This is a genomic window from Parasedimentitalea maritima (genome assembly GCF_005771405.1).
In the GTDB taxonomy this organism is placed as follows: Bacteria; Pseudomonadota; Alphaproteobacteria; order Rhodobacterales; family Rhodobacteraceae; genus Parasedimentitalea; species Parasedimentitalea maritima.
This window is the reverse complement of record NZ_VAUA01000002.1, coordinates 56530-112549: the sequence shown is the minus strand read 5'-3', so window position 1 is coordinate 112549 and position 56020 is coordinate 56530. Positions and strand designations below refer to the sequence as shown.

Genomic DNA, 56020 nt, shown 5'->3' with positions numbered 1-56020 from the left:
ATGCTTTGGCTAGCCGGGCAGGGGATGCCGGGGTGCGTTTCGTCTTTACGGATGTAGAAGGGAGCGAGCTGCTAGGTGATTTGGCTGAACCGGTCATAGTCTCTGACGCCGGAATACCCGGAACTCCAGTAGAATTTGCCAGCACCACGCCGGAAACCCCTGCGGTTTTGATCTATACGTCGGGCACCACCGGCAGCCCCAAGGGCGCATTGCATGGGCATCGCGTACTCACAGGGCATCTGCCAGGTGTGTCCATCAGTCATGACCATTTAGGCCAACCCGGTGATTGCCTGTGGACCCCGGCGGACTGGGCCTGGATTGGCGGGTTGTTCGACGTGGCCATGCCGGGTCTTGCGCTTGGCGTGCCGGTTGTTGCTGCGCGGCTCGACAAATTTACGCCTGCGTCCTGTGCTGAGGTGATCAAACAAGGCGATGTGCGCAACGTGTTCTTTCCCCCCACAGCGCTGCGTATGCTGAAAGCAACAGGGCAGGGGCTCGACGGTCTGCGCTCTGTTGCCTCGGGTGGAGAGCCCCTGGGCGCGGAGATGCTCGCTTGGGGCCAGCGTCGATTGGGCGTAACAATTAACGAATTCTACGGGCAGACCGAATGTAACATGGTGGCCTCGTCCTGCGGGACGGATTTTGATCCGCTCCCCGGGTGCATCGGCAAGGCGGTGTTGGGACATGATTTGGCAGTGATTGATGAACTCGGTCAACCGACCCGGGAAGAGGGCGATGTTGCGGTGCGCCGTGGATCAGCCTCGATGCTGCTTGAATACTGGAACCGGCCCGAAGAAACGGCTGCCAAGTTTCGTGGCGACTGGCTGGTCACCGGGGATCGCGGTGTCTGGGAGGGCGACTATCTGCGCTTTGTAGGGCGCGAGGATGATGTAATCACCTCCGCTGGATATCGCATCGGCCCGGCTGAGATCGAGGACTGCCTGCTGACACACCCGGCGGTGGCAACTGTTGGCGTCGTAGGCAAGTCGGACCCGCTGCGTACCGAAATCGTAAAAGCTTATGTTGTTTTAAAGGCAGATCTTCAGGCGACTGAGGAAGACTTACAAAACTACGTCAAGCAACGCCTCGCACAGTATTCCTATCCACGTGAAATTGCCTTTCTCGATGCCCTGCCAATGACTGTGACGGGTAAGGTAATCCGTAAGGAGTTGAAGCGCCGGGCGGCGGAGGAGTTGGACTTATGAGCGCGGAGACACTTGATCTTCAAAGTGACTTTCAATGGTTGCCTCCAAAGACGGCTATTCGCTGCCCCGACTGTGGGGGCGAGGCGCACTTCCAAGCGGCCGACTTGCTTGTTCCATTAAAATCTGAAGAATCGTCATTTCGGAAACAGGGATTGCATAGAATTCAGTTTTCCAAAGTGGAGCGTCACTACAGTTCTTGGTTCCGGGACCATTACCTGTTGTATGATGGCTTTGGAACGAAATTTCCGAAGGGCGTTAATCCTTTCCCAGGTGGTGGCCGCCTCGCAACCAACTGTTTAAGGGGTACGTCATTTTGCACTGGTTGTTTCAACCACCACAAAGTCAAGCTTAAATGGCCTGAAGAGGCTTACTTTCAATTGTCGTATGCTGGGCGCTGCCTTTGGTTTTACAACCGTGGCCACGTCGTGGCCATGTTGGAACTTTTGGCTGGCGCAGACCGATCACGTCACCCTTGGGGGGACTGGTTCAGCCGGAAACTGCCAACTGTTTTCAAAACGGCGCGAGCACGCCGACAACTACCACCCAAACTGAGAAAGATGTTGCGGACATGAAACTCACATCTAAGGCGATGCCATCCTCTGAAAACTTCAAGCAGAATCAGAGCGCCCATCTGGAAGCACTTGCCCAGATCTCTGAAGCAGCCGAGGCTGCGCGTCTGGGGGGCGGCGAACGATCGCGCGCCCGCCACGAAAGTCGTGGCAAGATGTTGCCGCGCCGTCGGGTGGCTAATCTGCTAGATCCCGGGTCTCCGTTCTTGGAGATCGGCGCAACGGCCGCTCACAACATGTATGACGGTGCAGCACCTGGGTCCGGCGTGATCGCTGGTATTGGCCGGGTGCAGGGGCAGGATGTCATGGTGGTCTGCAATGATGCCACGGTAAAAGGCGGCACCTACTTCCCGATGACGGTGAAAAAGCACCTGAGGGCGCAGGAGATTGCTGAGGAAAACCATCTGCCTTGCATTTATCTGGTCGACAGTGGCGGTGCTAACCTGCCGCAACAGGACGAGGTGTTCCCAGACCGCGACCACTTTGGCCGGATCTTCTACAATCAGGCGCGGATGTCGGCCAAGGGTATTCCGCAAATAGCGGTGGTCATGGGCAGTTGCACTGCAGGGGGGGCCTATGTGCCCGCTATGTCGGATGTGACCATTATCGTGCGTGATCAGGGGACGATTTTTCTGGCCGGCCCGCCACTGGTCAAGGCGGCAACGGGAGAGGTCGTCTCGGCCGAAGATCTTGGCGGTGGTGATGTTCATACGCGTCTTTCGGGGGTGGCGGACTATCTGGCCGAAGATGATGCCCATGCGCTGGCTCTGGCACGACGGGCTGTTTTGTCGCTGAACCTGCGCAAGCCTCAAACGGTTGACTGGGCGAGCTCCGAAGAGCCCGCTTATGACCCAGAGGAGATCCTAGGCGTGGTGCCGGGCGATCTGCGTACGCCGTATGACATTCGCGAGGTGATCGCGCGTCTGGTGGATGGCTCGCGTTTCGATGAATTCAAGCCGCGCTATGGGGAGACGCTGGTGACTGGCTTTGCCCATGTCAAAGGCTGCCCGGTGGGCATTGTTGCCAACAACGGCGTGTTGTTCTCAGAAGCTGCACAAAAGGGCGCGCATTTCGTCGAACTCTGCTCACAGCGGAAAATCCCATTGGTGTTCCTGCAAAACATCACCGGATTCATGGTGGGGCGTAAATACGAAAACGAAGGCATTGCCCGCCACGGTGCCAAAATGGTGACGGCTGTGGCTTCGACCAATGTGCCTAAGATTACCATGCTGGTTGGTGGCTCGTTTGGCGCAGGCAACTACGGTATGGCCGGTCGTGCGTACCAACCCCGGTTCCTGTGGACCTGGCCCAATTCGCGCATCTCGGTGATGGGCGGTGAACAGGCTGCTGGAGTTCTGGCGACTGTTAAGCGCGACGGGATTGAGCGGCGTGGGGGTAGCTGGAGCGCGGAGGAAGAGACTGCGTTCAAGCAACCCACCATTGATATGTTCGAAGAGCAAAGTCATCCGCTCTATGCCTCGGCCCGCCTATGGGATGACGGTATAATTGACCCGCGCAAGAGCCGCGATGTGCTGTCGCTGTCCCTGAGTGCTGCGCTGAATGCCCCAATTGAGGAGACACGCTTTGGCGTGTTCCGGATGTAAAATGTGCTTGAGTTTATTTTTAGGTACTGACGCTCCCTTGACAATTGAAACGCCTAGTACTTTCGGCGAGATGAGTGCCTTGATCGCGGATGCCTTCCCCGCCCCCTTACGGAAAAGGAAATTCGTCTATGCGTTAGGCGTTTATAGTGGCGATGAGACACTAGGTTGTGCGTGTGACTTTCTTGAGGGCGTAAATTGGTGTGAGTCCGAAACTGGCACTCGACCAGATTACTGGTCTCATCATGATCCCCAAGCAGGCACACTGGACCCTTTTTATTTTCTCCAGGGAGTTTGCAAGCAAGCCCTCAACCAATGTGGAATGGTTGAGCTTGCTTGTGATGATGACGGAGGTAGATCTGAAACACACGATGCTATTGAGAGTGAGTATGAAGCGCTGACACTTTCAGTGGAGCACATCGAGAAGGGGCGGTTTCTTTTCTCTCACATGTCGATGCCGACATGGCGATATTTTTTGGTTTTCGACGTAGAGGGCATACCAAATGTTTGACAAAATCCTGATAGCCAACCGAGGCGAAATCGCCTGCCGCGTGATGGAAACAGCCCGTGCCATGGGGGTAAGAACCGTAGCAGTCTATTCCGATGCTGACCGGGATTCGAAACACGTGGCTATGGCAGATGAGGCCTATCATATAGGCCATGGTCCATCGCCAGCGGATAGTTATTTGTTGGGCGATGAGATCATTGCGGCAGCGCAACAATGTGGCGCTCAGGCAATTCACCCTGGATATGGGTTCTTGTCCGAGAACCCGGAATTTGTCGATGCGGTTGAGGCGGCTGGGCTGACCTTTATCGGGCCTTCTGCGGACGCGATCCGGGCCATGGGCCTGAAAGATGCCGCCAAGGTTCTGATGGAGAAGGCAGGCGTGCCAGTGGTGCCGGGCTATCACGGGACCAATCAAGATAGCGAGCACCTGTCAGGCGCAGCGGACGGCATTGGTTACCCGGTACTGATCAAAGCGGTGGCTGGTGGCGGTGGCAAGGGGATGCGGCTGGTCGAGCGAGCCGCGGACTTCATGGAGGCGCTGGAAAGTGCCCGTAGCGAAGCAATCACCGCCTTTGGCAATCCTGATGTGTTGGTTGAAAAATATATCCAGCAACCGCGTCATATTGAAATTCAGGTGTTTGGCGACGGAACCCATGCCGTACATCTATTTGAGCGTGATTGTTCTTTGCAACGACGCCATCAAAAGGTGATTGAGGAAGCCCCAGCGCCGGGGATGACGCAGGAGATGCGGGCTGCAATGGGGCAGGCGGGTGTCCGCGCGGCTGAGGCAATTGGCTATAAGGGCGCAGGCACAGTCGAATTTATCGTGGATGGGTCGCACGGCCTGCGCGCTGATGGGTTCTGGTTCATGGAAATGAACACTCGCTTGCAGGTGGAACACCCGGTAACCGAAGCCATCACCGGTGTAGATCTGGTGGAGTGGCAGCTGCGTGTGGCAGCAGGTGAACGCCTGCCAAAACGCCAAGACGATCTGACGATCAATGGGCATGCCTTTGAAGCGCGGTTGTACGCTGAGGATGTGCCCAAAGGGTTTCTACCCGCCACGGGTACTTTGACCCATTTGCAATTCCCTGCTGAGTGCCGGGCCGACAGCGGCGTGCGGGCAGGTGACACGATCAGCCCCTGGTATGACCCGATGATTTCAAAAGTCATTGTACATGGTCCGACGCGTGCGGTGGCACTGGCCCGGTTGAGCCGGGCGCTGGAGGGAACCCAGGTTGGGGGAACTGTGACCAATCTCGCCTTTCTGGGGGCCTTGGCCGGACATCAGGGCTTTGCCCGTGGTGAAGTCGATACGGGGCTGATTGCCCGGGACCTCGATGCATTGGCAGCCGCACCAGTGGTCGAGCCTTTTCATAGGGTGGCAGCAGGTATGGCTGCACTGAACTTGATTGAACCGATGTCTGACAGTGGTTTTACGCTGTGGTCGTCGTTGCGCCGGGCGGTAACGCTGAGCCTGCAAGGGGAGGAGTTCGAAGCGGAAGTTGAAGTGGACGGCAAAGATCGGCAACTTTGGCATATTGCAGGCGAAAAAGTGGTGGTGAGCCGCCGTGGTGAAAGCTGGATCATAGGCAGTCGTCTGATGCCCGATGTTACTCACTCGGGTGGCGCTATCACCGTTTTCGATGGATATGGACTGGCATTCGATGTTGTCGATCCGTTGGATCGCGACGCGCGAGCCGGAGGTGACACCAACGTTATTGAGGCGCCGATGCCGGGATTGGTCAAGGCTGTGTTTGCCAAGGCAGGGCAAGTGGTGGCCGAAGGAGATCGCCTGGCAGTGCTGGAGGCCATGAAGATGGAACATGCGCTTCTTGCCGCCCGTGATGGGGTGGTGGCTGAGGTTCTGGCGGCCTCTGGCGACCAGGTCGAAGCGGGAGCGGCATTGGTCCGGTTACAGGACGAAGGCGAATAACCTTGCTAAAACAGTGAAGGGAACGCAGGCTGAGAGTCGGGAAATGAGTATTTTAGCAAAAAGAAACAGGGAGCCTGAGCATGGGTGATAGGGTCGAGATTTTTGAAGTTGGGCCGCGCGATGGTCTGCAAAATGAAAAACGTGAAATCCCTGTTGCTGAAAAACTGGCCTTGGTGGACTGCCTGAGCCAAGCCGGGTTCAACCGGATTGAAGTGGCCAGCTTTGTTTCACCCAAAAGAGTGCCGCAGATGGCGGGCAGTGGTGAAGTGCTGGCTGGTATCAAACGTGCCAAGGGAATTCGCTATGCTGCGCTGACGCCAAACATGCGGGGGTACGATGCGGCGATATCTGCTGGCGCAGATGAGATCGCGGTGTTTGCCTCGGCGTCCGAAGGATTCTCGCAGGCCAATATCAACGCTTCAATTGCAGAATCGATAGAGCGGTTTGAACCGATCTTAGAGGCCGCCCGTCATATTGACCTTCCGGTGCGCGGCTACATCTCATGCGTGACCGACTGTCCCTATGACGGCGCAGTGGCGCCTGAAAAAGTCGCTGAGCTGGCGGATCATTTGTTTGCACAGGGCTGCTACGAAATTTCATTGGGCGATACGCTGGGCCAAGCTACTCCGGACTCAGTGGCTCGTATGCTACTGGCGGTGCGCGAAGCGGTGCCCGCAACCCGGCTGGCAGGGCATTTTCATGACACAGCGGGGCGGGCAATTGATAACATCGATGCCGCGCTGGCAATGGGCGTGCGGGTGTTTGACGCCGCTGTGGGCGGTCTGGGGGGCTGTCCGTTTGCACCGGGAGCGTCAGGCAATGTTGCCACCGAACTGGTGCACGAGCATCTGACACGGCTAGGGTATGAAACCGGGCTGGACGGGGATGTGCTGGTGAAGGCGGCTGAAATGGCGCGCGCCATGCGAAGCGGCTGAAGCGGCGCAACGGTCTCAACGATAAACTACAGGAAAACGAATGTTCAACACAATCACTGTGGCCACGGATTCGCGTGGGGTGGCGACACTAACCTTGGATAGGGCGAACAAACACAACGCTATGTCCGGCGAGATGATAGATGAACTGACCACTGCTGCTTTGCAGATGGCACAGGATGATACTATCCGCGTGGTGATCCTGACTGGCACTGGCAAGAGCTTCTGTGCAGGCGGTGACTTGTCTTGGATGCAAGCGCAGATGGCGGCAGATTCGGCGACTCGGTTTGTTGAAGCGCGAAAGCTGGCTGAAATGCTGCAGGCATTAAACACCTTGCCCAAGCCATTGATTGGGGCCTTGCAAGGAAATGCCTTTGGCGGCGGTGTTGGCATGGCCTCTGTTTGTGATGTGGCTATTGGCGTGGATCATTTGAAAATGGGACTGACGGAAACCAAACTGGGAATCATTCCAGCGACGATCGGCCCCTATGTGCTGGCCCGAATGGGCGAAGCGCGGGCGCGTCGGGTTTTCATGTCAGCGCGATTGTTTGGTGCAGTAGAAGCTGTTGAACTTGGGTTGCTGAGCAAAATTGTACCAGCGGACCAATTGGCAGATGCAGTGGAGGCAGAGGTTTTGCCCTATTTAAGCTGCGCGCCTGGCGCGGTTGCCGCAGCAAAACAACTGGCCCGTGATCTTGGTCCCCGTATCGATGACAGCGTTATTGACCATACGATTGGGGCGTTGGTGTCACGCTGGGAAACTGCAGAGGCCGCTGAAGGGATCGGAGCTTTTTTTGAGAAACGAAAGCCGAGCTGGCAATAAATCTGGTCGGCCCAATAAAATATGTATCTCGGCCTGACGTTTTTGGCCGGGTTTTAATACTTACTCATTCATTTTATCGAATGTAGAAAAAATGCGTGTCAGTGGCGATTCAACTGCTTACAAAGCCATTGCCTGTGTTGACGATGCCAAAGCGCGAGAGTAGACACAGGCGAAAGTCAACACGCCAATTGACGGCGCGCAGGAACCCGCGCGCAGGAAAGGAGCCACTCGTGGAAGAGATGTTGCGGGAATACCTCCCGATCCTGGTGTTTCTGGCCGTAGCGGTCGGCCTTGGAATTGTGCTCATTCTGGCAGCAGTTGTGCTGGCAGTTCGCAATCCAGACCCAGAAAAAGTTAGTGCTTATGAATGCGGATTCAATGCCTTTGATGATGCGCGAATGAAATTTGATGTCCGATTCTATCTGGTGTCGATTCTTTTCATCATTTTTGATCTGGAAATCGCCTTTCTGTTTCCCTGGGCCGTGGGCTTCAAGGACATCAGCATGACTGGCTTCTGGTCGATGATGGTCTTCTTGGGCGTTTTGACCATTGGCTTTGCCTATGAGTGGAAAAAAGGGGCCCTGGAATGGGAGTGATGACCGGAGCCAATACGGCAGGTGTCGACAAGGAAATTGTCACCCAGGCGCTGAATGCTGAATTGCAGGACAAGGGCTTTCTGCTGACCTCAGCCGAAGACATCATCAACTGGGCCCGCACCGGCAGCTTGCACTGGATGACTTTTGGCCTGGCTTGTTGTGCGGTTGAGATGATGCATACCTCGATGCCGCGGTATGATGCGGAACGTTTTGGTATTGCGCCACGCGCCTCCCCACGTCAGTCGGACGTGATGATTGTTGCGGGTACTCTGACCAACAAGATGGCTCCTGCGCTGCGCAAGGTCTATGACCAGATGCCCGAACCACGCTATGTGATCTCGATGGGCTCCTGTGCAAATGGCGGTGGCTACTATCACTACAGCTATTCGGTTGTACGCGGCTGTGATCGTATCGTGCCTGTAGATATCTATGTACCTGGCTGCCCGCCGACGGCTGAGGCGCTGCTCTATGGTCTGATGCAGCTACAACGCAAAATTCGCCGCACTGGCACACTGGTGCGCTGATTGGCGCTGAGTTGGAGAGTAATTGATGACTGATGCGCTGAAAGAGCTTGGCTCTTATCTGGAACAGAAACGCCCGGATTGCGTGCTGGGATGGGATATCACCCATGACGAACTGAATGTTGATGTGGCTCCGGCCAATATCACCGGGTTTGTTGATTTCCTAAAGACTGACCAAACTTGCAAGTTCTCGTCTTTGGTAGACATCACTGGCGTTGACTACCCTGAACGCGCCAAGCGCTTCGACGTGGTCTATCACTTCCTGTCGATGTACCAGAACCACCGCATCCGTCTGCGGGTTTCGGTGCGCGAGGACGAAATGGTGCCGTCGATTGTTGACATTCACCCCTCGGCTAACTGGTTCGAGCGTGAAGTCTACGACATGTTCGGCATCTTGTTCACCGGCCACCCGGATCTGCGCCGCATCCTGACCGATTATGGCTTTCGCGGCCATCCACTGCGCAAGGATTTCCCAACCACCGGCTATACCGAAGTTCGCTATGACGAGGCGCAAAAGCGCGTTGTGTATGAACCGGTCAGCTTGGTGCAGGAATACCGCCAGTTTGATTTCATGAGCCCATGGGAGGGTGCTGAATACATCCTGCCGGGCGACGAAAAGAAAGAGGAGGCGAAATGATGGACGGCTCCAAAGGTTTCGACGACGCCCAAGCCGGCGAACAGAAAATCCGTAACTTCAACATCAACTTTGGTCCTCAGCACCCGGCGGCACACGGCGTGCTGCGTCTGGTTCTGGAGCTGGACGGCGAGATTGTTGAGCGCTGCGATCCGCACATCGGCCTGCTGCACCGTGGCACCGAAAAGCTGATGGAAAGCCGCACCTACTTGCAGAACCTGCCGTACTTCGACCGCCTCGACTATGTGGCGCCGATGAACCAGGAACATGCATGGTGTCTGGCGATTGAAAAGCTGACCGGCGTCGAGGTTCCACGCCGTGGCTCGCTGATCCGCGTGCTATACTCTGAAATCGGTCGTATTCTGAACCACCTGCTGAACGTGACCACTCAGGCGATGGATGTTGGCGCTCTGACGCCGCCACTCTGGGGCTTTGAAGAGCGCGAAAAGCTGATGGTGTTCTACGAGCGCGCCTGTGGTGCCCGTCTGCACGCAGCCTATTTCCGGCCCGGTGGTGTCCATCAGGACATACCCGATGCGCTGATCGACGATATCGAAGCCTGGAGCCACGAATTCCCTGCGCGTCTGCAAGATATCGACGACCTGCTGACCGAAAACCGGATCTTTAAACAGCGGAACTGCGACATTGGCGTGGTCAGCGAGCAGGATATTCTGGACTATGGCTTCTCGGGCGTGATGGTCCGTGGGTCTGGTCTGGCTTGGGATCTGCGTCGCTCGCAGCCCTATGAATGCTACAACGAGTTTGATTTCGAGATCCCCGTTGGCAAAAACGGGGATTGCTATGACCGCTATCTGGTTCGCATGGAAGAAATGCGTCAGTCGATCTCGATCATCCGTCAATGTGTTGCCAAGCTGCGTGACTGTCCCGGTGATGTGATCGCCCGTGGCAAGCTGAGCCCGCCCAAGCGCGGCGATATGAAGACGTCGATGGAAAGCTTGATCCACCACTTTAAGCTTTATACCGAAGGATTCCACGTGCCTGCCGGTGAAGTCTACGCTGCTGTTGAGGCTCCCAAAGGGGAATTTGGTGTCTATCTGGTTGCTGACGGGTCGAACAAACCCTACCGCAGCAAAATCCGCGCGCCTGGGTTCCTGCACCTGCAGGCTATGGACTATATCGCAGGCGGCCACCAACTGGCTGATGTCGCCGCGATCATCGGCACCATGGACGTTGTGTTCGGAGAGATTGACCGTTGATTTACGCTTCTCTTTCTCCGCTTCTTTTTGCTGAAAATACGCCCGCCGAAGGTATCTTTGCGGGCACCAAACACGGAAAGACGATCTAATGCTGCGCCGTCTTCACTCTGAACAACCCGATAGTTTCGCCTTTACCCCGGCCAATCTGGCTTGGGCCGAAGGGCAGATCACCAAATACCCTGATGGCCGTCAGGCCTCGGCGGTTATTCCGCTGCTATGGCGTGCGCAGGAGCAAGAGGGCTGGTTGTCGAAACCCGCCATCGAACTGGTCGCCGACATGTTGGGTATGTCCTATATCCGCGTGCTTGAAGTGGCCTCGTTCTACTTCATGTTCCAGCTGCAGCCGGTTGGCTCGGTTGCTCACATTCAGATCTGCGGTACGACGTCCTGCATGATCTGTGGTGCTGAAGATCTGGTAGCTGTCTGCCAAGAGAAAATCGCCAACAAGCCACATGAAGTGTCGACGGATGGTAAATTTTCCTGGGAAGAGGTCGAGTGTCTCGGCTCTTGCACCAATGCGCCGATGGCGCAGATCGGCAAAGATTACTACGAAGACCTGACTGCCGCGAGCTTTACCAAGCTGCTGGACGAGCTGAATGCTGGTAAGGTTCCGACACCTGGCCCGCAGAATGGTCGCTATAGCTCAGAGCCGCTGTCTGGCCTGACTACGTTGCAAGAATACGAAAGCGGTAAGACCAAATATAACGCAAGCGTACAGCTGGCGTCGGACATTGGCGACACTGTCAAACGTATTCAGGGTGACGAAGTCCCATTGCTGACCCCTTGGGTTGGCAAAGATGGCGTTGTTGCGGGGCGCGCAGCAGAGGCTCCGACCCCTCCGGCACCTGCAACTCCAAAACCCGCTGCCAAGCAGGCCGAAGAGGCTAAGAAGGCTGCCAAGCCTGCTAAGAAAGCTGCACCAGTTAAAAAGACTGCTGCGCCCAAGGCTGATGCTCCGGCAATTGCCGAAGCAGAGCCCGAAGTTCTGAAGGCGGCGCGCGACGGTAAGGCTGATGATTTGAAGCTACTGAAGGGTGTTGGCCCCAAACTGGAGCAGACACTGAACGAGTTGGGCTTCTTCCACTTTGATCAGGTCGCGGCTTGGGGTGAGGCTGAGGTCTCTTGGGTTGATGCCCGTCTGACCTTCAAAGGCCGTATTGAGCGTGACGGTTGGATCGATCAGGCCAAAAAACTAGCGGCTGGTGAAGAAACCGAATTTGCTAAACGTGCCAAAGACGAAGGCACCTACGACAAGTAATCCTTCTTCGCTCGATTGGGCGGAGATCAAGACACATAGGACCACATGAGCAAGGAACAAGACCAAGCCATTGCCCGTAAGGGGCGCCACATCTCTCTGGTGATAGCCGGAACGATGGTTGCGTGGATTGTTTTGTCTCTCGTTGGCGGCCCCGTTCTGGGACTGCCGGGGCGCTTTGCTTTGCTGTTCGATCTCGCCGCGCTGGCGGGTCTGATTTATGCAGTGGTCAACATTATTCAACTCTGGCGCATGCGCCAGGATAGTCAAAGGTAGGCAGACATGCTGAAGGACCAGGACCGGATCTTTACCAACCTCTACGGTATGCATGATCGCACGCTGAAAGGTGCGCAGGCACGGGGCCATTGGGATGGCACCGCTGCAATCCTTGCCAAAGGGCGTGACTGGATCGTGCAGTCGATGAAAGACTCTGGCCTGCGTGGTCGGGGCGGTGCGGGTTTCCCCACCGGCCTGAAGTGGTCGTTCATGCCAAAAGAAAGCGACGGTCGTCCTGCTTATCTGGTCATCAACGCTGATGAATCCGAGCCCGGCACCTGTAAAGACCGCGAAATCATGCGCCACGATCCGCACACGCTGATCGAAGGTGCGCTGATTGCGTCTTTCGCGATGAATGCCCACACCTGCTACATCTACATTCGCGGCGAATACATCCGCGAAAAAGAAGCTCTGCAAAACGCCATTGATGAAGCGTACGACGCTGGTCTGCTGGGTAAGAACGCTGCCAACTCTGGCTGGGACTTTGATCTGTTCCTGCACCACGGGGCAGGGGCCTATATCTGCGGTGAAGAAACGGCACTGATCGAAAGCCTTGAAGGCAAAAAGGGCATGCCCCGGATGAAGCCACCGTTCCCGGCTGGTGCTGGTCTGTATGGCTGCCCATCGACTGTGAACAACGTTGAATCTATCGCTGTTGTGCCAACTATTCTGCGACGCGGACCCGAGTGGTTCAGTTCCTTTGGTCGCCCAAATAACGTCGGAACCAAATTGTTTGGTATCTCTGGCCACGTTAATAATCCCTGCGTTGTCGAAGAGGCGATGTCGATCTCGTTCGAAGAGCTGATCGACAAGCACTGTGGCGGTATCAAGGGCGGTTGGGACAATCTGCTGGCCGTTATCCCCGGTGGCTCTTCGGTTCCTTGTGTACGCGGTGAAAACATGCGCGACGCGATTATGGACTTTGATTATCTGCGCAACGATCTGGGCTCGGGTCTGGGGACTGCGGCGGTGATCGTTATGGACAAGCAGACCGACATCATCAAAGCGATCTGGCGTCTGGCCAAGTTCTACAAACACGAAAGCTGCGGCCAGTGTACCCCGTGTCGTGAAGGCACCGGCTGGATGATGCGCGTGATGGACCGTCTGGTCAAAGGCGAGGCCGAGATCGAAGAGATCGACATGCTATGGGACGTGACCAAACAGGTCGAAGGCCACACGATCTGCGCACTGGGTGATGCGGCTGCATGGCCAATACAGGGCCTGATCCGCAATTTCCGCGAAGAGATTGAAGACCGCATCAAAGCCAACAAGACCGGCCGCATGGGCGCGATGGCGGCGGAGTGAGCAGGGCTATGAAATATCAGTTTTCTGGCAAAATTGTTTTGCCTGTAGTGCTGCTGCTTGGTGCTGTTGCCCTTTCGGCCTGTGAAAAGGCAAAGAGCAAGCGCCCCGTCTATGATGGAGTGCCATTTAGCGTCAAAACAAAGGCGGTTGATAAGAAAGTCTCGCGCGCAAATTTTGTTGTCGAAGTTAAGGATGCTGGCTTGTCGCTGGACGGCGCGCGGTTGGCAGCCGAACACGCGGGTGTCACTTATTGCCTGTCGGAAGCAGGGTATGGCACATCGAACATCCAATGGGACGTGGAGCCTCGAAACCCTGACGCCCAATTGCGTTTGGTAGATGGGACAGCTGTGTTCCACGGAACCTGTGATCCGTGAGCGGATTTGCGGCATATCAAGGCCTTACGGGCACACTGCTATTGAATAGCGGCCGCACCAGTGCGTGCGATGGGATCTCCAAGTATCAGGAGAAAGCTATGACTCGTGCCTTATCTGTCGCTATCGCCATTTGTGTCGCAACCTTTCCCGGTGTGGCATCTGCCAAACCAAGCCTTCGGGATGTGCCGCAGGTAGAAAACATCATATTTGCCGCAGCCGTTGCCCATGAGGTCAGCGAAAAGTGTGGCAGTATTAAATCCCGCCGCATGAAAGCGCTGGGGATGGCTTGGGACCTGCGGTCCTATGCTAACAAACTGGGATATTCAGATTCCGAGATCCGCGCCTACGTGGAGTCGGACGTTGAAAAAGCGCGTATGCGCAACAAGGGTGAGCGGTTTCTCAAGGCCAATGGCGTTGACTACGGCTCCCCTGAAACCTTCTGTGTGTTTGGGCATGCGGAAATTGAGAAATCCAGCGCGATTGGCGCGCTACTGAGGGCGAAATAGACCATGTCTGACCTGCGCAAGATCAACATTGACGGTACAGAGATCGAAGTGGATGGGGCAATGACCCTGATCCAGGCCTGTGAAGAGGCCGGGGTCGAGATCCCTCGTTTCTGTTATCACGAACGCCTGACTATTGCGGGCAATTGCCGCATGTGTCTGGTCGAAGTTGTGGGTGGCCCGCCCAAACCCGCTGCGTCTTGCGCGATGCAGGTGCGCGATCTGCGCCCCGGTCCCGAAGGTCAGGCACCAGTTGTAAAAACCAACTCGCCCATGGTCAAAAAAGCCCGCGAAGGCGTGATGGAATTCATGCTGATCAACCACCCGTTGGATTGCCCAATCTGCGATCAGGGCGGCGAGTGTGATTTGCAGGACCAGGCGATGGCATATGGCCTGTCGGGAAGCCGGTTTAAAGAAGCCAAGCGCTCGGTTGATGATCTGGATCTTGGTCCGCTGGTTGCCACCACAATGACCCGCTGCATCAGCTGCACCCGCTGTGTGCGCTTTACCTCCGAAGTGGCAGGCATCACGCAGATGGGCCAAACCGGCCGTGGTGAAGATGCTGAGATCACCAGCTATCTGAACCAGACGCTGGATAGCAACATGCAGGGCAACATCATTGATCTGTGTCCAGTTGGCGCGCTGACCTCCAAGCCTTACGCCTTTACCGCGCGTCCGTGGGAACTGACCAAGACTGAGACCATCGACGTAATGGACGCCTTGGGCAGCAACATTCGTGTTGATACCAAAGGCCGCGAAGTGAAACGCATCCTGCCACGCAACAACGATGGCGTGAACGAAGAGTGGATTTCGGACAAGACACGGTTTGTCTGGGATGGTCTGCGCCGTCAGCGCCTGGATCGCCCCTATGTGCGAGAAAATGGCAAGCTGCGCCCCTCCAACTGGGGGGAAGCCCTGAGTAAAGCTGCCGAGGCGATGAAAGGCAAAAAGGTTACCGGTTTGATTGGTGATCTGGTTCCTGTCGAAGCGGCTTATGCGCTGAAGCAACTGGTGACCGGTCTGGGTGGCAAGGTTGAATGCCGTACTGACAACGTACGCCTACCGCTGGACAACCGCGCCGCTTATGTTGGCACTGCATCAATCGAAGACATCGACAACGCCAAGGCGATCATGCTGATCGGTACTGATCCGCGCAATGAATCTCCGGTTCTGAACGCCCGCATCCGTACAGCCTGGAGCAATGGCGCAAACATCGGCTTGATCGGTCAGCCGGTTGACCTGACATATGAATACGCCCACTTGGGTACCGACCGTAGCGCGTTGGATGCGCTGCTGAAGGGTGAGACCAAAGGTGCCTTGGGCAAGGATACTTTGGTTATCGTCGGTCAGGGCGCACTGCGTGAGGCTGATGGTCTTGCTGTTCTGGCTCACGCGCAGAAGTTTGCTGAGCTCACCGAATCCAAATTGCTGGTTCTGCACACCGCGGCATCACGTGTTGGCGCAATGGATATCGGCGCAACCACATTGGGTGGCATGGAAGCGGCTCTTGAGGGTGCTGAGGTGATTTACAACCTCGGCGCGGACGAAGTTGAAATCGATGCGGGTGCCTTTGTGATCTATCAGGGCTCGCATGGTGATCGCGGTGCGCACCGTGCTGACATCGTTCTGCCGGGTGCTGCCTATACCGAAGAGAACGGCCTGTTTGTAAACACCGAAGGTCGCCCGCAGCTGGCAATGCGTGCCGGGTTTGCTCCGGGTGAGGCCAAAGAGAACTGGGCGATCCTGCGCGCATTGAGTGCTGAACTGGATGCTACCCTGCAGTTTGACTCTCTGGCGCAGCTGCGCAGTGCGTTGGTTGCCGAGGTTCCACATCTTGCCAAGATCGACGAGGTGCCGGTTAACGAAGGTGAAGCTCTTGAATTGGGCAAACTGGGCAAGGCCGCGTTCCTGACTGTGATCAAAGACTTCTACCTGACCAACCCAATTGCCCGCGCGTCGGAATTGATGGCTGAGCTTTCTGCCAACGCCAAGGCACGCGGCAATGAAAAAATCGCTGCAGAATGATCCGAGCTGCACTCATATCCCCTTTTCTGCTGGCTGGGTGTACGCCTACGTCAGCCGATCAGGCTGCGGATTTCAAGCCTGACTATCAGGGCGTGAAAACCAGCCTGCTTGAAGGCGATTTGGTGCAGTTCCACGTCTCAATGACCGGAGCCCGCAGGGGTGAGGATGTTGATAACTATGCTGAATGCGCTGCCGCGCAATACGCGCTGATCCGGGGATACGGATTTGCACGACATTTGCGCACAAATTTGAACCAAGAGGGTGGCGTTTGGGCGGCTGATGCTGTCTACACCATCTCGCCCTCCCTACCGCGCGGTTTGCGCACCATCGACGCAGAAGTCGTGGTCGCGGACTGTGAGGCAAACGGAATACCCACGGTGTGAGGACCAATGGCTGAATTCTTAAACACCCCATTCGGAACCTTTGTTCTGATATTGGCGCAGGTGCTGGCAGTTGTCGCATTTGTCATGATCTCTCTGTTGTTCCTTGTGTACGGCGACCGGAAAATCTGGGCGGCGGTGCAGATGCGCCGTGGTCCCAACGTTGTGGGGGTCTTTGGCTTGCTGCAGTCGGTGGCTGACGCGCTGAAATACATCGTCAAGGAAATCGTGATCCCGGCGGGGGCTGACCGTGCCGTGTTCATTCTGGCGCCTTTGACCAGCTTTGTGCTGTCAATGATCGCCTGGGCGGTGATCCCCTTCAACGATGGCTGGGTCCTTAGTGACCTGAACGTCGCCGTTCTCTATGTCTTCGCCGTTTCTTCGCTCGAGGTGTACGGCGTCATCATGGGTGGTTGGGCGTCGAACTCGAAATACCCATTCCTGGGCTCGCTGCGTTCCGCTGCGCAGATGATTTCGTACGAGGTTTCCATCGGTCTGATCATCATCGGTGTGATCATCTCGACTGGCTCGCTGAACTTTGGTGACATTGTTCGCGCACAGGATGGTGATCTGGGCCTGTTCAACTGGTACTGGCTGCCGCACTTCCCAATGGTGTTCTTGTTCTTCATCTCGGCGCTGGCTGAAACAAACCGCCCACCGTTTGACCTTCCCGAAGCGGAGAGCGAACTGGTTGCCGGTTATCAGGTGGAATACTCGGCCACTATGTTCCTGCTGTTCATGGCCGGTGAATACATCGCAATTTTCCTGATGTGCGCGCTGATGTCGTTGCTATTCTTCGGTGGCTGGCTGTCGCCAATTCCAGGTCTGCCCGACGGCGTGCTGTGGATGGTTGGAAAGATGGCGTTCTTCTTCTTCCTGATCGCCATGGTCAAGGCCATCACTCCACGCTACCGCTATGACCAGCTGATGCGTCTGGGTTGGAAAGTCTTCTTGCCGTTCTCGCTGGCATGGGTAGTCTTCGTGGCCTTTGCTACAAAATTCGCTTGGTTCGGTGGGCTGTTTGTCCGCTACACGGTAGGAGGCTGATATGACTCAGATCGATTACACCCGCGCTGCCAAATACTTCCTGCTGCAGGATTTCTGGGTTGGCTTCAAACTGGGGTTCAAATACTTCTTTGCCCCCAAGGCGACCCTGAACTACCCGCACGAAAAGGGGCCTCTGAGTCCACGTTTCCGGGGTGAGCACGCGCTGCGTCGGTATCCCAACGGCGAAGAACGCTGCATTGCCTGTAAACTGTGCGAAGCGGTTTGCCCGGCGCAGGCGATCACCATCGATGCGGAACCCCGCGAAGATGGCAGCCGCCGCACCACACGTTATGACCTCGACATGACCAAATGCATCTACTGCGGTTTCTGCCAGGAAGCCTGCCCGGTGGATGCGATTGTCGAAGGCCCGAACTTCGAATTCTCAACCGAAACCCGCGAAGAGCTGTTCTATGACAAGGAAAAGCTGTTGGAAAACGGTGAACGTTGGGAAGCTGAGATTGCCCGCAATCTGGAACTGGATGCACCGTACCGATGAGCCGCCGCATTCAAATAGCAATATCCATCATGAGCGTTGCTGCGGCGGCGGTCTGGATTGCATTTGGCTCGCATATCGCAGGGCTATATCGGTATGCAACTGCCGGGTTCCCTGAGATGTCATTGATTGGTACCTGCCCGCTTTCACTCACGTATTACGGCTTTGAAGAGCAGGAACTCGTTTCAGTCACCTGCATTGGGAGAGGGTTTCCATGAGCGATAACAAGAACCCATTTGAGGCCATGCTGGCCCAGGCCCAAGAGATGGCAAAGGCGCTGAACCCAGCGCTTGAAGATGTCTCTGCCAAGGGGTTTGAGGCGCTCTGGCCCACCATGCCGAAAGAGGCGATGGAAATGATGTTCGGTAAATCCGCTAACCCGGATGGGCTGGACGCCAAGACCCGGCTGTTGCTGACACTGGCCGGTCTGACATGCCAAGGGGCGCAGGCAGACACTGCTTTGCGCCAAACTGTGCGCCACGCCATCGAGGCTGGTGCCAAGAAACAAGAGATCGTGGAAACGATCGGACAGATGTCGGTATTTGCCGGCATTCCGGCCACGACCAAGGCGCTGGAAACAGTGCAAGAGGTCCTGGACGTACAAGGGGACGATGAGTCATGAGCGTGTTTGCCTTTTACCTCTTCGCCATAAGCGCCATCACCGGCGGGCTGTTCACTGTGATCAGCCGCCAGCCGGTGCATTCGGTGCTGTGGCTGATCCTGGCTTTCCTGTCATCGGCAGGGTTGTTTGTTTTGCTAGGTGCCGAGTTTGTCGCCATGTTGCTGGTGATCGTCTACGTGGGCGCAGTCATGGTGCTGTTCCTGTTTGTGGTGATGATGCTGGATGTGGATTTCGCCGAGCTGAAAGCCGAGATGGCCAAGTTCATGCCGCTGGCACTGCTGATCGGCTTGGTCATTCTGATGCAGCTGGTCATGGCTTACGGTGCTTGGGAAAGTGCACATGGTGCGGCTGAGCTGATGGCCAATCCGATTACCACAGAACACCACAACACCGAGGCTCTGGGCCTTATCCTTTATGATCAATATTTCCTTCTGTTCCAGCTAGCAGGCCTGATCCTGCTGGTTGCCATGATCGGCGCAATTGTGCTGACCCTACGCCACCGCAAGGACGTCAAACGTCAGGATATCCTGGCTCAGATGTTCCGCGATCCGGCCGAGGCAATGGAATTGAAAGACGTGAAACCGGGGCAGGGGCTGTAAGTCAATGATTGGTATCGAACATTATCTCACCGTCGCGGCGACCCTGTTCGTCATCGGCATCTTCGGGCTCTTTCTGAACCGCAAGAACGTGATCATCCTGCTGATGAGCATCGAATTGATGCTGCTGGCAGTGAACATCAACTTGGTGGCGTTCTCCAGCTTCCTGGGTGATCTGGTCGGGCAGGTGTTTACCCTGTTCGTTCTGACCGTGGCCGCTGCTGAGGCTGCCATTGGTCTTGCGATCCTGGTCTGCTTCTTCCGCAACCGTGGAACAATCGATGTCGAAGACATCAGCGTGATGAAGGGCTAAGACATCATGGAAACCATTCTTCTCTTTGCCCCGCTCGTTGGGGCCATCCTCTGCGGGTTTGGCTACAAGTACATCGGCGAGAAGGCCGCGATGTGGACAGCAACTGGTATGCTGTTCCTGTCAGCTTTCCTGTCATGGATCTCGTTCCTGACCTTTGACGGTGTCACCCAGCACATCGAAGTGCTGCGCTGGATTGAAAGCGGCTCGCTGTCGACATCCTGGGGCATCCGTCTGGATCGACTGACCACCATCATGCTGATTGTGATCACCACGGTGTCCTCGCTGGTTCACCTGTACTCGTTTGGCTACATGGACAAAGACCCGCAGTGGAAAGAAGGCGAAAGCTACAAGCCGCGCTTCTTTGCTTATCTGTCGTTCTTTACCTTCGCCATGCTGATGCTGGTGACATCCGACAATCTGGTTCAGATGTTCTTTGGCTGGGAAGGCGTAGGCGTTGCCTCGTACCTGCTGATCGGCTTCTACTACCGCAAGCCAACAGCAAACGCTGCCGCGATCAAAGCGTTCGTCGTCAACAGGGTTGGTGACTTTGGCTTTGCGCTGGGTATTTTTGGTCTGTTCTTCCTGACCGATAGCATCAACTTCAACGATGTGTTTGCTGCAGCGCCTAAGCTGGCTGAAACGCAGCTCACATTCTTGTGGACCGAGTGGAACGCAGCAAACTTGTTGGCCTTCCTTCTGTTTGTAGGTGCGATGGGCAAGTCGGCACAGTTGTTCCTGCACACATGGCTGCCTGACGCGATGGAAGGTCCGACACCCGTGTCGGCGCTGATCCACGCCGCGACCATGGTGACCGCTGGTGTCTTCCTCGTCTGTCGCATGTCGCCGCTGATGGAGTTCGCTCCGGAGGCCATGGCGTTTGTCACTGTAGTTGGTGCCTCGACAGCCTTCTTTGCTGCGACTGTGGGTCTGGTTCAGACTGACATCAAACGCGTCATCGCTTATTCAACCTGTTCGCAGCTGGGCTATATGTTTGTAGCTGCCGGTGTTGGCATGTATTCGGCCGCGATGTTCCACCTGCTGACACACGCCTTCTTTAAGGCGCTGTTGTTCCTTGGTGCTGGCTCCGTCATCAACGCGATGCACCACGAACAGGAAATGACCGAATACGGTGGTCTACGTAAAAAAATCCCATTCACCTATTGGTCGATGATGATCGGTACACTGGCCATCACTGGCGTAGGTATCCCGCTGACACACATCGGCTTCGCTGGCTTCCTGTCCAAGGATGCAATTATTGAGAGCGCCTATGCGGGTGGTTCCGGTTATGGCTTCTGGCTGCTGGTCGTGGCCGCTGCGATGACCTCGTTCTACTCGTGGCGCCTGATGTTCCTGACCTTCTTTGGTAAGGCACGCGGCGACAAGCACACCCATGATCACGCTCATGAAAGCCCGATTACAATGCTGATCCCGCTGGGCGTTCTGTCTGTTGGTGCGGTTTTGGCTGGTATGCTGTGGTACGGGTCGTTCTTTGGCCACGCTGATCAGGTCGGCAAATTCTACGGTATCCCGGTTGCCGAAGCTTCGGCACATGGGGAAACCTCGGATCACGGCGAAGACACTGGTCACGGTGAACCTGCTGCTGATGACGGACACGGCGAAGTCGCAGCCGAAGGCGAGCACCACTATGTGTTTGCTGGCAAGCCCGGCGAAGGTGGCCTCTACTTTGGCAAGGACAACACCGTGCTGGACGATGCGCATGCCGCTCCGGTCTGGGTAAAGGTTTCACCTTTCGTCGCCATGCTGGGTGGTCTGCTGATGGCAATCTGGTTCTACATCATCAACCCGTCGCTGCCCGGTCGTTTGGCGACAGCGCAAAAACCACTGTACCTGTTCTTCAAGAACAAGTGGTACTTTGACGAGTTGTACAATGTGATCTTCGTTAAACCTGCTTTGGCAATTGGCCGCTTCCTGTGGAAACGTGGTGATGGTGGTACCATCGACGGCTTCCTGAACGGTGTTGCCATGGGCGTGGTTCCCTTCTTCACCCGTCTGGCCGGACGCGCACAAACGGGTTTCATCTTTACTTATGCCTTCTGGATGGTGCTGGGCATCGCAGCCCTTGTCACCTGGATGTCGATCGGCGGAGGAGCCCACTGATGGACAACATACTGTCTATTGTCACCTTTATCCCTGCAGTGGCGGCGGCCATTCTGGCCCTGTTCCTGCGGGGCGAGGATGAGGCAGCACAGCGTAACGCCAAATATGTGGCGCTGTTTGCAACTTCGATCACCTTCCTGGTGAGCCTGGGGATCTATTTCGAATTTGATCCGGCCAACACTGGCTTTCAGTTTGTCGAAGAAGCCGAATGGTTGATCGGCCTGAAATACAAAATGGGCGTAGACGGGATTTCGGTTCTGTTTGTGATGCTGACCACCTTTGTGATGCCGCTGACCATTCTGGCCAGCTGGAATGTTACATCGCGCGTCAAGGAATACATGATTGCATTCCTGCTGCTGGAAACCCTGATGCTGGGCGTCTTTATGGCGCTGGACCTTGTCCTGTTCTACTTGTTCTTCGAAGCAGGTCTGATCCCGATGTTCCTGATCATTGGTATCTGGGGGGGGGCGAACCGGATCTATGCATCCTTCAAGTTCTTCCTCTATACCTTCCTCGGTTCGGTTCTGATGCTGGTGGCGATGGTTGCGATGTTTGCCGATGCAGGCACAACGGACATCGAAACCCTGATGACCCACACCTTTGCGTCTAACAGCTTTGATGTTCTGGGCATCCACGTCGTCGGCGGAATGCAGACCCTGATGTTCCTGGCTTTCTTTGCCTCATTCGCGGTGAAAATGCCGATGTGGCCTGTTCACACCTGGTTGCCCGATGCGCACGTTCAGGCGCCAACAGCTGGTTCGGTGGTTCTGGCGGCGATTTTGTTGAAAATGGGCGGCTACGGATTCCTGCGGTTTAGCCTACCAATGTTCCCGGTGGGATCCGAAGTGATGACTGATCTGGTGTTGTGGATGTCCGCAATCGCTATCGTTTACACCTCACTGGTGGCGCTGGTTCAGGAAGACATGAAGAAGCTGATTGCTTACTCATCCGTCGCACACATGGGCTTTGTCACCATGGGTATTTTCTCTGCCAACCAACAAGGTATCGACGGTGCAATCTTTCAGATGCTGAGCCACGGCTTCATCTCTGCGGCCTTGTTCCTGATCGTAGGCGTGATCTATGACCGGATGCACACCCGTGACATCAGCGCCTACGGCGGTCTGGTGATCCGGATGCCTGCCTATGCTCTGGTGTTCATGTTCTTCACTATGGGCAACGTTGGCCTGCCGGGGACGTCCGGTTTTGTTGGCGAATTCTTGACCTTGATGGGGGCGTTTCAGAAGAATACCTGGGTTGCTGCCATTGCGACGACTGGCGTGATCTTCTCGGCCTGTTACGCTTTGTGGCTGTACCGCCGCGTGGTGTTTGGCGATATGATCAAGGCTGGTCTTAAAACCATCACCGACATGTCCATGCGCGAGCGGGTGATCTTTGCACCGCTGGTGGTGATGACCATTCTGCTAGGTGTCTATCCTGCGGTTGTCACAGACATTATCGGCCCATCAACCGAGGCGCTGGTCGCCAATTTCAATCAATCACTGGCCGCTGCGGATCTGACCCCAGCGACCCAGACTGTGTCGCACTAAGGGGGCCCGGGCAGATGATCCAAGCTGATCTCAACGTAATCTTGCCAGAACTGATCCTGGCCGTTTACGCCATGATAGCGCTGCTGCTTGCTGTCTACTCCACCAAGGATAAGATGGGGCCACTACTGGTCTGGTCCACCGCTGGTCTGATGGCGCTGTTGGCGCTGTGGATTGCGGGCAGTGGTAGTGGCAACAACGTTGCCTTTGGCGGTATGTTTGTCGATGATGGGTTCTCCCGTTTCGCCAAAGTCACCATCTTGCTGTCAGCAGCGGCTGTACTGGTGATGGGGCAGGACTATATGGCGCGCCGTGGCATGCTGCAGTTTGAGTACCCGCTGCTGGTGTCGCTGAGTGTTGTTGGCATGATGATGATGGTTTCGGCCGGTGATCTGATGTCGCTGTATATGGGGCTGGAGCTACAGTCTCTTGCTCTCTACGTGGTTGCTTCGATGCGTCGTGACAGCGTTAAGTCGACTGAGGCCGGCCTGAAGTATTTTGTACTGGGGGCCTTGTCTTCAGGTCTGCTGCTGTATGGTGCATCTCTGGTTTACGGCTTTGCAGGCACGACCAAGTTCGAGGGCATCATTCAGGTGGCACAACATGGCGAAGTATCGGTTGGTCTGCTGTTTGGTATTGTGTTCCTGATCTCCGGTATGGCGTTCAAGGTTTCGGCTGTTCCCTTCCATATGTGGACACCTGATGTTTATGAGGGCGCTCCAACACCAGTGACCGCCTTCTTTGCTACTGCGCCTAAGATGGCTGCGATGGGTCTGTTTGCCCGCGTGATGCATGATGCCTTTGGCAATGCTGTCAGTGACTGGAGCCAAATTATCGCATTGCTGTCGGTCGCTTCGATGTTCCTTGGCGCCGTCGCAGCGATTGGTCAAACCAATATCAAACGCCTGATGGCTTACTCATCCATTGCCCATATGGGGTTTGCGTTGATGGGACTGGCTGCAGGTACGGTGTTCGGTGTGCAGGCAATGCTGATCTACATGGCGATCTATGTCACCATGAACGTTGGTACGTTTGCCTTTATCCTGATGATGGAAAAGGACGGCAAACCGGTCACAGATATTGCCTCTTTGAACCTGTATTCGCGTCGGGAGCCAGGCAAGGCACTAGCGATGCTGGTGCTACTGTTTTCGCTGTCGGGCGTACCTCCGATGCTTGGCTTCTTTGGCAAGTTCTACGTTCTGCGCGCAGCCTATGATGCTGGGTTGGCCTGGTTGGCGATTGCCGGGGTTGTCGCCTCGGTGATTGGGGCATTCTACTATCTTCGCATCGTTTACTATATGTACTTTGGTGAAGAGGGCGATGAGTTGGATCGCAATTCGTCTCCCGTTCTCTGGGGCTTTCTGATGGCCTCTGCGGCTGTCATGGTGCTTGGTATCATCAACATGTTCGGTGTCGAAGGTGCAGCGGCTGCAGCTGCGGCGACGCTGGTCAACTAAGTGTTCCCAAAGATCGACCGTTGATTGTGACGCGCCCCGAGGGGCGCGTCACTTTGTTTGAAATCCCATTCTTAGTCTGAAGCTAGATATGGGGCGAGAGTGAGGGTGTTATGCGGCAATGGCCTGATGGATATGGGCGGCGGATCTTGGATGAAGTCGACAGCACTCTCAACGAGGCCGCGCGGATCGCACCCACTCTTGCAGGACCAGAGTGGATCCTGGCAAAGCATCAGACTGCCGCACGCGGGCGCCGTGGGCGGGCTTGGGTCAACCCGAAGGGCAATTTGTCCTGCACGTTGGTCCTTCGCCCAGATGGATCGCCTGCACAGGCGGCACTGCGGAGCTTCGTAGCTTCGCTTGCACTGTTGGATGCTTGTGTTGCGGTGACGGGCCGGAGTGCCGGGTTTTCTTTGAAGTGGCCAAATGATGTCCTGCTCAATGGCGGCAAACTTGCCGGGATTTTGTTGGAAAGTGCTGGCGTGGGAACGAACCTCAACAACCTATTCATCGGAATTGGGGCCAACCTGTGCGAAGTTCCGCCTGTTGAACAACTGGAAGACGGTGCGCTGCGCCCGGTGTCATTGTTGTCCGAAACCGGTGCTGCAGTCACACCCGAAGAGTTTCTGGGCGAACTGGCTGCGGCTTATGCCCAATATGAACAACAGTTTGTGACTTATGGGTTCGAGCCAATTCGCAACGCCTGGCTAGGCTCAGCCGCGAAACTGGGTGAGGTGATTACCGCCAGGACTGGAAATTCGCAGACCACTGGCACATATGAGACAGTGGACGGCGAGGGTAACCTTGTCTTAAACACCGCCAAGGGTCGTGTGAGTATTCCTGCGGCAGACATCTATTTCTAGGTAAGGGTCAGCGCGATGCTTTTGGCAGTCGACTGCGGCAATACAAACACCGTTTTCTCTATCTGGGATGGAGAACAATTCATCGGAACCTGGCGTACTGCAACTGATTGGCGCCGGACGGCGGACCAGTATTTTGTCTGGCTGAACACTCTGATGCGGCTTCAGGGAATTGAGGCGGATATCACTGATATGATCATCTCGTCTACAGTGCCCCGCGTGGTGTTCAATCTACGGGTTCTGAGTGATCGTTACTATAACACCCGACCAATTGTGGTGGGAAAATCCGATTGTCTGCTACCGGTCGAAGTCCGTGTGGATGAAGGCACGGCCGTTGGCCCCGACCGCCTGGTCAATACTGTAGCTGGCTTCGACCACTACGGTGGCAACCTGATCATGGTGGATTTTGGCACAGCGACCACGTTTGATGTGGTGGCCGAAGATGGTGCCTATATCGGCGGTGTGATTGCACCGGGTGTAAATCTTAGTCTTGAGGCCCTGCATCAGGCGGCCGCGGCACTACCCCATGTTGACATTTCAAAGCCGCAGTCGGTAATAGGCACCAACACAGTGGCCTGCATGCAATCCGGCGTGTTCTGGGGTTACGTTGGTCTGGTACGCGAAATCTGTTCCCGCATCAAAGCCGAGCATGGCGCACCAATGAAAATCATATCTACAGGCGGGCTGGCGCCTTTGTTCCAGCAAACAGCACAACTATTTGACGCTTTTGAGGACGATCTGACCATGCATGGTTTGCAGATCATCCACAAATACAACAAGGAAAACGGTCTCCAATATGAGCACTGAACGATTGATCTATCTGCCCCTGGGTGGGGCAGGCGAAATTGGCATGAATGCCTATGTCTACGGCTATGGTAAGCCCGGTAAAGAACGTCTGATCCTGGTGGATCTGGGGGTTGCCTTCCCGGACATGGACAGCACTCCGGGTGTTGATCTGATCATGCCAGACATGACCTGGCTGCAGGAACGCGCTGACCAGCTTGAGGGTATCTTTATTACCCACGCGCATGAAGACCACATTGGTGGTGTGGCGCATATGTACAGCAAGCTGAACGTACCAATCTATGCAAGGGCGTTTACGGCGAACATCGCCCGTCGCAAGATGAAAGAGCACGGTCACCCCGAAGACGCCGTGCAAATTGTTTCTGCATGGCCTGAAGTTACCAAACTGGGTCCCTTTACCGTCGGCGTTGTCCCGATCTCTCACTCGGTTCCAGAAAGCGGCGGCATGGTGATTGATACACCTGCTGGCCGTGTTCTCCATTCGGGCGATTTCAAAACAGACCCAACCCCGATTGTTGGCGAACCGTTTGATCCCGCCGTGTGGAGTGAACTGAGCAAAGATGGCGTTCAGGCGTTGATGTGTGACAGCACCAATGTGTTCTCGCCCAATCCCGGTCGATCTGAACTGGAACTGGGTCCTGAGATCACCAAGCTAGTCGAAGATGCCAAAGGCATGGTTGTTGCGACCACCTTTGCCTCCAACGTAGCCCGTGTAAAAACGCTGGCTGAAGCAGGTGAACGGGCAGGGCGCTCAGTTGTGCTGCTGGGACGTGCAATGCAGCGAATGGTCGAGGCTTCTATTGAAACCGGCGTTCTGACCCAGTTTCCAAAAGTGGTCAGCCCGGAAGAAGCCACCCAGATGCCTCGTGAGAACCTGATGTTGCTGGTTACTGGCAGCCAGGGCGAACGCCGTGCCGCCTCGGCGCAGTTGGCTCGTGGCAAGTATCGCGGGCTTCAGTTGAAAGAAGGCGATCTGTTCTTGTTCTCTTCAAAGACCATTCCGGGGAACGAAAAAGGTGTGATCGGCATCATGAACCAGCTCTCTGAAAAGGGCGTGGATGTGGTCGATGACAGCTCGGGTGTGTATCACGTATCGGGTCACGCCAACCGTCCCGATCTGGAAACGCTGCATGATCTGGTGAAGCCCAAGATGCTGATCCCAATGCACGGTGAGCACCGCCATCTGCGTGAACACTCGCGTCTGGGTCTTAGCAAGGGCATGGCCAGTGCTGTTGTGGTCAACGGTATGCTGATGGACTTGACTGGGGACACCCCTGTTGTGGCCGAATACATCGACACTGGTCGCACCTATTTGGATGGTTCGGTGAAAATCGGCGCTATGGACGGCGTTGTTCGTGACCGAATTCGTATGGCCCTGAATGGCCATGTTGTTGTGACAGTCATTCTGGACGAAGAAGACGAACCACTGGGTGAACCTTGGTGTGACGTCAAAGGTCTGGCAGAAACCGGACGTTCCAAGGAAGGGCTGGTTGAAGTTCTGGAAAAGGATCTGAACCAATTTCTAAAACGGGCAGGCAAAAAGACCCTGCGTGATGACGATAAGCTGGAAGAGGGGCTGCGGCGTCTAACCCGGCAAAGCGCGCAGAACGAAATCGGCAAAAAGCCAGAGGTCACTGTGGTTGTCAGCCGGATGCGCTAAGCGCAGGTCGCAATCTTAGAATCATAAAAGCGCCCCGGTTGTTCCGACCGGGGCGCTTTCTATTTGAAGTGAGTTGTGGTTGCTTGTTTGGTTACGCGTGGTGTGGGCGGTGAAACAGTCCAGAAATTTTCCGCGGCAGTGCAGCAATTGCGCGTCCAAGCGCACGAAACAAATCACGCATAGCCTCAGCGCGAAGCTGGTGGGCACGGGCTTCGATATTGCGGATATCGGCGGCGGAGATTTGAGGATATTCAATTTTGTTCATGGTATCAACTCGCTGGGTCATCAGTCGTTTGGTTGTCTTACGCATCAGATAGGCTGATTTGTCCCAGAGAACATCGGCCAATACGACATTGCCGCCATGCTGCAGGTGCAAACGTGCGTTAACAATCTAGTAGGGGACGACTGTATGGTGGCCTCTTTGAGAGAATACCAGTTGTCGGATTGGGCATTGCTTCCGCCGGACAGCTTTTGCCCATGCACCTCTGTGTAAGTGCTCATAGGGAATATCAAGGCTGCTCTAGTCCCAACAAAGTAGTTGATCATGAGCGATTTAAGTGAAAACAGGAGGGGCCAAAGTGTTTCTAAAACGCTGGCTTTATGGCTGTTTTTACTTTGCTACCAGAAACAATATGCGCCACTTATCTGAACTGGCAGAGCCGTTTTGGCGTCCGCAAGATCCGCACACTAGATCAACACAGCACCGGGACATCACAACAAATAGGGCCGCACCCCTGAGAGCACGGCCTTTCAAGCGTTAGAAGCGCAGTTGAGTTAGCTAGCGCGGCGCTCTTCAAAGCTCAGCGCAATAAAGCTGGGGAGGTGATCGCCTAAGCCGACCACAGACTTCCCGTTGTCTCGGCCACCGCGTGAACGGTTGGAAGAGGACCGCGAATTCGACCTGTTGTCGGAAGAACGGGACCGGTTATCGTTTGATTTGGGGCGCCGGTCTTCGGATTTGGTCTGACGTTCTTCTGTTTTGGCCTGACGCTCTTCTGTCTTGGGCTGGCGATCCTTGGTGCTGTCTGCGGTCTCATCCGCTGCCTTGCGTGGCTCGCTAGTCTTCGCGGAAGACCGGCGGGTGCGTGTGGTGTATTTCTTTTCCTCGGCACCATCTTTGCCACTGTCTTTTGCCGCTTCTTCCTTGGCCGATTTCAGCGGGTTTTCCAGTCGTGGAATTTCCCGTTGCACCAAGCGCTCAATATCAGCGAGGTTCTTTTCATCCTTGGGAACGCAGATCATCACGGCCTTCCCATCGCGGCCAGCGCGACCTGTGCGACCGATACGGTGCACATAGTCCTCGGCGTGGCTGGGGACGTCAAAATTGAACACATGGCTGACGCTGGGTACGTCCAGGCCGCGGGCCGCAACATCTGAAGCCACAAGGATACGCAACTCGCCTTCGCGGAAAGAATCGAGTGTCTTGGTCCGCTGGCTTTGATCCAGATCGCCGTGGATTGGGGCTGCGTTATGGCCATATTTTTTCAGCGATTTGGCAACCACATCGACATCCATTTTGCGATTGCAAAAGATGATTGCGTTTGTGCATTTTTCGCCTTCACCATCGATCAGTGTGCGCAGCAGCTTGCGCTTCTCGCTTCCTTCACGATCGCGGCGCGATCCTTTGAACATCACGACGCCCTGCTCGATATTTTCGGAAGCGGTCGCCTGACGCGCCACTTCGATGCGTGCAGGTGCTGATAGGAACGTATTGGTGATGCGTTCAATTTCTGGTGCCATAGTGGCCGAAAAGAACAGCGTCTGTCGGGTCAACGGGTTTGTCATACCAAAAATGCGTTCGATATCGGGTATGAAACCCATATCGAGCATACGGTCGGCTTCATCTACCACCATGACTTTCACATCTGATAGAATCAGTTTGCCGCGTTCAAAATGGTCCAGCAGACGGCCAGGGGTGGCAATCAGAACATCAACACCCCGGTCAATTGCAGCATCCTGTTCTTTGAACGAAACGCCGCCAATCAGCAGGGCTTTGGTCAGTTTCAGATGCTTGGCATAGGTGTCGAAATTTTCGGCGACCTGAGCAGCGAGTTCGCGTGTCGGGCACAGGACCAGACTGCGCGGCATTCTGGCGCGCGCACGGCCTCGGGCCAGCAAAGTGATCATAGGAAGGGTAAAAGAGGCAGTTTTACCGGTTCCGGTCTGGGCAATACCCAAAACGTCACGACCTTCCAGCGCAGGCGGAATTGCCTCAGCCTGGATCGGTGTTGGGGTTTCATAACCCGCTTCATCGATTGCTTTGAGAACTTTAGGGTTGAGATTCAGATCAGAAAATTTCGTCATGTGTATCCGCGTTTCGCGGACGCTGACTTAGCCCGCACGTGCATTGATATGGCCGGACCCGGATGGTCTAAGTGCGATTTGCACTGTTGGCTCGCGGCGGGGAATAGCAAAATCACGGCGATGGGTCAAACAGAGTCGGCTAATCTGCGCTGGGAATGTGTTATTGGGGCATTTGGGAAACAAATCAACCGAATGCAGGGAATTGTTTCTGACGTTTTTCGGTGAGGTGAAGCCTGCGAATCTTCAGCAGTCCTTGGTCGTGTAGACGGGCGCGCAGTTCCGGTGTGTCAGCGCAGAGCTCATCATAGAAAGCGCGCAGCCCGGATACGCCATTTTCAGTTTCTATTTCGGTCAAGAGCTCGTGTAGGGTGATCCCCCCCAGTTCACGCCTACGATTGGGCGCAAGTTCTGGCCGGTATGACCCTTGCTGCAGGCGATAGCGGTAGTGAGCAAACCAGCTGTCCCAATCCTTACTGTGTACATGGCACAAATCGACCGGAGACAGTTCGATTTGATCAGGGTTGCTTTCGCCCTCGCGGAACACATTGTGGATACGAAACTCTATGCCCTCGGCACCGGTTCGTACAAAGAGTTTGCCCTGATCGTGGCTAAGGAAACCCGACTTCAGTTGATCGCCAAAGCGAGGGTAGAGATGGCGAACAATTGTGCTGCGGGTTGGATCGTTTGGAATATGCCCCTTAAATGTGGTGCCATCTCCGGCCAGCGATTCTATTGGGCGGGCCCGCGCACAAAATACATCCTGCGACAGGGGACCAAGGTGTGTATGAACAGGCTGTTCGCTCCATAAAAACTCATCGACATCCATGTGGATCAGCCAGTCAACATCGCGGGCCTGACGCCGATATGCGCGCGTTGCATTCAGCGTTTGGCGAACCTGATGTTTTATGGGACGGGATTTGCGTCGTTTTTGCCAATGGGCGTCGTCACACAGGATGACCCGGATCTTGGGGTGTGCCTTGAGAAAGGGCATTGCATCTGGGCAGGGAGCATCAAGGTATAAAAACAGTCGATGCGCGCCCGCCTCGAGGTGATAGGCAGCAAAACTCAGTATATCGATAGCTGGGGCCTTGATGGTGGCCACAAGACCCCAGCGGGAATGTTCAGAGTTCGACATTTGCCGTTTCTCAGTGTTTCAGATGATAATCTAGACCATCATTTCCTTAGTAGCGGTAAGGTTTAGCTCTGGGTAGTCCCGAACAACGCGGTCAATGTCCCACTGCAAACGTGTGAGATAGACGATGTCTCCGTCGTGGTCATGGGCGATGTGCTGGCTGTTCGTGTTGATGAATTTATCAAGCACTTGTTTGTCACCGCTAACCCATCGGGCGCTGGTAAACTGACTTTGCTCAAATCGCACTGGCAGGCCATATTCCATCTCGATGCGGCTTGCGAGCACTTCGAACTGGAGCTGCCCAACAACGCCAACGATAAAACCAGAGCCGATGGAGGGTTTGAACACCTTGGCTGCGCCTTCTTCGGCAAATTGCATCAAGGCCTTTTCAAGGTGCTTGGCTTTCAGCGGATCGCCAGGGCGTACGCTTTGCAGCAGCTCTGGCGCAAACGATGGGATACCGCTCACACGCAGGGCTTCGCCCTCGGTCAGTGTGTCACCAATGCGCAATTGGCCGTGGTTGGGAATGCCGATGATATCACCAGCCCAGGCCTCTTCCGCCAATTCACGGTCTGAGGCCAAGAACAGAACCGGATTGGAAATCGCCATCGGCTTTTTGGTGCGCACATGGGTCAATTTCATACCGCGACTAAAATGGCCTGAGGCCATGCGTACAAAGGCGACGCGGTCACGGTGCTTGGGGTCCATGTTGGCCTGCACCTTGAAGACAAAACCGGTAACCTTCTTTTCCTCGGGCGCGATATCACGTGGGTTGGCTTTTTGAACTTGAGGCTCAGGCCCGTAGTTTGCAATGCCATCCATCAACTCTTTGACACCAAAGGAATTAATTGCTGAACCAAACCAAATTGGTGTCATTGTTCCATCTAGCAAGGCCTGACGGTCCAGTTTTGGCAGGAGTTCGCGCGCCATCTCCAGTTCTTCAAGAAATGTTTCCAGCAGATGTTCAGGCACGTGTTCCGCCAGCTTGGGGTCATCCAAGCCATTGATTTCAATACTTTCCGCAACTTTGTTGCGGTCAGCGCGATCCATCAGTTCTAACCGGTCGCGCAGGATATCGTAGGTTCCAACAAAGTCACGCCCAACCCCAATCGGCCAGCTTGCCGGGGTCACATCGATCGCCAAGTTTTCTTGAATTTCATCAATGATGTCAAAGATTTCGCGGCTTTCCCGGTCCATCTTGTTACAGAAGGTCAAAATTGGCAAATCGCGCAAGCGGCAAACTTCGAACAGTTTCTGTGTCTGGCTTTCTACACCTTTGGCGCCATCGATGACCATGACGGCAGCATCTACTGCCGTCAGGGTGCGATAGGTGTCCTCGGAAAAGTCCGAGTGGCCGGGCGTGTCAACAAGGTTGAACCGTAAATCATCATAATCAAACGACATTGCGGATGCTGAAACCGAGATGCCGCGGTCTTTTTCCATTTGCATAAAGTCGGATCGGGTGCGACGCGCTTCGCCTTTTGCACGCACCTGTCCGGCCATTTGGATCGCGCCACCGTACAACAGAAATTTTTCCGTCAATGTGGTCTTGCCCGCATCCGGATGCGAGATGATCGCAAAGGTGCGGCGGCGGGCGATTTCAGCCGGCAGATTGGGGCGGTTTGAAGCAGTGTCAGACATGAGCGCGCGTATAGGTAAGAAAGTGGCCTGAGGCAAGGAAAACGGCAGGTGCGATCTGTACACTTTGCGTGCACCACCTGTGCACCGGGCGCAGTGCATTGGCGGGATTAACCTTTGGGGTCCAGATTTGTCGCTCCCGCAACAGGCACAGGGCTGTGATAACATGAGCATCAATCGAAAGTCTGCCAGTACAGAAATGCAATTGGAACTGGAACGACACCAAGATGAACTGCGCAAGGTGTGGCTCGACAAAAGCATGCCCGAAGACTGGAACGGGATGGACAGCTGGGAGCGGTTGGACCGGGCGAAGACCCGTGTCACCGTGCGTCTGGATGCGGATATGGTGCGCTGGTTTCGCAAACTTGGCCCCGGCTATGGCCGCCGCATCAACGCGATTTTGCGGATCTATTGGATGGCGTTGTTAAGCGGTCACATCGAGGCCTATGACGGGGACAATGTGACGCCACGATTGTTTCTAAACGCCCATGCCAAAGTGCGAGAGTTGGAGGAGGGGAGATAAAAGGCGGGAAGGTTAGAATACCGCTTTGATGCCAGAAACTGTCATCAGTCGACTCGAATCGCGTTGACCGCGAAATGCGCCATGTTCTATAAATGTTCTCTGCCTGAGTGCCGCAGACAGGCACAGAACATAGAAATAGGATATCGAGATGATTGAGCGTTCTTTTGCTGACTGCGTCAGGCAACAAATTGAGTTGCTGCAAGCCGGGAAACCTCTGGCGGCTTTTGACAAATTCTTTGCTGCGGATGGGGTGATGTTTGCCAATGACACCCTGTTTGCCACTGGTGCTGGCGAAGCACGGCGTAAGCAGGAACCGTTTATAAACACGGCCTCTTTGATCGAGGGGATGATTACAGAGGTGCGGTCCATTGAGGTGCTGCAGATCTGTGTGTTTCGGAACAAAACCAGCTTCAGCACATCCGAAGGCGTCCGGCATCAGATTGACGGGTTGTGCTGGCAGCAATGGCGCAGTGGCAAGATTATCGAAGAACGTTACTATGACAACAGCCACATGAGGCTGCTGATCGCGCAGGGGGTGCTGAAGCGTCCGGACATGATGATTGAGGCCTACAGAGGGCGTCAATCAGATGGGTCTATGTCGCTGGACTGCGCGTAGCTACAGCTATGCCTTTTTTCAGCGAAGTGAGGCGCGTTTCAAGGCCGCAATGGCATCGGGGCGATCCAGCAAGGCCTTTTGCACATCCAATCCGTGATTATCCCGTCGACCATGGGAGGTCAGATGTGGCGACAGCTGGTCAAGGAGCTCAGGCGGCAGCGCGGGTTTTGTGACGGGGTCAATTAGCAGGGATTCGGCGGCGATACCCTCGGCGTAGATGATATGGTGGCGGTCAAACAGGATCTGAAAGTAGTCAATGAAACCGCCATCTTGCACCACAACCGTGTGACCATTGATCAGGTGGCGGGCCTTGACCAGCAGTTCAGACGCGCCAGCGCCAATCTCGTCGCTGCGCTGATAAACAAACAACCGGTGATCGGGGCTGACCAGAAGATCGTTTTCGTTGTTCAGCGCGCCAGCACGGATCAGAATTGGCGCCATGCCCCCAACGGCACGGTGCGTTGTCTGACCAATCCAGCGGACCATTTGTGGGCCTTCATCGCGCGTTAGAACTTTGTCGCCTGGCTGGAGCTGTTCAATTGGAACCTGAGCCCCGGAGGCCATGGTGATATGCGTGCCACGGCTAAACGAGACATTGGCAATTTGCGCCAGCTTCTTGCGGGCGTCTTGGCGTTCGCCGCGAACCAGTACATAGTCGGTTTGGGCCACTATTGGTGCCAAGGGTAACAGGAAAATATCAGAAATCATTCCATCCTGATCAACCTCAACCAGTACCAGCGCCTCGGTGATGCTGCCATCCGGCGACATCAAGCTCAGCGCACAATCCAGATGCAACTGGGCATTTGCGGTCCCCAGTTCAGTGTCTTCAGCCACCCGCAGATCACCATCCGTCTGGGCCAACAGGCCTAACCGCTTTGGGGTGGTGCTTTGGTCCAGTTGATAGGTGTCATCAAGCATCAGATCATCCAGCACCCCCAGCGTGTCGCCCAGGTTAGCACCGACCTGCACGGAGAAACCGGTGGCAGGGTAGACGAGGACTGATTGGATATGGCCGTGTTCTGAGTGCACTTGGAAACCTTGGGTAAGAGTGAACCATAAGGTGATATTGGGGCAATCGTTGCACCAGTCCACACCTATAGCAGGGATTTGCCAGAGGTGTAGCAGCGAATTGTGGCTGTAGCTGGACCAGATGACGCAAATTTGCAGGCGCCGGGCTGGTCAATTTAGGAAAGCCGGTGCAAGGATAGCGCAAAATTGCATCCATCTGAGGGAGTGAAGCCATGGATCTGGGAATTTCAGGCAAGCGCGCATTGGTCTGTGCCAGCAGCAAAGGTTTGGGACTGGGCTGTGCCGAGGCGCTGGCAGAGGCTGGGGTCAATCTGGTGATGAACGCGCGCGGCTCTGAAGCCCTAGAGGCTTCGGCGCAGGCGATCCGCGACCAATATGGCGTTGACGTGGTTACAGTTGCCGCTGACATTTCAACCGCTGAAGGGCAGGCGCAGGTGATAACGGCTGCTATGGGCGTGGACATCTTGGTCAATAATGCTGGTGGTCCGCCTCCGGGTATGTGGATGGACTGGGACCGTGAGGATTTCATCGCGGCACTGGACGCCAATATGCTGGCCCCAATTGCACTGATGAAGGCGCTGATGCCGGGGATGATGGACCGTGGCTGGGGCCGGGTGGTCAATATCACCAGCGTTTCGGTCAAGGCACCGGTTGCTGTGCTGGGATTGTCGAATTCGGCGCGGGCTGGGTTGACCGGCTATGTAGCGGGGACCTCGCGCCAAGTTGCCGGGCAGGGGGTAACGATCAACAATTTGCAGCCCGGCATTCATGCCACCGACCGTGCCGTCGCATTGGACAACGGTGTATCCTCGCAGCAGGGGATCTCGATGGAGGAAGCCCAGGCGCAGCGCAGTGCAACCATTCCAGCCGGCCGCTATGGCACCCGGAGCGAATTTGGTGCCACCTGTGCATTTCTGTGTTCGAAGCATGCTGGGTTTATTGTTGGTCAAAACATCTTGCTGGATGGCGGTGCCTCCAACTTGGTGATGTAAATGGCAAGTGGATTTTCTTTGAAAGACCAGTTGTTCAATCAGGAAAAGGTCCGCTATTTGGCGGGCCTGTTTGCTCAGGCTGATCCTGGGTTTGACGCGGAGCAATTTGAATCGCGGGTGATGGAGCAGCTGCTCGGTTTTGAGTTGAAGCAGCGGATCAACTGGATTGCTGAGATGTTGGGGGAGGCCTTGCCCGGCACATTGCCAGAGGTTGCTCCGGTGCTGCTGCGCGCATTGCCTGAACCGCTGGACCCAAAGAAGACAGATGACGATTTTGGCGATTTTATCTTTGCCCCACTGGGAGAGTTTGTTGTTGCCAAAGGATTGGAGGACCACCGCGAGTTGGCGTTGGATCTTCTGGCTGAACTGACCCAAAGGTTTTCGATGGAATGGGCTGTGAGACCGTTCCTGAACCGCTGGCCTGTTGAAGTAATGGCGCGGATGCAAGCCTGGACTGGGCACGACAGCTATCATGTGCGTCGTCTGGTCAGCGAGGGGACCCGTCCGCGACTGCCTTGGGGGCTTGCGGTTGGGTTGGATCTGCCAGAACCGCTGCCACTGCTGGAGGCGCTGCATGGTGATGCAACCCGCTATGTTACCCGATCGATTGCCAATCATCTGAATGACATAACCAAAAAAGACCCTGACCTTGTACTGGATCTGTTGGAAAAATGGCGGGTTGATGCGCAGCAAGACCGGCGGGAACTGGATTGGATGACGGCTCATGCTCTGCGTGGATTGGTCAAATCCGGGCATCCGCGGGCCATGGAAATGCTGGGCTATGATCCTTTGGCAAAACTGGACGCGCGGTTGGACTTGAGGGCTGGTGCTGTGCGAATTGGGGAGGCATTGGAGTTTTCCTGTCACTTGAATACAGCGGAGGACTTGCCGGTTTTGGTGGACTACCGGCTGCACTTCCAACGCCCAGGTGGCAAAATATCTGCCAAGGTATTCAAGATGAAGCAGGCCCGTGTAACAGGTGGAGCGCTGACCCTTAAAAAACGCCACCCATTGAAAGGCAATGCCAGTACATTCACCCTGGTGCCCGGCCCACATCGGATAGAGCTGCTGGTCAATGGACGGGTGCGCGACGACGTTGAGTTTGAGCTGATGGCCTGATCCGGAAATCAGCCGTTTGGGGGGCGCTGCCCCCAGCCCCCTCTGGGGTCTCCCCCGGGATATTTTGGGGCTAGATGAACAGGGGATCCATCAACTTGTCACACTAATGTAAATTGGGATGGTTATGACTGCAGGAAAGAATGGCTGCCGCCCATTTGCAAACAGAGCCGGAGATCAACGTAATGAACCATGAAACTGTCCAGAGCTATTACGGTGAGGTTTTGCAGAGCAGTGATGATTTGCAAACCAATGCCTGTTGCAGCCCGGATGATATGCCGGATCATGTCAAAGCCGTTCTGGCGCAGATCCATGACGACGTTTTGACCCGCTACTATGGCTGCGGCTTGATTGCGCCGCTTGCACTTGAAGGTGCACGGATATTGGATCTGGGCTGTGGAGCCGGGCGGGATGTCTATGCCCTGTCTGCTATGGTTGGTGAGACTGGTTTGGTGGTGGGCGTTGACATGACCGCCGCGCAGCTGGATGTCGCGCGGGCGCATCAGGATTACCACGCAGAGAAATTTGGCCATGCGCATTCAAATGTTGAATTCCACCACGGGTTCATCGAACAGCTAGAGGCGCTAGATCTTGAGCCGGGTTCGTTTGATATCATCGTGTCAAACTGCGTCATTAATCTTGCCACCGACAAGGCGGCAGTCCTGCGGGGGGCGCATCGGTTACTGAAGCAGGGCGGCGAGATGTATTTTTCGGATGTCTATGCAGATCGTCGCATCCCCCAGGCCATGGCCGAAGACGACCTGCTGTATGGCGAATGCCTGTCAGGCGCGCTGTACTGGAACGATTTTTTGTCCTTGGCAAAAGACGCGGGTTTTGAGGATCCTCGCCGGGTAACCGCGCGCCCTTTGACGATTGAGAACCCAGTTTTGGAAGCCCGGGTGGAGCCTCTGAAGTTTCTGTCGGCGACCTACCGATTGTTCAAATTGGAGGGGTTGGAGCCCGCCTGCGAAGACTATGGTCAGGCGGTGATCTACCGCGGCACGATCCCGCATGCGCCACATTATTTTGAGCTGGACGATCATCATCTCATTGAGGCAGGCAAGGTGTTCCCCGTCTGCGGTAATACGTGGAGAATGCTGCAAGACACGCGTTTTGCGCCACATTTCGAGTTCATCGGTGATTTTGACACCCATTATGGGATTTTTGCGGGGTGCGGCGGAGAAAGCCCATTTAATGAAATGGACAGTGGTGGCGTTTCAACCTGCTGCTGATGGCTTGCGCCACCGCGTTGGGGTTGCTATCTGCGCGGGGAAATCCGATGGTTTTCCTTGGAAATCTCTCAGAAAGGCTTCACAACTCCGATGAATACTGCTCCTGAGGCCAGCCTGATGCAAACCACACCACGTCTGGAAATCCGCAACCTGAAGCGACATTTTGGTGGTCGGGCGGTGGTTGATGATGTGTCGCTGAGCATTAAAGCCGGACAAGTGACCTGCCTGCTGGGGCCGTCTGGCTGCGGGAAATCAACAACCCTGCGCATGATCGCAGGTGTCGAGATGCAAGACAGCGGTGAGATCTATGTCGATGGTAAACTGATCTGCGACACTATTTTTAGGGTCCCACCTGAACGGCGTGAAATCGGGTTGATGTTTCAGGACTTCGCACTGTTTCCACACCTGAGCGTGGCCGACAACGTAGGTTTTGGCCTGAAAGGGGCAAAGGAAACGAAGCGGGCACGGGTTGAAGAGCTGCTCGCGCGGGTTGATTTGATGCGGTTTATTGATGGCTATCCTCATCAACTGTCAGGTGGAGAGCAGCAGCGGGTTGCATTGGCGCGGGCGCTGGCTCCGCGGCCAAGAATTATGCTGATGGATGAGCCGTTTTCAGGGTTGGACAACCGGCTGCGCGACGGTATCCGCGATGAAACCCTGAGCCTGTTGAAAGAAGAAGACACAGCGGTTCTGCTGGTCACCCATGAGCCAGAAGAAGCGATGCGGATGGCGGATGAGATTGCACTGATGCGCGGTGGCAAGATTGTACAGCAGGGCGCGCCCTACAACGTTTATAACCGACCGGTCGATCACGCTGCGGTGGCGTTCTTTAGTGATACCAACGTTTTACAAGCGCGGGTACAGGGATCTCTGGCTGAAACGGCCTTTGGGGACTTCCTCGCACCTGGGTTGCCTGATGGCACCGATGTGGACATTGTTTTTCGCCCTCAACATCTGAAGATTGATTTTGACCGTGCCGGATCCGGTCCATTGCCAACCCCAAGTGATGGGGTGGCGGCACGCGGTACGGTGGTACGCGCGCGCTTTTTGGGCCATGAAAGCCTGGTGGAATTCAAAATGGATCATGACGGCTCTACTCTGAAGGCCACAGTGCCAAATGTATTCCTGCCGCAAGCGGGCCGGGTGATGTGGCTGACTGTGAAGCGTAATCGGTGCTTTGTATTTGCGCGTTGACTAAGACTGTTTGCTGCTTAGGTTTGAATATTGGAACGGTCTTTTGAAGCGGAAACATTGCTCTTAGTACTGTGGTTGGCAGCTAAGAACTGCATCTGTACCAATTTCTGAGCCTAAACCGGATGTGAACCAAGTATTTGATGTAACCAGTTTAAAGCGCAACTGAGCTGCGAAACTTAGGGAGCGGCTGTAATGACAGAGATTACAAGAAATCTGTTTCTAAGGCAGTGTCTGGCGCTGGGGTTAAGCAGCTCGTTAGCAGCCGCACTTACCGCGACCGGGGTTTTGGGGGCATCGAAGCCGTCCAAAGTTGTCATTGTTGGTGCGGGAGCTGCGGGGGTGACCGCAGGGTACCTGCTGCGCCGCGCGGGGGTGGAGGTCCAAATCGTTGAGGCGGCGAAGCGGATTGGCGGACGGGTCAAACGATTGAAGGGGTTCGCTGATTTCCCGGTTGATCTGGGCGCAGAGTGGATCCACGACGAGCCTTCCGTTCTTGGCGATATTGTGGATGATGCCTCTGTCCTGATGGATGTGGAAACGATCGACTATGAGCCACAACAATTTCAGTCCTGGGTGAACGGCCGGTTGAAGCAACAGAACTGGCTCCGGCGTGTTTATGCAGAGTATAAGTTCAAGACGACAACCTGGTACGGGTTTTTTGAGCGGTTTATCGTCCCGACGGTTCGTGACCAAATTCACCTAAATAACCCGGTTTCCAGCATCGACTACAGTGGCAGTCAGGTGGTGGTGAAAACGAAGAGAGGCCAGGTGTTCAGGGGGGATAAGGTTATCGTCACTGTGCCAGTCTCTATGTTGCAGCGTGATGCCATCCGATTTGACCCGCCTATGCCAAAAGCGCAAAGCCGTGCAATTCGAGGTGTTGTCATGGGGGACGGTATCAAAGTCTTTGTCGAGTTTTCAAAGCGGTTCTATCCGGATGTTTTGATTTTTGATCCGGCGGCAAAGGTTGCTTCGGGTGGGGATTACAAAACGGTTTATGACGCAGCATTTGGGAAGGGATCTAGGCGTCACATTCTGGGTCTGTTTGCAATCAATGCGCAGGCAGCGCCCTATGTGCGGCTGAGTGATCGGGACGTTGGAGCCAAACTGATTGGTGAACTGGACCAGATCTATGACGGGCAGGCCTCGCGCTACTATGTCAAACATGTGGTGCAGAACTGGTCGAAAGAACCTTATATCCAGGGGTCATATTCTTATGACTTCGATGATGCCGAATTCGACAGCATGGCCGAAATACTGGCTCCTTTGCAGCAGCGCGTGTTCTTTGCTGGCGAGGCATTGGGTGGTCGCAACCAGGCCACCGTTCATGGCGCCTGCCAGTCAGCGCATCAGACCGTGAAACGGGTGCTTGCGAGCTAGCCCTGATGAGGGACTTTGCTGGGTGCTTCCTGCCTGTTGTTATTGCAGAGACAGTTGATGCAATGACCAAGCTAAGAAAGTTCCACCTAGATGGGTGTTTTGGCTAAGGGGTGCGAATTTGCCATGGGGCAATCGGCTGAGTTTAGCCATAGATAGATGTTAGAGAATTTTGATCGATCCACCCACTATCGCAGGGGCCGATATAGGGACGTGGGGTGGCGACCGATATCCCAATGCTGCAGGTTTCGTCTTGTCCATCGATAACGCCGTCCCAACCATCCTGCTCATTACAGCCAGATACCACATGACCCGCTTCCAGTATCGCGATTACGGGAAACTGGGTTCCCGGTCCTGATCTTAGTTCTGCCCCGCCTTGGTTGACCTGCAACCCAATGCTACAGGTGCCGTGATCCGTGTCGGGGAGCAGCATAATGGGGATGGATTTGGATTGTTCGACGGATGTTTGTGCAGCCAATGCACTGCAACACAAAGTGGCGACAGTAGCTGAAATGAGAAGATTTTTCATTTTGATCACCCCTTTGCACCCCTAAAAAGCATACGAAACGAGACTGAAAATGCAATGGAACTAGCAGCCGACTTCGCTTTTGATCGATGTTGAGCCGAAACGGCATAGCCACAGTGGCAAGCAGGTTTTGATAGGGGCATCTCATCAGTCACCACTGAGTAGAACGTTTGCACTGGGTCCTTTGTGAGAACAGGGATGTTTTCGAAGTGGAACTGTTGTTCTGAGTGTGTTTGAGCGGGAACGATGTCTGCGTAACTTCCAGCGCTCGATTTCAGTGTTCGCCGGCGGCCTTAGCAGTCTTGGCTGAAAAGGCAGCTTGCGCCTCCTTCACCTCAGATTCATGTTCCATAGCCCAGTTCGCCAAGGCTGATATGTGAACCAAGAGTGAAACACCCAGTGGAGTTAGGCTATAGGCCACAGAGGGCGGACGTGTGTCAAAAACTTCGCGGTGAACCAGCCCGTCGGCCTCGAGCGCACGTAGGGTAACGGTCAGCATACGCTGTGAAATACCGTCTACGGCGCGCAATAATGCCCGAAACCGCTCAGTTCCTCGTCCAAGCCGCAAAACAACCATTACGCTCCATTTATCGCCAATGCGGTCCAACAGGTCCCGTACAGGGCAAACGCCGCTGAATTCGTTGGCGATCCATGAATCGACACCGTCGTTCATCTCGTCGATATCAACCTTGGTTACTTCCCTGTGCCTATCCAATGAATTAGTGCCTCCTTTCGCCGCCATTTCTTGTCTCCTATCTATGGTTCCTAAGAGTAACCTTAATACCATGGAGAACCACAATGAACCAGACTGTCGCGATTTTTGGAGCCACCGGAGCGCAGGGCGCACCTGTTGTACGTGAAGCCCTTGCCAAAGGGATGACCGTACGAGCCGTCGCACGAGATATCTCAAAAATCTCTAAACTGCACCCAGAGGCACAGGCCTTTGCTGCCACATTGGATGACGAGGAGGCCATTGCGAAGGTATTGGATGGTGTCGATGCCGCATTTGTCCACCTGCCAATGCCTCAGTCCCCGGAAGACCCGGCCAATTGGATGAAAGCTCTATTTGGCGCCGCTCACCGTGTTTCCTTGCCTTTGCTGGTATACACCACTGGCGCAACATCCGGTTCGCGATACCCGTCTTCGATGATGATTGATGGAGCAACCGGTGGCATGCAGGCGGTTCTTGCAAGCGGCATCCCTTCGATTGTGCTGCAACCCACCATCTACTTAGAAAATTTGGTGCCGGATTTGTTTGTCCCACGTCTGCGAAGCGAAGGCATATTGGACTACCCACCGCTGCCAGAAGATATGAAAGTCACGTGGACGTCGCACCAAGACCAAGCAAGGGTTGCCGTTGCAGCGCTTTCACGCCCCGATTTGGCAGGTAAAAGCTACGAAATCGGGACCCCTGAGGCTGTAACTGGTGATGAACTGGCTACGCAACTCTCGGAATGGGCTGGTAAGACGGTACAATATGCCCCGCTTTCTCCTGCTGACTTTGGTCAACGTGTTAGCGATGTACTCGGAAATCCGGGTGTTGCATTTGCTTTGATCGATTTGTATGGCGCGCTTGCGAAAATGGGCAACGACGATATGGCAATCGACACCAATACCGTTGAAGCAACCTTTGGTGTTAAGCTCTCAACTATCGCAGATCACATCAAAACCTGGGCCGATGCAAAACAGATTGCATAGCTCATCTAACAGCCGGGCCGGGTGCTTCACTCGGCCCGAAACGATCTGAAGCTAGGTACTCGGAGAGATCTGATCCGTCTGCACAGCTACCACTTCTTAGCTCTGATAATCTTCCAACCGCTTTCCCGGCTCATCGACAAACAGCTCGGGCAGGGCGGTGGCTTGTTCTATCAGATCAACGCGGAATACGCGGAAATCGTCGCGTGTTTCGCACCAGGCCGTGAGGGTCCAAACCCGGCCCCAATACTCCATATGCAGCGGTCTGATAGTCCGGGCGGTTAGCACCCCGTCGATGCGTCTGTAGTCGAGGTGAAGTTTCTGACGCGCCTTGATGGCAGCACGCAGCGCGGGCATGTGGGTAAAGCCAAGGGTGGCATTGGAAAAGGGGTAGACTGCGAATTTCCAGGCATCTGCCTCGGCAATGGTGCCGGTCGGCAGAACAGCGTCGATTTTGTCAGCCAGTGACAGGGCGGCGGCCTTCAGATCATCGTCGGCGGCTTCGGCGACAATGGCCATGCCGAGGTTGAGCGCCTCAAGTTCTGCGGCGGTTAGGGTGACGGGGGGCAGGGTGATCGCCTCGCGCACCATATAGCCGACGCCGCGCTCACCCTCGACGGGGACACCAGAGGCCACCAATGTGTCCATGTCGCGGTAGATGGTGCGGACCGACACTTCCAGTCGGTCCGCGATGTCCTGGGCGCGATGCAATTTGCCGTCGCGCAGGATCTGGATGATATCAAAGAGGCGGTCGGAACGTCGCATGGGAGTACCCTTGTCCCGTCCCGACCTGTCTCGTCAAGCGGCCATGTCCCACAGCACGTCTTCGTGGCGCATGTTGGCGCTGTCTGGAACGATGGACTTCATCAGCTCGGCGGTGCATCCATCTGCCATAAAGGCAGCGGCTGCGGACTTAGCGTTCTCCATGGTTTCCCAGACCACATAGTCGGTCCAGCGGCCATCTTCGCCACGGCTGAGTTGACGGTGGACAAAGCCGGGCTGTGCACGGCAAAAGGCCTCGGTGCCCTTGCTGATCTCTACAAAGGATTCGTTGGTGATGCCGTCGATCAGGGCAAAAGTTACAATCTCAGCAACTACATTTTTCATTTGTCATCTCCTATGTGTGTTGACGCTCTGGACCTAGCAGGGGGCAACTGACATAAACCTGTCAGTTGAGGTTCGGCTTGCTGAAAAAAATGCAATATCAGCTCGGAATGGCCTGTCAGTCCGGCGTTGTTGCTTTCGATCAAACATCGGCAGGCGTAGAACCACTAGTGAAACGAATATACGGCGCGGATGGGCGCCGAAACTAAAGGAGACATTCTCATGTTGAACAATATTGGCCTTCCTGGCCTGCTGCTGATCGCTGTTGTGGTTCTGGTCCTGTTTGGCCGTGGTAAAATCAGCTCGTTGATGGGTGAAGTGGGCAAAGGAATCACATCGTTCAAAAAAGGCATCAATGAAGGCGCTAAGGAGTTGGAAGAAAATGCGGCTGAGACTGCCACGGATGTCACGCCTGAAACTGACAAAGACAAGGCGTAATCCGCTATGTTCGATTTGGGTTGGACCGAAATGCTGGTGGTCGGTGTTGTTGCACTGATTGTGGTTGGCCCCAAGGACCTGCCGGTGATGTTTCGTACAGTTGGGCGGTTTGTCGGAAAGGCCAAGGGCATGGCGCGCGAATTTAGCAGTGCTATGAACGATGCCGCAGACCAGTCCGGCATCAAGGATGTTGCCAAGGGGCTAAAGACGGCCACCAATCCGGTTGGATCAGCGATGGATGGGGTGCGTGATGCAGCCCAGGACATGGCCAAGAGTATGGATTTCACCGGCAAGGGACCGGATTTGGATAAATTCGACCCTGACAGTGAAACCGGGAAACTGGCTGCTGAACGTGCTGAGGATGCCAAGAAGATCCAGGCGGCCACAGCGCGCACGGCAGCAGAGCGCAAGGCCCGTGAAGCTGCTGAGGCGCTGGCCAAGGCAGAAGAAGCCGAGGCGGCGCTGAAGAGTGACGATGAGAGTAAATCATGAGCCAGACTGAAGAGATCGAAGACAGCTCAGCCCCGCTGATCGAGCATCTGGCTGAGCTTCGTAATCGGTTGATCCACATGGTGGTGGCATTTTTGATCGGTATGATCATCTGCTTTACTGTGGCGACACCGATTTTCAATTTTCTGACCAATCCTCTGTGTCAGGTGCTGGCGGATCGGGGGCAGGACTGCGACCTGATCTTTATCTCGCCGCAAGAGGGCTTTTTCGTTGCGATCAAAGTGTCGCTGCTGGGGGGATTGATCCTGTCGTTCCCCTATTTGGCGATGCAGGTTTGGCGATTTGTGGCGCCGGGACTGTATAAAAACGAGAAAGGCGCGTTTCTGCCGTTCCTGTTGGCGTCACCTTTCATGTTTGCACTGGGTGCCAGCTTTGCCTTTTACGTTGTGACGCCGCTGGCCTATGAGTTCTTCCTTGGTTTCCAGCAGTTTGGATCCGGCGGAGAGGCTGTTCCGGATGCGACCGCGGCACCATTGAGCGTGGTATTTCAGGGCTCGGCCCAGGAATATCTGAACCTAACGATCAAGTTCATCGTGGCCTTTGGCATGTGCTTCCAGTTGCCGGTTCTGCTGACGCTGATGGGTAAGGTTGGACTGGTCAGTGCCGAGGGGCTGAAATCGGTTCGTAAATACGCTGTTGTTGCAATCCTGTTGCTGGCTGCGCTGGTGACACCGCCGGATGTGATCACTCAGGTGATCCTGTTTGTGGTGGTCTATGGCCTGTACGAAGTCTCGATCTTCCTGGTGGGCCGTGTCGAAGTAAAACGTGAGGCCAAGTTACGGGCCGAAGGGTTCTATGACGACGAGGACGACATGGATCCAGCTGATGCTGAGCCTCACTTTGATGATCCAATGTTGGCTGAGTTCGATGAGGACGACGAGGTTGACGACAGTAAAGACAAATAGGTCTGAGGCTAACTGAATAAAGGCGCGCCAGAGATGGCGCGCCTTTTTTGATTGTCCTGTGTGATGGTGCAGGTGCGACCATGTGTAGGTTGAATGCTTGGCGGTCTGGTTCTACCCTTGGGCTATGATACCTGATGACAAAACGGGCACGACTTCGCAGCCCAGCCGGAGAGATTTCCTAACGATGGCAACCTGCGGCATGGGAGCGGTTACGGTTGGGGCTGGCATTTGGGGACTTGGTCGAACCTTGGCACCCAGTGCCGAGATTGTGGCTGCGCCGGAGTTGCAGATTGATCTGAGTGAAGTTCCTGTTGGTGAATATCGTACACTTCGGTTTGATCGAAAGCTCATTTTTCTAAAGCACCTAACAAAAGAACAGGTCACAATAGATGCAACATATGATGTTGGCAAACTCCCTGACGGTCTGGCGCAAAACGCAAATATGGTTGAGGGCTCACCTGCTAGTTTTGAAAATAGGACAGTGTCATTCAACGGAGTTTTTACGGTTCTTTGGGGCAAATGCCCGCGAGGGTTCTGTGTTCCATTGGCTGACGCTGGGGACTATGGCGGATGGTTTTGCCTCTGTGGTGGTGCGCATTTTGATGCGGTGGGGCGTGTTCGCCGCGGGTCGAGCCCGTGGAACATGCGTATCCCGAGACATCGTGTTTCAAAGCATGGGATACTCACTGTTACGTCGGATCAGGGTGGGCTTAGTCAGGAAGAACTAGACCGGTTGGTTTTCGGAAGCCGTAGTTGAGCTCATCAGTTTTGCCTGACTTGGTCATCCTAGTCGGCTTCCATTGAGACACAGATCAGATGTTCCGTGCAGTGCCTGCGACATGGAGGCTATCGCCTGACTAACCGGACATGGTGACATTTAGAGTGGAGGGCAGCCCCATGTCCTCACCCAGTCGGATCTGAAAGATGCCTCCACCCTGCAAGGTGGGCCAGTTGAGATCAACCAATGCACCACCAAGTGCGGCGGCTGTAGCAGCTGTGGCTGGGCCTTCTACCACGCCACCAATGGCAAAGGCGTTGCGAGAGACGATTACAGTGTCCGATTCAACATAGAGCAGGCTGTTTGTTGTCAGGTCATGGTTTCACTATCATCTTGTCCCAAGTCAGATCTAATTTAAAAACGACAAAAAGGCGACTGTGACTTTGTGCAAAGAATTTGGAAAGGCGCGCCAGAGATAGCGCGCCCCTTTTTGTTTGGTTGTCTTTGAGAAACAGCTCGATGGCGGTGTTCAGCTGTCTATTTCTGACACCTCCGAAAGGTATCGGTCTGACCAGTCTTTGTTCGTTGCATCAGCCAGTTTGGCGACTGGTAAATCATCGCCAGTCCTTGGTTTAAATCCCAAGCCGAGCCTCCCAAGAACCCGCGCAAGCGCAGCTTGAGGGTCATGCGATAGGTCTTCGTAGGTGATTTTGAGGGGCTCTATTTGCTGTGTGTCAAACCAAGTTTTCCAATCACTGTCCATGATTACGAAATCCGAGAGCATTTTTGAAATCGCCTGAGCATTGTAGCTCGCTTCCTTTGGCTCTGACAGGCGTTCAAGTTCAGTTCCATCAGGCGCTGCGTGCCACAACCCGGTTTGCATGGCCTTCACATAGGATATCGCCTGATCGAGTTTGTTCTCACGCGTGAGATGTATGAAGAGCGTTGTTCCAAATGCGGAAGATATGCGCTCTTTTTCGAGTGTTGTTTCAGGAAGGAGAACGGCCATTTGACGCATGAAAAAGGCAAAGCTATGCCGTTGCAGGCGCAGGCCGAATACATCGGTTTCACCTTTGCCACGCTCAACTGCGGATGCGAAAATCGCCTGCAGGGTCTCTTGCTGGGTGCTGTAGTTGTCAGGATCAAGGCCGTAGTCGCTAAGCCATTTGGAAAGTGACGGCTCGTGAAAATGTGAGCCCGGAACTCCTGCGATTCCCTTGTTGCCCAACATTTTGCATAGTAGGGTACTGCCGCTTCGTGGGCTCGTGCAAATAACATAGGACTTAAAATGAGCCATGGTTTGGCCTCTTAGAAATAAAACGTTCAACTCCGACTATAGATTGTTTCCAGCATCGCTGTCCCATTTTGTCGGGATCGCCCAGTACATGTACTGGATCAATGTGCGGTCTGTTGTCGCCCTCGCCGAAATTGGCTTCGTCAGCCACAGGTTATGACGGAACAGGCTGCACTCACCCGCATTTCTGGTGCGCTGGAGAAGTTGGTTTTGGAAGCCGATTAATGTGCAGGTTTGAAAGGCATTGCCACATTGACCGGCTTTCTTGGATGATCAGATGTTCCGTGCGGTGCCTGCGACATGGACGCTATCGCCTGACTTACCGGACACGGTGACATTCAGGATGGATGGCTGCCCCATGTCCTCACCCTGTCGGATCTGAAAAGCGCCACCACCTTGCAAGGAGGGCCAGTTGAGATCAACCAATGCACCACCAAGTGCGGCGGCTGCAGCGCCTGTGGCTGGGTCTTCTACCACGCCACCAATGGCAAAGGCGTTGCGAGAGACAATAACAGTGTCCGATTCAACATAGAGCAGGCTGGTTGTTGTCAGGTCGTGTTCCTGCATCAGGGCGAGACCCGTGTCGAAGTCATAGGACATGTTTTTCAGGTCAGCCCGGTTGCGCAGGGCGAGTATGGCGTGCTGGTTGCCTGCAAAGCCCAGGGTTGCGGGAAGGCGAGGATCAAGTTGATCATCGCTCAGACCAAAGAGCGATTTCAATTGCTCCAGTAGCGCGGTGTCCAGTGGCTTGGACCAGGTTTCGGGGGACTTGAGTTCGGCGGTCCAGCCATTTTGAGTTTCAGCGGCAGAAACCGCAATACTGCCCTGTGACAGCTGCAAATCGAACGTTCCTGCCTGATAAGCTTCCCCCAAAGCAACCCCAAGGGCGATTGTTGCGTGGCCACAAAAAGCGACCTCAGCTTCGGGCGAATAATAGCGGACCTGCCACTGGTCGCCCATGGGGGCTGCAAAAACGGTTTCGGAATAGCCGATTTCACGTGCAAGGGTCTGCATCTCTTTTGGGGCCGGCAATTGGTCCTGAATGACAACTCCAGCTGGGTTTCCACCTGCCTGGCCGTTTGAAAAAGCTGCGATACGTTGCGGGTTCATTGTGGTCTCCTTTGTGTTGGGTCCTTTCTATTCGAAGTCATTGCATAAGGAAAATTGATATTTATGATTGAATATATCACAATAATTGAATTAATGTGGAGCATGGATCTTGCCCTTGTTGCTTTGGCGATATCATGCTTTGTCAGCGGCAAGACAGGACGGAGACACCGATGGACCAGATCACACTCACCCGCATTGCTGAAGCTTTGGAACGGATGGCACCAGCGCCCCTCGCGGCACCAGATTTTGACGCGGCCACGGCCTTTGTCTGGCATGTGGAGCCTGAGCGGCTGGAGCCTGTGGCGGATATAAGTCGGGTGGATTTGGATCTGTTGGTGGGCATAAACCGCTCACGCGATACATTGCTGGAAAACACCCGGCGTTTTGCCCGGGGGCATGGCGCCAACAATGCCCTGTTGTGGGGCGCGCGGGGCATGGGTAAGTCGAGCCTTGTAAAGGCGGTGCATGGGGCACTGTTGAAGGATCACGCGGATCTGAAGCTGGTGGAACTGCAGCGCGAAGACCTGCCTTCGGTGGCGCGATTGCTGCATCATCTGCGCAGCGCGTCGCAACGGTTCATCCTGTTTTGCGATGACCTGTCGTTTAGCCATGACGACCAGCATTACAAAAGCCTGAAGGCGGTGCTGGACGGCGGCATCGAAGGGCGGCCAGAAAACGTGGTGTTCTATGCCACCTCAAACCGTCGCCACCTGATGCCGCGCGACATGATCGAAAACGAACGCTCCAGCGCCATCAACCCGTCTGAGGCAGTCGAGGAAAAGGTCTCACTGTCAGATCGTTTTGGTTTGTGGTTGGGCTTCCATCCCTGTGATCAGGATGAATACCTCGCGATGATCGACGGCTATTGCACGGCTTATGGCGTGAGTGTTGAGGCTGATACCTTACGGGCCGAGGCGATAGAATGGCAGGCAACACGTGGTGCCCGTTCGGGCCGTGTCGCCTGGCAGTTCTTTGTTGATCTGGCAGGGCGTCAGGGTGTTGCACTGAGTTAACGCGCGGTCCGGCAAGACCTTACATATTTGCGCCGCAGGCCTGATAGGGCTGCGACTCCAATTTCACTGCCTTATTGCAGGTAAGGCAGTGGATCGACTGAATCAAAACCGTCACGTACTTCAAAATGAACATAGGCATCGTTACCGCTGCGCAGTGCAGCGATGGTCTGGCCACGTTTGATCTTGTCGCCTTTGTTGACCTCGATGTTTTCCACATTCGCATAAACCGTCAGTAGCTTTGCATCGTGACGGATGACAATGATTGGGACTTTGTTGGAATCTTCGGTTATCGCAGCAACTGTACCGCTTCGTGCGGCTTTGACTGGGGTGCCTGCGGCCGCCGCGATATCGATCCCGTCATTCTTACCCCTGGAATAGGTTCGAATGATTTTGCCCTGAACCGGATAGCTCATTGCGGCCTGATTGTTACGGCTGGGGGTCGGGACTTCAACCTGTGCTTCGGGCTGCGTTTCAGCAACTGCAGCGACATTTTCTTGTGGCAGAGGTTTGGTCGAACTTGGAGGGGTAGGCGTGGTGGTACCCTGACCGGGAACTGTCACTGTGGTGGCGACTGCCGGTGATGCAGGGGCAGGGGCGGATTGGTCCTTAATTGGGATCAGCAAATATTGGCCTTCGCGAATGGCAAAATCGCTGCTCAAACCATTCCATTCGGCAAGTGCTTTGACGGGAACCTGATACAGCCGCGAGACCGTATAGGCGGTTTCACCGCGGGTGACCTTGTGGCGTACCGGCTCCGGCCCCTCTTGAACCGCGGGCTTTTCAACTCTGGACGGTGTCGGCTGTAACTGAGTGGTGGTCACAGAGCCGGGATTAGGGGATGTGGCGCCATCTATAGCTGATCCGGCAAGCGCTTCGATATCAACCGAGCCCGGATTGGCGGGGGTTCCTGAGGAAATCACTTGATCCGGTGCCCTGCGTGGCAGCGCAAGTACCTCACCGGGTCGCAGAGGGTCGCTGGGCTGGACCCCGTTGAAGCGGGCTATTTCGTCAGCCTGCATTCCGATCCGCGCAGCAACATCTGCGACGGTATCTCCACGTTGTGCCACTGCCACCTGATAGGTGGGGTAGGTGATCAATCCACGGTCATCTGCAGGAGGGCGACCAGTGGTCGCGTTCTGTGCGGCATTGGAGGTGTTGAAACCACCGACCTGCCCACGCAAATCATAGTCCAAGGGGCCGTCACATGCTGCCATAATCGCCAGTGCAGACAACATGGTGGCGCTGCGTGTTAGGCGGGAAAAGGGGAAGGTCATCGTCATTCTGCTCTCCTGCAAATGCGATCCCCCTTTTGTGCCGGGGGTATACAGTCACTCGTTCATTTCTATAGCCAGAACTCTGGCCTAGGCAGGCCCGAATAGGCCTGGATTTGGCACTACTTATGTCTCTTTGCCCAATCCCTCAAGCAGGGGCACGAAGCGAACAGGGCGTAATTCGTCATATTCCAACCCATCTGGCGTTTTTTGCACCCGAATTAGGGTCTGCACCGCATCTGACTGACCCACGGGCACAACCATGATTCCGCCAACTTTGAGCTGCGCCAGAAGCGGCCCTGGTGGATCTTCAGCGGCGGCAGTGACCAAAATGCGGTCAAACGGCGCCTGATCGGGCAACCCAAAGCTGCCATCCCCGACCAGTGAGGTGATATTAGCAAGGTGTAGCTTTTCAAAAATCTGCCGTGCCTCGCGAACTAAACGGGCGTGGCGATCGACAGTATAGACCCGTCGCGCCAGTTTCGACAAGATTGCTGCTTGATAGCCCGAGCCAGTCCCAACTTCGAGCACCGTATCGCGTGATGACACCTGCAGTGCCTGGGTCATCAGGCCAACCACGGAGGGTTGCGAAATTGTCTGACCGCAGGCAATGGGCAGGGGCATGTCTTCGTAGGCACGTTGCGCAAACAAGCCGCGAATAAAGGGCCCGCGGTCAACTTCCTCCATTACATTCAGCACACGGGCTTCGGTCACCCCTTTTGAACGAAGGGCAAACAGGAACTGCATCTTGGTTTCGGGGTCTGGGCTGCTCATTGAATGACCTTCAGGGCCTCCAGCGCGTCATGGGCCGTCAAATCAGCACGCATTGGCGTCACTGAAATATAGCCCTCCAGATTGACGGCAGCATCGGTTCCCGGCGCAGTGGGGATATGCTGGTCGCCACCTTTGATCCAAAGATAGGGGCGCCCCGTGGGCGACAGCTGTGGCTCCGCAGTGAAAGAGGTGCCGGGGCGCAGCCCCTGAGCAGCCACACGGGTGCCTTTGACCTCAGCAGCTGGAACAGGCGGAAAGTTGACATTGTAGAACAGGCCATAGTCGTTATTCGACTGCACTTTTGCCTCAAAAATGCGGGCAATCAATGCGGCCCCATGCACCGAGGCTGCCTCAAACGGGTTGGCAGTTTCATAGTTGCGAGGTCCAAAATACTGTGACAGCCCGATTGCCGGCACCCCCTGCAGGGCCGCTTCCATCGCGCCCCCCAAGGTGCCAGAGTACAGCGCATTTTCGGCGGAGTTGTTGCCGCGGTTGACGCCGGAGAGCACCAGATCCGGTGGGGTATCCTTCATCACCACATGGAGCCCAGCCAACACACAATCCGCTGGTGAGCCTTCAGCTGCAAACCGGCGTTCGCCCAGCTTGGTCATCATGGTGGGGTGGGTATAGCTGATACAGTGACCGACACCAGATTGTTCAAAGGCCGGGGCCACGGTCCAGACTTCACCCTGCGGGCCGGCCAGCGTTTGGGCGATGGCTTCAAGCACCACAAGCCCCGGAGCACTGATACCGTCGTCATTGGTGATGAGAATACGCATGGGCCGCCCTCTGGTGGTGTTTTTTACTGCATAGGCGGTGGCGGCACATGGGGCAAGTCTTTGGCGACATTGACAGTGCGCTGACGCCAGAGGTTGTTGACTGTGCCACAGCTGGTCGCCTGAGGGGAATGGACAGAAGCCGCTCTAGCAAACATACCGGTCTGTTGTTGGAGGGATGATCGTCGCGCCGGACAGGAAGGGCAAGGTAGGGTGTGTGCTTGCACGCACCATTCCAACGGCGCGTATCAGTGAGGGCGTGTGGCCAGATACCCGCAGCTCAGGCGGCTAGGAGGGCCGTTGTGATGGGGACGCGTTTGGACGTCGACAAAACCAACCTGCGCAAGCATCTGTTCGATGACGTCAGGCGTAAAGGCTGCGCTACCGTACTTCCACCGCACTAAGGCCGTGCACCAATGTGGTTTGGATATCGCAAATATTGCCTGCCCACCGGGTCTGAGTTGCTCGAAAAGCCAGGCCAAAGCGGCCTGTGCATCATCGCAGTGCTCGATTGCATGACCACATAGAACGCGATCATATTTTTGGCATGAGAGGTCTGCTGCCCCAATAGCCCCAATAATCTGGCGCGTTGATGCAGAGATGATGTTGCCAGCCCGGTTTAGCATTTCTGGTGACAGGTCCAGAAGATCATAGTGGCATGGGAGTTGCGTATTCTGTGCAAACGCAAATGAGAGTGCGCCTGTGCCTGCTCCGGCGTCCAGCACTTTGCCCGGCCCATCAAGCGGCGCAGCGATCACGGCACTGCGCGTCAATGCGTGATAGGCTTCTTTGTAGCCAATGCGCTCTATCCCAGCCTGCCAACCATCTGCAGCCCGGGCGTATAGAGATTTTACCGCCGTTTCAGACGTGGTCCGGCGGGAGGGAAAGAGAGAGAGACGGCGCATAGGCGCAGGCTATCGGCCAGTTGTAACCAAGGTCAAGTCAGCTGCAGCTCTGCCAACAGGCGCTTGGCTTCATCCATCGGGTTTGCCAATTCTGATTGATCTTCGCCTGGGAAAAACCGTGCGCGGAGGGCGGTTGGCATGGGCTGTGGCGTGACAACGGATACCTTGGGTCCGGTTTTTTCGGTCTCAGCTGCCCAAGAACCGACCAGCGCCATCTGCGCGGTTTTGGTGGCGCCGTAAGTGCCAAAGAATTTTTGTCCTGCGCGGGGATCGTCAAAAAAGATGGCCTGACCCTGTTGTGCAAGCAATGGCGCCACATAAGAAATAAGCAAGGCCGTCGCGCTTGCGTTGACGGCAATGGATTTGTTCCAGTCCGAGCCAGCGGCAAAATTTGCCGGGCTTAGGGGTACGGCATGGATGGCGCTGTGCAGCCACAGGTCAAGCTTGCCCCAGCGGTCATGAATTCCGCGGCACAGGGTTGCCATGGCGTCAGCATTGGTCACATCCATCGGTGCCAGCGTAGCGCTGCCGCCTGCCGACTGGATACGGTCATCCAACTCTTCCAGAGCGCCAGTGGTCCGCGCCACTGCGATGATATGGTGGGTTGGCGCCAGGGCTTCGGCCAGAGCGGCACCCAGTCCGCGCGATGCGCCGGTGATGAGAGCAATTTTCTGTGTCATGGCAGCCTTGTGGTCCGAGTGTGGCAGCGGGTCAAGAGGCCTTGCTGCGGCGGATTAACTGCCGGGCATCGCAAGACGTCGGGTTGTACCGTTTTTCTCTAGCAAGACGCCATGTGTATCAATGCCGACAACGCGACCCGACGACAACCGCGTGCCACGTTTTACCCGGCGTACACGACCGCTGGGCAGGCGCATCAGGGCGCTGAGGTCTTGCGCAGGCCCGAATAATCCCATCAGGGTCAGTGACGTTTGATCGAGTGTTTCGCTTTGGGTTGCCAGGTCGGCCACTTTAGCATTTGTCATCGTCGGTATCCTCTTGGCCGCAAAGGTGCGGCCATACTTGTCTGGTCGTTGCAGCGCTTAGCAGCCACAAACGGGGGGGAACATAAGGAGGAAAAAGGCGGTGCGCGGGATGTAGCGCAATGGGGTGCCTGTCGGCAATTCCCTGCGTAGACCCTTGAAAATAAGAGACGGGTGGCCGCACCACCCTTGAAATTCAGATTAGATCTGCGTCAGGCGTCATACACCAGCGAAGCCATATCATGGCCGTAAGAGTAAAGGAGATCGAACAGCTCTTCGAGCTGCGCCCCGTTTTTCTGCAGTGGATATAGTGGGTGTCCGGTTTCTGAAATCATCAGTTCGGGGTATTGGCCCTCTGGCCGCATGTGCAGCATGCCAGCGACCGGTTCTCCCATGCCCGGAGGGATCGCGTTGGACAGCCAGGCCGGGCAATTGCTAAGCGTTTCAGTTTCACGCAGCTCAAACAGATCCATATAGGAGTCAAAGTTTTCACGGCTGACACTGGCCCAGGTGCCAAGAACAAACTCTTCCTCATCGCCGCCAATCAACGGCACAGCAAGTACGCAGCGCAGGAAATGAAGGTCGCCAATGCGACAGAAGTCATCTGTTAGCACATCGCCGCGCTCGGCAATGATGGCTGTGTTGTCTTGTTGAGGCATGTCTTCAGGACACATGTC

The 56020-nt window shown here is 55.3% G+C and carries 60 protein-coding genes (2 of these 60 running past the window's edge); 41 read left to right on the top strand and 19 right to left on the bottom strand.

The features are described from left to right. The 28 genes from FEE96_RS04265 to FEE96_RS04130 all read left to right on the top strand — a co-directional run. Positions 1 to 1205, top strand: partial view of an AMP-binding protein gene (locus FEE96_RS04265; RefSeq protein WP_138161780.1) — the 3' portion only. 325 nt of this gene lie to the left of the window's left edge; only the last 1205 of its 1530 coding nucleotides appear in the window; the start codon falls outside the window, past its left edge; it ends in the stop codon at positions 1203 to 1205. Between the two features lie 568 nt (positions 1206 to 1773). Next, positions 1774 to 3378: a carboxyl transferase domain-containing protein gene (locus tag FEE96_RS04260; RefSeq protein WP_138161779.1), complete on the top strand. Its 1605-nt coding sequence runs from the start codon at positions 1774 to 1776 to the stop codon at positions 3376 to 3378. A 500-nt stretch (positions 3379 to 3878) separates the two neighbouring features. Beyond that, a complete protein-coding gene (locus tag FEE96_RS04255) occupies positions 3879 to 5819 on the top strand; it encodes an acetyl/propionyl/methylcrotonyl-CoA carboxylase subunit alpha (RefSeq protein WP_138161778.1) in 1941 nt (646 codons plus the stop codon). 80 nt (positions 5820 to 5899) lie between these two features. Then, entirely contained in the window at positions 5900 to 6754 is an 855-nt protein-coding gene (locus FEE96_RS04250; protein ID WP_138161777.1) for a hydroxymethylglutaryl-CoA lyase, read from the top strand. A 40-nt stretch (positions 6755 to 6794) separates the two neighbouring features. Beyond that, entirely contained in the window at positions 6795 to 7574 is a 780-nt protein-coding gene (locus FEE96_RS04245) for a crotonase/enoyl-CoA hydratase family protein (RefSeq protein ID WP_138161776.1), read from the top strand. Positions 7575 to 7804: 230 nt separating this feature from the next. Beyond that, positions 7805 to 8170: an NADH-quinone oxidoreductase subunit A gene (locus FEE96_RS04240; protein WP_138161775.1), complete on the top strand. Its 366-nt coding sequence runs from the start codon at positions 7805 to 7807 to the stop codon at positions 8168 to 8170. Next, positions 8161 to 8694, top strand: a complete 534-nt coding sequence (locus FEE96_RS04235) for a NuoB/complex I 20 kDa subunit family protein (protein WP_138161774.1) — start codon at positions 8161 to 8163, stop codon at positions 8692 to 8694. The genes FEE96_RS04240 and FEE96_RS04235 overlap by 10 nt, the downstream gene beginning before the upstream one ends. A gap of 25 nt (positions 8695 to 8719) precedes the next feature. Further along, positions 8720 to 9328: an NADH-quinone oxidoreductase subunit C gene (locus FEE96_RS04230; RefSeq protein WP_138161773.1), complete on the top strand. Its 609-nt coding sequence runs from the start codon at positions 8720 to 8722 to the stop codon at positions 9326 to 9328. Beyond that, positions 9328 to 10542 (top strand): NADH-quinone oxidoreductase subunit D, encoded by a 1215-nt coding sequence (locus tag FEE96_RS04225; RefSeq protein ID WP_138162139.1) that lies wholly within the window; start codon positions 9328 to 9330, stop codon positions 10540 to 10542. Before FEE96_RS04230 ends, FEE96_RS04225 begins: the two co-directional genes overlap by 1 nt. Positions 10543 to 10630: 88 nt before the next feature. Then, a complete protein-coding gene (locus tag FEE96_RS04220; RefSeq protein ID WP_138161772.1) occupies positions 10631 to 11800 on the top strand; it encodes an NADH-quinone oxidoreductase subunit E in 1170 nt (389 codons plus the stop codon). A 45-nt stretch (positions 11801 to 11845) separates the two neighbouring features. Further along, the gene (locus FEE96_RS04215; RefSeq protein ID WP_138161771.1) at positions 11846 to 12073 is read left to right on the top strand and encodes a DUF5337 domain-containing protein; all 228 of its coding nucleotides are present in this window, start codon (positions 11846 to 11848) and stop codon (positions 12071 to 12073) included. A gap of 6 nt (positions 12074 to 12079) precedes the next feature. After that, complete coding sequence (gene nuoF, locus FEE96_RS04210) at positions 12080 to 13378, top strand: NADH-quinone oxidoreductase subunit NuoF (RefSeq protein WP_138161770.1); 1299 nt, start codon at positions 12080 to 12082, stop codon at positions 13376 to 13378. An 8-nt stretch (positions 13379 to 13386) separates the two neighbouring features. Then, the gene (locus FEE96_RS04205) at positions 13387 to 13752 is read left to right on the top strand and encodes a hypothetical protein (protein ID WP_245227160.1); all 366 of its coding nucleotides are present in this window, start codon (positions 13387 to 13389) and stop codon (positions 13750 to 13752) included. A 98-nt stretch (positions 13753 to 13850) separates the two neighbouring features. Further along, positions 13851 to 14258: a DUF5333 domain-containing protein gene (locus FEE96_RS04200; protein WP_138161769.1), complete on the top strand. Its 408-nt coding sequence runs from the start codon at positions 13851 to 13853 to the stop codon at positions 14256 to 14258. A 3-nt stretch (positions 14259 to 14261) separates the two neighbouring features. Then, positions 14262 to 16280 carry an NADH-quinone oxidoreductase subunit NuoG gene (gene nuoG / locus FEE96_RS04195; RefSeq protein WP_138161768.1) on the top strand — a complete coding sequence of 673 codons (2019 nt, stop codon included), beginning with the start codon at positions 14262 to 14264 and terminating at the stop codon, positions 16278 to 16280. Beyond that, a complete protein-coding gene (locus FEE96_RS04190) occupies positions 16277 to 16663 on the top strand; it encodes a hypothetical protein (protein ID WP_138161767.1) in 387 nt (128 codons plus the stop codon). The genes nuoG and FEE96_RS04190 overlap by 4 nt, the downstream gene beginning before the upstream one ends. A 6-nt stretch (positions 16664 to 16669) precedes the next feature. Beyond that, positions 16670 to 17707: an NADH-quinone oxidoreductase subunit NuoH gene (gene nuoH, locus FEE96_RS04185; RefSeq protein WP_138161766.1), complete on the top strand. Its 1038-nt coding sequence runs from the start codon at positions 16670 to 16672 to the stop codon at positions 17705 to 17707. Between the two features lies 1 nt (position 17708). Then, positions 17709 to 18203 carry an NADH-quinone oxidoreductase subunit NuoI gene (gene nuoI / locus FEE96_RS04180; protein WP_138161765.1) on the top strand — a complete coding sequence of 165 codons (495 nt, stop codon included), beginning with the start codon at positions 17709 to 17711 and terminating at the stop codon, positions 18201 to 18203. After that, complete coding sequence (locus FEE96_RS04175) at positions 18200 to 18418, top strand: hypothetical protein (RefSeq protein ID WP_138161764.1); 219 nt, start codon at positions 18200 to 18202, stop codon at positions 18416 to 18418. The genes nuoI and FEE96_RS04175 overlap by 4 nt, the downstream gene beginning before the upstream one ends. Next, entirely contained in the window at positions 18415 to 18822 is a 408-nt protein-coding gene (locus FEE96_RS04170) for a carboxymuconolactone decarboxylase family protein (RefSeq protein WP_138161763.1), read from the top strand. The genes FEE96_RS04175 and FEE96_RS04170 overlap by 4 nt, the downstream gene beginning before the upstream one ends. After that, on the top strand, positions 18819 to 19421 hold the full coding sequence (locus FEE96_RS04165) for an NADH-quinone oxidoreductase subunit J (RefSeq protein ID WP_138161762.1): 603 nt from the start codon (positions 18819 to 18821) through the stop codon (positions 19419 to 19421). Before FEE96_RS04170 ends, FEE96_RS04165 begins: the two co-directional genes overlap by 4 nt. A gap of 4 nt (positions 19422 to 19425) precedes the next feature. Further along, a complete protein-coding gene (gene nuoK / locus FEE96_RS04160) occupies positions 19426 to 19731 on the top strand; it encodes an NADH-quinone oxidoreductase subunit NuoK (RefSeq protein ID WP_138161761.1) in 306 nt (101 codons plus the stop codon). 6 nt (positions 19732 to 19737) lie between these two features. Further along, positions 19738 to 21849: an NADH-quinone oxidoreductase subunit L gene (gene nuoL / locus FEE96_RS04155; protein ID WP_138161760.1), complete on the top strand. Its 2112-nt coding sequence runs from the start codon at positions 19738 to 19740 to the stop codon at positions 21847 to 21849. After that, positions 21849 to 23396 carry an NADH-quinone oxidoreductase subunit M gene (locus FEE96_RS04150; RefSeq protein ID WP_138161759.1) on the top strand — a complete coding sequence of 516 codons (1548 nt, stop codon included), beginning with the start codon at positions 21849 to 21851 and terminating at the stop codon, positions 23394 to 23396. Before nuoL ends, FEE96_RS04150 begins: the two co-directional genes overlap by 1 nt. A 14-nt stretch (positions 23397 to 23410) precedes the next feature. Then, positions 23411 to 24850, top strand: a complete 1440-nt coding sequence (nuoN, locus tag FEE96_RS04145; RefSeq protein WP_138161758.1) for an NADH-quinone oxidoreductase subunit NuoN — start codon at positions 23411 to 23413, stop codon at positions 24848 to 24850. A 110-nt stretch (positions 24851 to 24960) separates the two neighbouring features. Next, entirely contained in the window at positions 24961 to 25710 is a 750-nt protein-coding gene (locus FEE96_RS04140; RefSeq protein ID WP_138161757.1) for a biotin--[acetyl-CoA-carboxylase] ligase, read from the top strand. Between the two features lie 15 nt (positions 25711 to 25725). Continuing rightward, positions 25726 to 26514 (top strand): type III pantothenate kinase, encoded by a 789-nt coding sequence (locus FEE96_RS04135; protein ID WP_138161756.1) that lies wholly within the window; start codon positions 25726 to 25728, stop codon positions 26512 to 26514. Continuing rightward, entirely contained in the window at positions 26504 to 28171 is a 1668-nt protein-coding gene (locus FEE96_RS04130) for a ribonuclease J (RefSeq protein ID WP_138161755.1), read from the top strand. Before FEE96_RS04135 ends, FEE96_RS04130 begins: the two co-directional genes overlap by 11 nt. 91 nt (positions 28172 to 28262) lie before the next feature. Here the strand turns inward: FEE96_RS04130 and FEE96_RS04125 are convergent, their stop codons facing one another. From FEE96_RS04125 to FEE96_RS04110, 4 genes are all read right to left on the bottom strand, one after another. Beyond that, positions 28263 to 28517, bottom strand: coding sequence for an RSP_7527 family protein (locus tag FEE96_RS04125; protein ID WP_138161754.1), 255 nt, complete (start codon positions 28515 to 28517; stop codon positions 28263 to 28265). Positions 28518 to 28945: 428 nt separating this feature from the next. Further along, positions 28946 to 30475, bottom strand: a complete 1530-nt coding sequence (locus FEE96_RS04120) for a DEAD/DEAH box helicase (RefSeq protein ID WP_138161753.1) — start codon at positions 30473 to 30475, stop codon at positions 28946 to 28948. Positions 30476 to 30659: 184 nt separating this feature from the next. Continuing rightward, the gene (locus FEE96_RS04115; protein WP_138161752.1) at positions 30660 to 31610 is read right to left on the bottom strand and encodes a glycosyltransferase family 2 protein; all 951 of its coding nucleotides are present in this window, start codon (positions 31608 to 31610) and stop codon (positions 30660 to 30662) included. A 30-nt stretch (positions 31611 to 31640) separates the two neighbouring features. Then, positions 31641 to 33248, bottom strand: a complete 1608-nt coding sequence (locus tag FEE96_RS04110; protein WP_138161751.1) for a peptide chain release factor 3 — start codon at positions 33246 to 33248, stop codon at positions 31641 to 31643. A gap of 163 nt (positions 33249 to 33411) precedes the next feature. Between FEE96_RS04110 and FEE96_RS04105 the strand changes: the two genes are divergently transcribed. Further along, positions 33412 to 33768, top strand: coding sequence for a BrnA antitoxin family protein (locus FEE96_RS04105; protein WP_212744730.1), 357 nt, complete (start codon positions 33412 to 33414; stop codon positions 33766 to 33768). A 148-nt stretch (positions 33769 to 33916) separates the two neighbouring features. After that, a complete protein-coding gene (locus FEE96_RS04100; protein ID WP_138161750.1) occupies positions 33917 to 34384 on the top strand; it encodes a hypothetical protein in 468 nt (155 codons plus the stop codon). Between the two features lie 18 nt (positions 34385 to 34402). Here FEE96_RS04100 and FEE96_RS04095 read toward each other — a convergent pair whose 3' ends face one another. After that, a complete protein-coding gene (locus tag FEE96_RS04095) occupies positions 34403 to 35413 on the bottom strand; it encodes a Hint domain-containing protein (RefSeq protein ID WP_246079294.1) in 1011 nt (336 codons plus the stop codon). Positions 35414 to 35625: 212 nt separating this feature from the next. Here FEE96_RS04095 and FEE96_RS04090 point away from each other — a divergent pair, with 212 nt between their 5' ends. From FEE96_RS04090 to FEE96_RS04070, 5 genes are all read left to right on the top strand, one after another. Beyond that, positions 35626 to 36405 carry an SDR family oxidoreductase gene (locus FEE96_RS04090; RefSeq protein WP_138161749.1) on the top strand — a complete coding sequence of 260 codons (780 nt, stop codon included), beginning with the start codon at positions 35626 to 35628 and terminating at the stop codon, positions 36403 to 36405. After that, positions 36406 to 37524 carry a hypothetical protein gene (locus tag FEE96_RS04085; RefSeq protein WP_138161748.1) on the top strand — a complete coding sequence of 373 codons (1119 nt, stop codon included), beginning with the start codon at positions 36406 to 36408 and terminating at the stop codon, positions 37522 to 37524. It abuts the gene before it with no gap. A 182-nt stretch (positions 37525 to 37706) separates the two neighbouring features. After that, entirely contained in the window at positions 37707 to 38753 is a 1047-nt protein-coding gene (locus FEE96_RS04080) for a methyltransferase domain-containing protein (protein ID WP_138161747.1), read from the top strand. Between the two features lie 90 nt (positions 38754 to 38843). Next, entirely contained in the window at positions 38844 to 39947 is a 1104-nt protein-coding gene (locus tag FEE96_RS04075) for an ABC transporter ATP-binding protein (protein ID WP_138161746.1), read from the top strand. A 192-nt stretch (positions 39948 to 40139) separates the two neighbouring features. Next, entirely contained in the window at positions 40140 to 41327 is a 1188-nt protein-coding gene (locus FEE96_RS04070; protein WP_138161745.1) for a flavin monoamine oxidase family protein, read from the top strand. Positions 41328 to 41469: 142 nt separating this feature from the next. Here FEE96_RS04070 and FEE96_RS04065 read toward each other — a convergent pair whose 3' ends face one another. Both FEE96_RS04065 and FEE96_RS04060 read right to left on the bottom strand, forming a co-directional pair. Next, complete coding sequence (locus FEE96_RS04065; RefSeq protein WP_138161744.1) at positions 41470 to 41853, bottom strand: SH3 domain-containing protein; 384 nt, start codon at positions 41851 to 41853, stop codon at positions 41470 to 41472. A 271-nt stretch (positions 41854 to 42124) separates the two neighbouring features. After that, complete coding sequence (locus tag FEE96_RS04060; RefSeq protein WP_246079292.1) at positions 42125 to 42592, bottom strand: winged helix-turn-helix transcriptional regulator; 468 nt, start codon at positions 42590 to 42592, stop codon at positions 42125 to 42127. A 56-nt stretch (positions 42593 to 42648) separates the two neighbouring features. Between FEE96_RS04060 and FEE96_RS04055 the strand changes: the two genes are divergently transcribed. Further along, positions 42649 to 43548 (top strand): SDR family oxidoreductase, encoded by a 900-nt coding sequence (locus tag FEE96_RS04055; protein ID WP_138161743.1) that lies wholly within the window; start codon positions 42649 to 42651, stop codon positions 43546 to 43548. Positions 43549 to 43644: 96 nt separating this feature from the next. On the opposite strand, the gene FEE96_RS04050 is transcribed toward FEE96_RS04055, so the two are convergent. Then, positions 43645 to 44310, bottom strand: coding sequence for a helix-turn-helix transcriptional regulator (locus tag FEE96_RS04050; protein ID WP_138161742.1), 666 nt, complete (start codon positions 44308 to 44310; stop codon positions 43645 to 43647). A gap of 33 nt (positions 44311 to 44343) precedes the next feature. Beyond that, positions 44344 to 44652 carry a hypothetical protein gene (locus FEE96_RS04045; protein ID WP_138161741.1) on the bottom strand — a complete coding sequence of 103 codons (309 nt, stop codon included), beginning with the start codon at positions 44650 to 44652 and terminating at the stop codon, positions 44344 to 44346. Positions 44653 to 44871: 219 nt separating this feature from the next. On the opposite strand from FEE96_RS04045, the gene FEE96_RS04040 reads away from it, so the two are divergent. From FEE96_RS04040 to petA, 4 genes are all read left to right on the top strand, one after another. After that, on the top strand, positions 44872 to 45087 hold the full coding sequence (locus FEE96_RS04040; protein ID WP_138161740.1) for a twin-arginine translocase TatA/TatE family subunit: 216 nt from the start codon (positions 44872 to 44874) through the stop codon (positions 45085 to 45087). Between the two features lie 6 nt (positions 45088 to 45093). Further along, positions 45094 to 45579 (top strand): Sec-independent protein translocase protein TatB, encoded by a 486-nt coding sequence (gene tatB, locus FEE96_RS04035; protein WP_138161739.1) that lies wholly within the window; start codon positions 45094 to 45096, stop codon positions 45577 to 45579. Further along, positions 45576 to 46502 carry a twin-arginine translocase subunit TatC gene (gene tatC / locus FEE96_RS04030; protein ID WP_138161738.1) on the top strand — a complete coding sequence of 309 codons (927 nt, stop codon included), beginning with the start codon at positions 45576 to 45578 and terminating at the stop codon, positions 46500 to 46502. Before tatB ends, tatC begins: the two co-directional genes overlap by 4 nt. Positions 46503 to 46626: 124 nt before the next feature. Further along, positions 46627 to 47259, top strand: coding sequence for a ubiquinol-cytochrome c reductase iron-sulfur subunit (gene petA, locus FEE96_RS04025; protein WP_138161737.1), 633 nt, complete (start codon positions 46627 to 46629; stop codon positions 47257 to 47259). Between the two features lie 100 nt (positions 47260 to 47359). On the opposite strand, the gene FEE96_RS23410 is transcribed toward petA, so the two are convergent. The 3 genes from FEE96_RS23410 to FEE96_RS04015 all read right to left on the bottom strand — a co-directional run bounded on the left by FEE96_RS23410 (position 47360) and on the right by FEE96_RS04015 (position 49624). Continuing rightward, the gene (locus FEE96_RS23410; protein WP_171021605.1) at positions 47360 to 47518 is read right to left on the bottom strand and encodes a hypothetical protein; all 159 of its coding nucleotides are present in this window, start codon (positions 47516 to 47518) and stop codon (positions 47360 to 47362) included. A gap of 231 nt (positions 47519 to 47749) precedes the next feature. Continuing rightward, positions 47750 to 48517 carry a Stf0 family sulfotransferase gene (locus tag FEE96_RS04020; RefSeq protein ID WP_138161736.1) on the bottom strand — a complete coding sequence of 256 codons (768 nt, stop codon included), beginning with the start codon at positions 48515 to 48517 and terminating at the stop codon, positions 47750 to 47752. Between the two features lie 270 nt (positions 48518 to 48787). Then, positions 48788 to 49624, bottom strand: coding sequence for a PhzF family phenazine biosynthesis protein (locus tag FEE96_RS04015; RefSeq protein ID WP_138161735.1), 837 nt, complete (start codon positions 49622 to 49624; stop codon positions 48788 to 48790). Between the two features lie 170 nt (positions 49625 to 49794). Here FEE96_RS04015 and FEE96_RS04010 point away from each other — a divergent pair, with 170 nt between their 5' ends. Further along, a complete protein-coding gene (locus FEE96_RS04010) occupies positions 49795 to 50637 on the top strand; it encodes an ATP-binding protein (RefSeq protein ID WP_138161734.1) in 843 nt (280 codons plus the stop codon). 71 nt (positions 50638 to 50708) lie between these two features. On the opposite strand, the gene FEE96_RS04005 is transcribed toward FEE96_RS04010, so the two are convergent. The 7 genes from FEE96_RS04005 to FEE96_RS03975 all read right to left on the bottom strand — a co-directional run. Beyond that, positions 50709 to 51917, bottom strand: a complete 1209-nt coding sequence (locus FEE96_RS04005) for a peptidoglycan DD-metalloendopeptidase family protein (protein ID WP_138161733.1) — start codon at positions 51915 to 51917, stop codon at positions 50709 to 50711. Between the two features lie 117 nt (positions 51918 to 52034). Beyond that, positions 52035 to 52682 (bottom strand): protein-L-isoaspartate(D-aspartate) O-methyltransferase, encoded by a 648-nt coding sequence (locus tag FEE96_RS04000; RefSeq protein WP_138161732.1) that lies wholly within the window; start codon positions 52680 to 52682, stop codon positions 52035 to 52037. Next, positions 52679 to 53461, bottom strand: a complete 783-nt coding sequence (gene surE, locus FEE96_RS03995) for a 5'/3'-nucleotidase SurE (protein WP_138161731.1) — start codon at positions 53459 to 53461, stop codon at positions 52679 to 52681. Before surE ends, FEE96_RS04000 begins: the two co-directional genes overlap by 4 nt. A gap of 245 nt (positions 53462 to 53706) precedes the next feature. After that, the gene (locus tag FEE96_RS03990) at positions 53707 to 54363 is read right to left on the bottom strand and encodes a class I SAM-dependent methyltransferase (RefSeq protein ID WP_138161730.1); all 657 of its coding nucleotides are present in this window, start codon (positions 54361 to 54363) and stop codon (positions 53707 to 53709) included. 32 nt (positions 54364 to 54395) lie between these two features. Further along, a complete protein-coding gene (locus FEE96_RS03985) occupies positions 54396 to 55043 on the bottom strand; it encodes an SDR family NAD(P)-dependent oxidoreductase (protein WP_138161729.1) in 648 nt (215 codons plus the stop codon). Between the two features lie 54 nt (positions 55044 to 55097). Further along, positions 55098 to 55346, bottom strand: coding sequence for a pilus assembly protein PilP (locus FEE96_RS03980; RefSeq protein WP_138161728.1), 249 nt, complete (start codon positions 55344 to 55346; stop codon positions 55098 to 55100). Positions 55347 to 55555: 209 nt separating this feature from the next. Beyond that, positions 55556 to 56020, bottom strand: partial view of a DUF2199 domain-containing protein gene (locus tag FEE96_RS03975; protein ID WP_138162134.1) — the 3' portion only. It continues 78 nt past the right edge of the window; only the last 465 of its 543 coding nucleotides appear in the window; its start codon lies off the right edge, out of view — the gene reads right to left on this strand; the stop codon is at positions 55556 to 55558.

Coding starts and splice junctions, on each gene's coding strand:
- FEE96_RS04260 (WP_138161779.1), top strand. CDS start 1,774: ATGAAACTCACATCTAAGGCGATGCCATCCTCTGAAAACTTCAAGCAG.
- FEE96_RS04255 (WP_138161778.1), top strand. CDS start 3,879: ATGTTTGACAAAATCCTGATAGCCAACCGAGGCGAAATCGCCTGCCGC.
- FEE96_RS04250 (WP_138161777.1), top strand. CDS start 5,900: ATGGGTGATAGGGTCGAGATTTTTGAAGTTGGGCCGCGCGATGGTCTG.
- FEE96_RS04245 (WP_138161776.1), top strand. CDS start 6,795: ATGTTCAACACAATCACTGTGGCCACGGATTCGCGTGGGGTGGCGACA.
- FEE96_RS04235 (WP_138161774.1), top strand. CDS start 8,161: ATGGGAGTGATGACCGGAGCCAATACGGCAGGTGTCGACAAGGAAATT.
- FEE96_RS04230 (WP_138161773.1), top strand. CDS start 8,720: ATGACTGATGCGCTGAAAGAGCTTGGCTCTTATCTGGAACAGAAACGC.
- FEE96_RS04225 (WP_138162139.1), top strand. CDS start 9,328: ATGGACGGCTCCAAAGGTTTCGACGACGCCCAAGCCGGCGAACAGAAA.
- FEE96_RS04220 (WP_138161772.1), top strand. CDS start 10,631: ATGCTGCGCCGTCTTCACTCTGAACAACCCGATAGTTTCGCCTTTACC.
- FEE96_RS04215 (WP_138161771.1), top strand. CDS start 11,846: ATGAGCAAGGAACAAGACCAAGCCATTGCCCGTAAGGGGCGCCACATC.
- nuoF (WP_138161770.1), top strand. CDS start 12,080: ATGCTGAAGGACCAGGACCGGATCTTTACCAACCTCTACGGTATGCAT.
- FEE96_RS04205 (WP_245227160.1), top strand. CDS start 13,387: ATGAAATATCAGTTTTCTGGCAAAATTGTTTTGCCTGTAGTGCTGCTG.
- FEE96_RS04200 (WP_138161769.1), top strand. CDS start 13,851: ATGACTCGTGCCTTATCTGTCGCTATCGCCATTTGTGTCGCAACCTTT.
- nuoG (WP_138161768.1), top strand. CDS start 14,262: ATGTCTGACCTGCGCAAGATCAACATTGACGGTACAGAGATCGAAGTG.
- FEE96_RS04190 (WP_138161767.1), top strand. CDS start 16,277: ATGATCCGAGCTGCACTCATATCCCCTTTTCTGCTGGCTGGGTGTACG.
- nuoH (WP_138161766.1), top strand. CDS start 16,670: ATGGCTGAATTCTTAAACACCCCATTCGGAACCTTTGTTCTGATATTG.
- nuoI (WP_138161765.1), top strand. CDS start 17,709: ATGACTCAGATCGATTACACCCGCGCTGCCAAATACTTCCTGCTGCAG.
- FEE96_RS04175 (WP_138161764.1), top strand. CDS start 18,200: ATGAGCCGCCGCATTCAAATAGCAATATCCATCATGAGCGTTGCTGCG.
- FEE96_RS04170 (WP_138161763.1), top strand. CDS start 18,415: ATGAGCGATAACAAGAACCCATTTGAGGCCATGCTGGCCCAGGCCCAA.
- FEE96_RS04165 (WP_138161762.1), top strand. CDS start 18,819: ATGAGCGTGTTTGCCTTTTACCTCTTCGCCATAAGCGCCATCACCGGC.
- nuoK (WP_138161761.1), top strand. CDS start 19,426: ATGATTGGTATCGAACATTATCTCACCGTCGCGGCGACCCTGTTCGTC.
- nuoL (WP_138161760.1), top strand. CDS start 19,738: ATGGAAACCATTCTTCTCTTTGCCCCGCTCGTTGGGGCCATCCTCTGC.
- FEE96_RS04150 (WP_138161759.1), top strand. CDS start 21,849: ATGGACAACATACTGTCTATTGTCACCTTTATCCCTGCAGTGGCGGCG.
- nuoN (WP_138161758.1), top strand. CDS start 23,411: ATGATCCAAGCTGATCTCAACGTAATCTTGCCAGAACTGATCCTGGCC.
- FEE96_RS04140 (WP_138161757.1), top strand. CDS start 24,961: ATGCGGCAATGGCCTGATGGATATGGGCGGCGGATCTTGGATGAAGTC.
- FEE96_RS04135 (WP_138161756.1), top strand. CDS start 25,726: ATGCTTTTGGCAGTCGACTGCGGCAATACAAACACCGTTTTCTCTATC.
- FEE96_RS04130 (WP_138161755.1), top strand. CDS start 26,504: ATGAGCACTGAACGATTGATCTATCTGCCCCTGGGTGGGGCAGGCGAA.
- FEE96_RS04120 (WP_138161753.1), bottom strand. CDS start 30,475: ATGACGAAATTTTCTGATCTGAATCTCAACCCTAAAGTTCTCAAAGCA.
- FEE96_RS04115 (WP_138161752.1), bottom strand. CDS start 31,610: ATGTCGAACTCTGAACATTCCCGCTGGGGTCTTGTGGCCACCATCAAG.
- FEE96_RS04110 (WP_138161751.1), bottom strand. CDS start 33,248: ATGTCTGACACTGCTTCAAACCGCCCCAATCTGCCGGCTGAAATCGCC.
- FEE96_RS04105 (WP_212744730.1), top strand. CDS start 33,412: ATGAGCATCAATCGAAAGTCTGCCAGTACAGAAATGCAATTGGAACTG.
- FEE96_RS04100 (WP_138161750.1), top strand. CDS start 33,917: ATGATTGAGCGTTCTTTTGCTGACTGCGTCAGGCAACAAATTGAGTTG.
- FEE96_RS04090 (WP_138161749.1), top strand. CDS start 35,626: ATGGATCTGGGAATTTCAGGCAAGCGCGCATTGGTCTGTGCCAGCAGC.
- FEE96_RS04085 (WP_138161748.1), top strand. CDS start 36,406: ATGGCAAGTGGATTTTCTTTGAAAGACCAGTTGTTCAATCAGGAAAAG.
- FEE96_RS04080 (WP_138161747.1), top strand. CDS start 37,707: ATGAACCATGAAACTGTCCAGAGCTATTACGGTGAGGTTTTGCAGAGC.
- FEE96_RS04075 (WP_138161746.1), top strand. CDS start 38,844: ATGAATACTGCTCCTGAGGCCAGCCTGATGCAAACCACACCACGTCTG.
- FEE96_RS04070 (WP_138161745.1), top strand. CDS start 40,140: ATGACAGAGATTACAAGAAATCTGTTTCTAAGGCAGTGTCTGGCGCTG.
- FEE96_RS04065 (WP_138161744.1), bottom strand. CDS start 41,853: ATGAAAAATCTTCTCATTTCAGCTACTGTCGCCACTTTGTGTTGCAGT.
- FEE96_RS04060 (WP_246079292.1), bottom strand. CDS start 42,592: ATGGCGGCGAAAGGAGGCACTAATTCATTGGATAGGCACAGGGAAGTA.
- FEE96_RS04055 (WP_138161743.1), top strand. CDS start 42,649: ATGAACCAGACTGTCGCGATTTTTGGAGCCACCGGAGCGCAGGGCGCA.
- FEE96_RS04050 (WP_138161742.1), bottom strand. CDS start 44,310: ATGCGACGTTCCGACCGCCTCTTTGATATCATCCAGATCCTGCGCGAC.
- FEE96_RS04045 (WP_138161741.1), bottom strand. CDS start 44,652: ATGAAAAATGTAGTTGCTGAGATTGTAACTTTTGCCCTGATCGACGGC.
- FEE96_RS04040 (WP_138161740.1), top strand. CDS start 44,872: ATGTTGAACAATATTGGCCTTCCTGGCCTGCTGCTGATCGCTGTTGTG.
- tatB (WP_138161739.1), top strand. CDS start 45,094: ATGTTCGATTTGGGTTGGACCGAAATGCTGGTGGTCGGTGTTGTTGCA.
- tatC (WP_138161738.1), top strand. CDS start 45,576: ATGAGCCAGACTGAAGAGATCGAAGACAGCTCAGCCCCGCTGATCGAG.
- petA (WP_138161737.1), top strand. CDS start 46,627: ATGATACCTGATGACAAAACGGGCACGACTTCGCAGCCCAGCCGGAGA.
- FEE96_RS04020 (WP_138161736.1), bottom strand. CDS start 48,517: ATGGCTCATTTTAAGTCCTATGTTATTTGCACGAGCCCACGAAGCGGC.
- FEE96_RS04015 (WP_138161735.1), bottom strand. CDS start 49,624: ATGAACCCGCAACGTATCGCAGCTTTTTCAAACGGCCAGGCAGGTGGA.
- FEE96_RS04010 (WP_138161734.1), top strand. CDS start 49,795: ATGGACCAGATCACACTCACCCGCATTGCTGAAGCTTTGGAACGGATG.
- FEE96_RS04005 (WP_138161733.1), bottom strand. CDS start 51,917: ATGACGATGACCTTCCCCTTTTCCCGCCTAACACGCAGCGCCACCATG.
- FEE96_RS04000 (WP_138161732.1), bottom strand. CDS start 52,682: ATGAGCAGCCCAGACCCCGAAACCAAGATGCAGTTCCTGTTTGCCCTT.
- surE (WP_138161731.1), bottom strand. CDS start 53,461: ATGCGTATTCTCATCACCAATGACGACGGTATCAGTGCTCCGGGGCTT.
- FEE96_RS03990 (WP_138161730.1), bottom strand. CDS start 54,363: ATGCGCCGTCTCTCTCTCTTTCCCTCCCGCCGGACCACGTCTGAAACG.
- FEE96_RS03985 (WP_138161729.1), bottom strand. CDS start 55,043: ATGACACAGAAAATTGCTCTCATCACCGGCGCATCGCGCGGACTGGGT.
- FEE96_RS03980 (WP_138161728.1), bottom strand. CDS start 55,346: ATGACAAATGCTAAAGTGGCCGACCTGGCAACCCAAAGCGAAACACTC.